The 56,443-nt window shown below is 72.2% G+C and carries 49 protein-coding genes and 1 pseudogene (1 of these 50 cut by a window edge); 23 read left to right on the plus strand and 27 right to left on the minus strand.

Going from position 1 to position 56,443, the window contains the following annotated elements:
* Nucleotides 1-85 precede the first annotated feature (85 nt).
* From ACFU5F_RS27335 to ACFU5F_RS27350, 4 genes are all read right to left on the minus strand, one after another.
* Entirely contained in the window at nt 86-2,302 is a 2,217-nt protein-coding gene (locus tag ACFU5F_RS27335) for an MMPL family transporter (protein ID WP_383892458.1), read from the minus strand.
* Between the two features lie 195 nt (nt 2,303-2,497).
* A complete protein-coding gene (locus tag ACFU5F_RS27340) occupies nt 2,498-3,031 on the minus strand; it encodes a hypothetical protein (RefSeq protein ID WP_383892461.1) in 534 nt (177 codons plus the stop codon).
* Nucleotides 3,024-3,377 (minus strand): MazG-like family protein, encoded by a 354-nt coding sequence (locus ACFU5F_RS27345; protein ID WP_383892464.1) that lies wholly within the window; start codon nt 3,375-3,377, stop codon nt 3,024-3,026. The genes ACFU5F_RS27340 and ACFU5F_RS27345 overlap by 8 nt, the downstream gene beginning before the upstream one ends.
* A gap of 141 nt (nt 3,378-3,518) precedes the next feature.
* Nucleotides 3,519-4,064: a DoxX family membrane protein gene (locus ACFU5F_RS27350; protein WP_319365138.1), complete on the minus strand. Its 546-nt coding sequence runs from the start codon at nt 4,062-4,064 to the stop codon at nt 3,519-3,521.
* A gap of 222 nt (nt 4,065-4,286) precedes the next feature.
* On the opposite strand from ACFU5F_RS27350, the gene ACFU5F_RS27355 reads away from it, so the two are divergent.
* Together ACFU5F_RS27355 and ACFU5F_RS27360 are read left to right on the plus strand one after the other, a co-directional pair.
* The gene (locus ACFU5F_RS27355) at nt 4,287-4,613 is read left to right on the plus strand and encodes a nuclear transport factor 2 family protein (protein WP_275458966.1); all 327 of its coding nucleotides are present in this window, start codon (nt 4,287-4,289) and stop codon (nt 4,611-4,613) included.
* 60 nt (nt 4,614-4,673) lie between these two features.
* A complete protein-coding gene (locus ACFU5F_RS27360) occupies nt 4,674-5,756 on the plus strand; it encodes an aldo/keto reductase (protein WP_383892468.1) in 1,083 nt (360 codons plus the stop codon).
* Nucleotides 5,757-6,223: 467 nt separating this feature from the next.
* Here ACFU5F_RS27360 and ACFU5F_RS27365 read toward each other — a convergent pair whose 3' ends face one another.
* The gene (locus ACFU5F_RS27365; protein ID WP_383892472.1) at nt 6,224-7,084 is read right to left on the minus strand and encodes an SDR family oxidoreductase; all 861 of its coding nucleotides are present in this window, start codon (nt 7,082-7,084) and stop codon (nt 6,224-6,226) included.
* Nucleotides 7,085-7,242: 158 nt separating this feature from the next.
* On the opposite strand from ACFU5F_RS27365, the gene ACFU5F_RS27370 reads away from it, so the two are divergent.
* A complete protein-coding gene (locus ACFU5F_RS27370) occupies nt 7,243-8,904 on the plus strand; it encodes an alkaline phosphatase D family protein (protein ID WP_383892475.1) in 1,662 nt (553 codons plus the stop codon).
* 89 nt (nt 8,905-8,993) lie between these two features.
* Here the strand turns inward: ACFU5F_RS27370 and ACFU5F_RS27375 are convergent, their stop codons facing one another.
* The gene (locus tag ACFU5F_RS27375; protein ID WP_383892478.1) at nt 8,994-10,019 is read right to left on the minus strand and encodes a Gfo/Idh/MocA family protein; all 1,026 of its coding nucleotides are present in this window, start codon (nt 10,017-10,019) and stop codon (nt 8,994-8,996) included.
* Between the two features lie 100 nt (nt 10,020-10,119).
* Here ACFU5F_RS27375 and ACFU5F_RS27380 point away from each other — a divergent pair, with 100 nt between their 5' ends.
* The 4 genes from ACFU5F_RS27380 to ACFU5F_RS27395 all read left to right on the plus strand — a co-directional run bounded on the left by ACFU5F_RS27380 (nt 10,120) and on the right by ACFU5F_RS27395 (nt 14,325).
* Nucleotides 10,120-11,574, plus strand: coding sequence for a multidrug effflux MFS transporter (locus tag ACFU5F_RS27380; protein ID WP_383892481.1), 1,455 nt, complete (start codon nt 10,120-10,122; stop codon nt 11,572-11,574).
* On the plus strand, nt 11,526-12,704 hold the full coding sequence (locus ACFU5F_RS27385; RefSeq protein WP_383892484.1) for a serine hydrolase domain-containing protein: 1,179 nt from the start codon (nt 11,526-11,528) through the stop codon (nt 12,702-12,704). The genes ACFU5F_RS27380 and ACFU5F_RS27385 overlap by 49 nt, the downstream gene beginning before the upstream one ends.
* A 65-nt stretch (nt 12,705-12,769) precedes the next feature.
* Nucleotides 12,770-13,786: a small ribosomal subunit Rsm22 family protein gene (locus ACFU5F_RS27390; RefSeq protein ID WP_383892487.1), complete on the plus strand. Its 1,017-nt coding sequence runs from the start codon at nt 12,770-12,772 to the stop codon at nt 13,784-13,786.
* A 65-nt stretch (nt 13,787-13,851) separates the two neighbouring features.
* Nucleotides 13,852-14,325 carry a GNAT family N-acetyltransferase gene (locus ACFU5F_RS27395; RefSeq protein ID WP_383892490.1) on the plus strand — a complete coding sequence of 158 codons (474 nt, stop codon included), beginning with the start codon at nt 13,852-13,854 and terminating at the stop codon, nt 14,323-14,325.
* A 100-nt stretch (nt 14,326-14,425) separates the two neighbouring features.
* On the opposite strand, the gene ACFU5F_RS27400 is transcribed toward ACFU5F_RS27395, so the two are convergent.
* Nucleotides 14,426-14,605 carry a DUF6243 family protein gene (locus ACFU5F_RS27400; protein ID WP_383892493.1) on the minus strand — a complete coding sequence of 60 codons (180 nt, stop codon included), beginning with the start codon at nt 14,603-14,605 and terminating at the stop codon, nt 14,426-14,428.
* A gap of 95 nt (nt 14,606-14,700) precedes the next feature.
* On the opposite strand from ACFU5F_RS27400, the gene ACFU5F_RS27405 reads away from it, so the two are divergent.
* Together ACFU5F_RS27405 and ACFU5F_RS27410 are read left to right on the plus strand one after the other, a co-directional pair.
* Nucleotides 14,701-15,336, plus strand: coding sequence for a TetR/AcrR family transcriptional regulator (locus tag ACFU5F_RS27405; RefSeq protein WP_383892497.1), 636 nt, complete (start codon nt 14,701-14,703; stop codon nt 15,334-15,336).
* A gap of 270 nt (nt 15,337-15,606) precedes the next feature.
* The gene (locus tag ACFU5F_RS27410) at nt 15,607-16,359 is read left to right on the plus strand and encodes a bifunctional DNA primase/polymerase (RefSeq protein ID WP_383892500.1); all 753 of its coding nucleotides are present in this window, start codon (nt 15,607-15,609) and stop codon (nt 16,357-16,359) included.
* 60 nt (nt 16,360-16,419) lie between these two features.
* On the opposite strand, the gene ACFU5F_RS27415 is transcribed toward ACFU5F_RS27410, so the two are convergent.
* The 5 genes and pseudogenes from ACFU5F_RS27415 to ACFU5F_RS27435 form a co-directional block, all read right to left on the minus strand.
* Nucleotides 16,420-17,514: a hypothetical protein gene (locus ACFU5F_RS27415; RefSeq protein WP_383892503.1), complete on the minus strand. Its 1,095-nt coding sequence runs from the start codon at nt 17,512-17,514 to the stop codon at nt 16,420-16,422.
* Nucleotides 17,471-18,346: an iron uptake transporter permease EfeU gene (efeU, locus tag ACFU5F_RS27420; RefSeq protein WP_383892505.1), complete on the minus strand. Its 876-nt coding sequence runs from the start codon at nt 18,344-18,346 to the stop codon at nt 17,471-17,473. The genes ACFU5F_RS27415 and efeU overlap by 44 nt, the downstream gene beginning before the upstream one ends.
* A gap of 4 nt (nt 18,347-18,350) precedes the next feature.
* A complete protein-coding gene (gene efeB / locus ACFU5F_RS27425; protein ID WP_383892508.1) occupies nt 18,351-19,640 on the minus strand; it encodes an iron uptake transporter deferrochelatase/peroxidase subunit in 1,290 nt (429 codons plus the stop codon).
* Nucleotides 19,641-19,642: 2 nt separating this feature from the next.
* Entirely contained in the window at nt 19,643-20,794 is a 1,152-nt protein-coding gene (gene efeO, locus ACFU5F_RS27430; RefSeq protein WP_383892511.1) for an iron uptake system protein EfeO, read from the minus strand.
* Nucleotides 20,795-20,989: 195 nt separating this feature from the next.
* Nucleotides 20,990-21,526, minus strand: a pseudogene (locus ACFU5F_RS27435) (ATP-binding cassette domain-containing protein); the annotation flags it as partial.
* 159 nt (nt 21,527-21,685) lie between these two features.
* On the opposite strand from ACFU5F_RS27435, the gene ACFU5F_RS27440 reads away from it, so the two are divergent.
* Nucleotides 21,686-22,369 (plus strand): PhzF family phenazine biosynthesis protein, encoded by a 684-nt coding sequence (locus ACFU5F_RS27440; protein ID WP_383892514.1) that lies wholly within the window; start codon nt 21,686-21,688, stop codon nt 22,367-22,369.
* 42 nt (nt 22,370-22,411) lie between these two features.
* Here the strand turns inward: ACFU5F_RS27440 and ACFU5F_RS27445 are convergent, their stop codons facing one another.
* Both ACFU5F_RS27445 and map read right to left on the minus strand, forming a co-directional pair.
* Nucleotides 22,412-23,080, minus strand: a complete 669-nt coding sequence (locus tag ACFU5F_RS27445; protein ID WP_383892517.1) for a heme oxygenase (biliverdin-producing) — start codon at nt 23,078-23,080, stop codon at nt 22,412-22,414.
* Nucleotides 23,081-23,279: 199 nt separating this feature from the next.
* Nucleotides 23,280-24,137, minus strand: a complete 858-nt coding sequence (gene map / locus ACFU5F_RS27450; protein ID WP_383892520.1) for a type I methionyl aminopeptidase — start codon at nt 24,135-24,137, stop codon at nt 23,280-23,282.
* A 67-nt stretch (nt 24,138-24,204) separates the two neighbouring features.
* On the opposite strand from map, the gene ACFU5F_RS27455 reads away from it, so the two are divergent.
* The gene (locus ACFU5F_RS27455; RefSeq protein WP_383892523.1) at nt 24,205-24,435 is read left to right on the plus strand and encodes a hypothetical protein; all 231 of its coding nucleotides are present in this window, start codon (nt 24,205-24,207) and stop codon (nt 24,433-24,435) included.
* 126 nt (nt 24,436-24,561) lie between these two features.
* On the opposite strand, the gene ACFU5F_RS27460 is transcribed toward ACFU5F_RS27455, so the two are convergent.
* Entirely contained in the window at nt 24,562-25,839 is a 1,278-nt protein-coding gene (locus tag ACFU5F_RS27460) for an MFS transporter (protein ID WP_383892602.1), read from the minus strand.
* A gap of 215 nt (nt 25,840-26,054) precedes the next feature.
* Here ACFU5F_RS27460 and npdG point away from each other — a divergent pair, with 215 nt between their 5' ends.
* Together npdG and ACFU5F_RS27470 are read left to right on the plus strand one after the other, a co-directional pair.
* Complete coding sequence (gene npdG, locus ACFU5F_RS27465; protein WP_383892526.1) at nt 26,055-26,771, plus strand: NADPH-dependent F420 reductase; 717 nt, start codon at nt 26,055-26,057, stop codon at nt 26,769-26,771.
* Between the two features lie 83 nt (nt 26,772-26,854).
* A complete protein-coding gene (locus tag ACFU5F_RS27470; protein ID WP_383892529.1) occupies nt 26,855-27,067 on the plus strand; it encodes a hypothetical protein in 213 nt (70 codons plus the stop codon).
* Here ACFU5F_RS27470 and ACFU5F_RS27475 read toward each other — a convergent pair.
* Nucleotides 27,054-27,854 (minus strand): site-2 protease family protein, encoded by an 801-nt coding sequence (locus ACFU5F_RS27475; protein ID WP_383892532.1) that lies wholly within the window; start codon nt 27,852-27,854, stop codon nt 27,054-27,056. The two genes, ACFU5F_RS27470 and ACFU5F_RS27475, sit on opposite strands and share 14 nt — an antisense overlap.
* A 200-nt stretch (nt 27,855-28,054) precedes the next feature.
* Here ACFU5F_RS27475 and ACFU5F_RS27480 point away from each other — a divergent pair, with 200 nt between their 5' ends.
* Entirely contained in the window at nt 28,055-31,435 is a 3,381-nt protein-coding gene (locus tag ACFU5F_RS27480; protein ID WP_383892535.1) for a BTAD domain-containing putative transcriptional regulator, read from the plus strand.
* Between the two features lie 30 nt (nt 31,436-31,465).
* Here ACFU5F_RS27480 and ACFU5F_RS27485 read toward each other — a convergent pair whose 3' ends face one another.
* The 3 genes from ACFU5F_RS27485 to panB all read right to left on the minus strand — a co-directional run bounded on the left by ACFU5F_RS27485 (nt 31,466) and on the right by panB (nt 34,396).
* The gene (locus tag ACFU5F_RS27485; protein WP_383892538.1) at nt 31,466-32,296 is read right to left on the minus strand and encodes an ABC transporter permease; all 831 of its coding nucleotides are present in this window, start codon (nt 32,294-32,296) and stop codon (nt 31,466-31,468) included.
* On the minus strand, nt 32,293-33,315 hold the full coding sequence (locus ACFU5F_RS27490) for an ATP-binding cassette domain-containing protein (RefSeq protein ID WP_383892541.1): 1,023 nt from the start codon (nt 33,313-33,315) through the stop codon (nt 32,293-32,295). Before ACFU5F_RS27490 ends, ACFU5F_RS27485 begins: the two co-directional genes overlap by 4 nt.
* Nucleotides 33,316-33,529: 214 nt before the next feature.
* Complete coding sequence (gene panB / locus ACFU5F_RS27495; RefSeq protein WP_383892544.1) at nt 33,530-34,396, minus strand: 3-methyl-2-oxobutanoate hydroxymethyltransferase; 867 nt, start codon at nt 34,394-34,396, stop codon at nt 33,530-33,532.
* Nucleotides 34,397-34,586: 190 nt separating this feature from the next.
* Here panB and ACFU5F_RS27500 point away from each other — a divergent pair, with 190 nt between their 5' ends.
* The 5 genes from ACFU5F_RS27500 to ACFU5F_RS27520 all read left to right on the plus strand — a co-directional run bounded on the left by ACFU5F_RS27500 (nt 34,587) and on the right by ACFU5F_RS27520 (nt 40,194).
* Nucleotides 34,587-36,164 (plus strand): MFS transporter, encoded by a 1,578-nt coding sequence (locus tag ACFU5F_RS27500; protein ID WP_383892547.1) that lies wholly within the window; start codon nt 34,587-34,589, stop codon nt 36,162-36,164.
* Nucleotides 36,165-36,210: 46 nt separating this feature from the next.
* Nucleotides 36,211-36,846 carry a TetR/AcrR family transcriptional regulator gene (locus ACFU5F_RS27505; RefSeq protein WP_383892550.1) on the plus strand — a complete coding sequence of 212 codons (636 nt, stop codon included), beginning with the start codon at nt 36,211-36,213 and terminating at the stop codon, nt 36,844-36,846.
* A 183-nt stretch (nt 36,847-37,029) separates the two neighbouring features.
* Nucleotides 37,030-38,079: an endonuclease/exonuclease/phosphatase family protein gene (locus ACFU5F_RS27510; protein WP_383892553.1), complete on the plus strand. Its 1,050-nt coding sequence runs from the start codon at nt 37,030-37,032 to the stop codon at nt 38,077-38,079.
* A gap of 124 nt (nt 38,080-38,203) precedes the next feature.
* The gene (locus ACFU5F_RS27515) at nt 38,204-39,430 is read left to right on the plus strand and encodes an MFS transporter (RefSeq protein ID WP_383892555.1); all 1,227 of its coding nucleotides are present in this window, start codon (nt 38,204-38,206) and stop codon (nt 39,428-39,430) included.
* Between the two features lie 221 nt (nt 39,431-39,651).
* On the plus strand, nt 39,652-40,194 hold the full coding sequence (locus tag ACFU5F_RS27520) for a GNAT family N-acetyltransferase (protein ID WP_383892605.1): 543 nt from the start codon (nt 39,652-39,654) through the stop codon (nt 40,192-40,194).
* Nucleotides 40,195-40,211: 17 nt separating this feature from the next.
* Here ACFU5F_RS27520 and ACFU5F_RS27525 read toward each other — a convergent pair whose 3' ends face one another.
* The 4 genes from ACFU5F_RS27525 to ACFU5F_RS27540 form a co-directional block, all read right to left on the minus strand.
* Nucleotides 40,212-41,966 (minus strand): NAD+ synthase, encoded by a 1,755-nt coding sequence (locus ACFU5F_RS27525; protein WP_383892557.1) that lies wholly within the window; start codon nt 41,964-41,966, stop codon nt 40,212-40,214.
* Between the two features lie 104 nt (nt 41,967-42,070).
* Nucleotides 42,071-43,999, minus strand: a complete 1,929-nt coding sequence (locus tag ACFU5F_RS27530) for a protease pro-enzyme activation domain-containing protein (RefSeq protein WP_383892560.1) — start codon at nt 43,997-43,999, stop codon at nt 42,071-42,073.
* Nucleotides 44,000-44,227: 228 nt separating this feature from the next.
* The gene (locus tag ACFU5F_RS27535; RefSeq protein WP_383892563.1) at nt 44,228-44,848 is read right to left on the minus strand and encodes a DUF305 domain-containing protein; all 621 of its coding nucleotides are present in this window, start codon (nt 44,846-44,848) and stop codon (nt 44,228-44,230) included.
* A 28-nt stretch (nt 44,849-44,876) separates the two neighbouring features.
* On the minus strand, nt 44,877-45,536 hold the full coding sequence (locus ACFU5F_RS27540) for a DUF3105 domain-containing protein (RefSeq protein ID WP_383892566.1): 660 nt from the start codon (nt 45,534-45,536) through the stop codon (nt 44,877-44,879).
* Between the two features lie 391 nt (nt 45,537-45,927).
* Here ACFU5F_RS27540 and glnA point away from each other — a divergent pair, with 391 nt between their 5' ends.
* Nucleotides 45,928-47,289: a type I glutamate--ammonia ligase gene (glnA, locus tag ACFU5F_RS27545; protein ID WP_383892570.1), complete on the plus strand. Its 1,362-nt coding sequence runs from the start codon at nt 45,928-45,930 to the stop codon at nt 47,287-47,289.
* A 106-nt stretch (nt 47,290-47,395) separates the two neighbouring features.
* On the opposite strand, the gene ACFU5F_RS27550 is transcribed toward glnA, so the two are convergent.
* Complete coding sequence (locus tag ACFU5F_RS27550; protein ID WP_383892573.1) at nt 47,396-47,839, minus strand: VOC family protein; 444 nt, start codon at nt 47,837-47,839, stop codon at nt 47,396-47,398.
* A 315-nt stretch (nt 47,840-48,154) separates the two neighbouring features.
* Entirely contained in the window at nt 48,155-48,331 is a 177-nt protein-coding gene (locus ACFU5F_RS27555) for a hypothetical protein (protein WP_383892576.1), read from the minus strand.
* Between the two features lie 478 nt (nt 48,332-48,809).
* On the opposite strand from ACFU5F_RS27555, the gene ACFU5F_RS27560 reads away from it, so the two are divergent.
* Entirely contained in the window at nt 48,810-51,821 is a 3,012-nt protein-coding gene (locus tag ACFU5F_RS27560) for a bifunctional [glutamine synthetase] adenylyltransferase/[glutamine synthetase]-adenylyl-L-tyrosine phosphorylase (RefSeq protein WP_383892578.1), read from the plus strand.
* A 605-nt stretch (nt 51,822-52,426) separates the two neighbouring features.
* Nucleotides 52,427-52,780: a hypothetical protein gene (locus tag ACFU5F_RS27565; protein ID WP_383892581.1), complete on the plus strand. Its 354-nt coding sequence runs from the start codon at nt 52,427-52,429 to the stop codon at nt 52,778-52,780.
* Here ACFU5F_RS27565 and ACFU5F_RS27570 read toward each other — a convergent pair.
* On the minus strand, nt 52,770-53,633 hold the full coding sequence (locus ACFU5F_RS27570; protein WP_383892583.1) for a phosphatase PAP2 family protein: 864 nt from the start codon (nt 53,631-53,633) through the stop codon (nt 52,770-52,772). The two genes, ACFU5F_RS27565 and ACFU5F_RS27570, sit on opposite strands and share 11 nt — an antisense overlap.
* A gap of 132 nt (nt 53,634-53,765) precedes the next feature.
* Nucleotides 53,766-54,800, minus strand: a complete 1,035-nt coding sequence (locus ACFU5F_RS27575) for a LacI family DNA-binding transcriptional regulator (protein WP_383892586.1) — start codon at nt 54,798-54,800, stop codon at nt 53,766-53,768.
* Between the two features lie 488 nt (nt 54,801-55,288).
* Between ACFU5F_RS27575 and ACFU5F_RS27580 the strand changes: the two genes are divergently transcribed.
* On the plus strand, nt 55,289-56,443 hold the 5' portion of the coding sequence (locus ACFU5F_RS27580) for an extracellular solute-binding protein (protein WP_383892589.1). Its footprint extends 117 nt past the window's final position; only the first 1,155 of its 1,272 coding nucleotides appear in the window; the start codon lies at nt 55,289-55,291; the stop codon falls past the right edge of the window.

Below are 56,443 nucleotides of genomic sequence, written 5' to 3' on the forward strand. Positions count from 1 at the left end.
CTGCGTCTTTTTGTTTCACTTCACCGCCGGGGGCCTTCGCCCGGGGCGGCCCCCGGTGGGGGTGGGAGGGAAGGGAGCGGCCGGATCAGGTGCGGGTCGCTTCCAGCTCGGCCGTCTCGGCCGGGGCCGGGTCAGGAGTCGAGCCGGCGCCACGGGTCAGCGCCTCGCCCTCCACATCCACCCGGGGGAGCGCCCGGTCCAGCCACTTCGGCAGCCACCAGGCCCGGTCGCCGAGCAGGGTGAGCACGGCCGGCACGATCGCCATCCGGACGACGAACGCGTCGAACAGGACCGCCGAGGCCAGCCCGAACCCGATCATCTTGATCATGGAGTCGCTCTCACCGATGAACCCGGCGAACACCGCGATCATGATCAGGGCGGCGGCCACCACGACCCGGGCGCTGTGCCGGAAGCCGCTGGTGATCGCCTCGTCGGCCCGGTCGCCGTGGACGTACGCCTCCCGCATCCGTGAGACGAGGAACACCTCGTAGTCCATCGCCAGGCCGAACACGATGCCCACCAGGAAGATCGGCATCAGGCTCATGATCGGGCCGGTCTGGTCCACCCCCAGCAGGTCCGCGCCGTGACCCTGCTGGAAGACCAGCACGACCACGCCGAGCGAGGCGAGCACCGACAGCAGGAACCCGGCGGCGGCCTTGAGCGGGACGAGCAGGGAGCGGAAGACGACCATCAGCAGGATGACGGCCAGGCCCACCACGACCAGCAGATACGGGACCAGCGCGGACTGCACCTTGCCGGAGATGTCGATGTTCAGCGCGGTGGTGCCGGTGACCTCGAACGTCGCTCCCGTCCCGGACTCGATCCCGGGCCGCTCGTCGCGGATGACGTTCACCAGGTCCTTGGTCTTCTCGTCGGTCGGCGCGGTCGCCGGCACCGCCGAGAAGACGGCGGTGTCCCCGGCCTCGTTGAACTGCGGAGGGGAGACCGACACGATCCCCTCGGTCGCCCCGATCTCCTGCGCGACCGTCTCGGCGGCGCCCTTCGCGTCGTCGGCGCCCCTGGCGTCCACCACGATCGTCAGCGGCCCGTTGAAGCCGGGCCCGAAGCCCTCGGCGAGCGCGTCGTAGGCCCGCCGCTCGGTGGTGGAGGTCGCCTTGGCCTCGTCACCGGGCATGCCCAGCTGCAGATCGGTCATCGGGATCGCGAGGGCGCCGAGACCGACGACGCCGAGGAGCAGCACCGGCACCGGGCGGCGCAGCACGAACCGGGACCAGCGGGTGCCGCCGTTGTCCCCGGCCTCCTCCTCGATACGGCCGCTCCTGCGGGCCCCGCGCGAGAGCACGGCGTTCGGCCAGCAGCCGAGGACGGCCGGCACCAGGGTCAGCGCGATCAGTACGGCGACGACGACCGCGCCCGCGGCGGCCAGCCCCATCTTCGTCAGCATGGGAATGCCGACCACGGCCAGTCCGGCCAGCGCGATGACGACGGTGAGCCCGGCGAACACCACCGCCGAGCCGGCCGTACCGGTGGCCAGCGCGGTCGCTTCCTCGGGCGTACGGCCCCTGGCGCGCTCCTCGCGGTAGCGGGACACGACGAACAGGGCGTAGTCGATGCCGACCGCGAGGCCCAGCATCATCGCGAGGGTGCCGGTCGTGGTGGACAGCCCGAACGCCTCCGACAGGACCAGGATGGTGGCCATGCTGAGGCCGACGCCGACGAGCGCGGTCAGCAGCGGCAGCCCGGCGGCGGCCAGCGAGCCGAAGGTCACCAGCAGCACGACGGCGGCGAGGGCGACACCGATGATCTCGGCCGTCCCGCCCGGACCGCCCTGCTCGGCCACCGCGGTACCGCCCGCCTCGACGGTCAGCCCGGACTTCTGGGCCTCGTGGAGCGCGTCCTCCAGATGGGTCCGGCTCGCGTCACTGAGGTCGGCCGCCGTGGCCTTGTAGGTGACGGTCGCGTACGCCGTCGAGCCGTCCTGGCTGACCGCCCCCGCCCGGAACGGGTCGACGGCGCTCGCCACCTGCGAGCCGTCCGCCAGATCGGCCACGGTCTCCTCGACGGCCTTCTTGTTCTCGCGGGCGGTGACCTTCTCGCCGTTCGGGGCGACGAACACGACCCGGGCGGTGGCGCCGTCCGCCGTGACGCCCGGGAAGCGCTGCTCCAGCAGGTCGAACGCCTTCTGGGACTCGATGCCCGGCATGGAGAACTCCTCGTCGGAGGCTCCCGGGGCCTTGAGGGCGCCGACACCGACGGCACCCAGTACGGCCACCCACACGAGGATGACGTACCAGCGTTTGCGGAAGGCCAGCCGGCCCAGCCGATAGAGGAAGGTTGCCATGAGGCGCGGGTCTCCACGTCAGAGGTCTGGGAGGAAGAGGTCTCGGATACCCGCCCAGACTCCCGGCCGGAGCCCCCTCACGTCGTCGTGCGGCTGCCGACAATCCCCCGTACTCGGAACGCAGTACGGCACGGCCTCCGGGTCACCCCGGGGGATGACCGGGGCGAGCCGGAGGCCACGTGGCAAGGGAGGTCACTACATGGAGTGCAGGGTGTCGCGGGAGGCCTTGATGAAGGCCCTCAGTGCCTCCCAGAACGGCGCGTAGCAGCCGTCGAAGCGCGCCACGGCAGCGGTGTCGCCCTCGATCATGGCCTCGATCGCCTTGTGGAAGGGGCTCGTCGCCCGCCGGACGGTGTTGGCGAGTGCGGCGACGTCCTCGGGCCCCTCCAGCGAGACGACCCAGGTGAGGTTCCGCAGTGTGGCGTACTCGTCCCGCTGACGCTCCCGCAGCCGCCGTAGTTCCTCGATCCGCTCCGGCCCGAGCCCGTCCTCGGTGCCCCGGACCACGTCGGACACCTTCCAGTGCACGTCGTTCAGCCGCTGCGCCTGCTCCATGAACTCCGCGTACGCCGTCCGTCGCGCCGCCCGCAGCCGCTCCACGCGCTGCGCGTCCGCCGTGGTGTCCGCCTGGATCCGCGCCGCCCGCGCGGTCCCCCGGCTCGTCACCCAGCTCGCGAGGACGGCGGTGCCGGCGGTGAGCGCGGCGATCCAGAACGTGCCGTCACCCACGGCCGGGCCCCAGCGAACGTGCGGTGACCCCGGCCAGATGGGCGGTGAAGACCGCGCGGGCGTCCGGGGTGAGGGTGCGCAGGGCGACCAGGGCCGTGACGACGACGTCGCACAACTCCGAGCCGACGTCGTCCCAGGTGTGGGTGACGCCCTTGCGGGGGTTCTGGCCCGTCACGCCGATGACCGCCTGCGCGACCTCGCCGACCTCCTCCTGGAGCTTCAGCAGCCGCAGCAGCAGGCCCTCCCGGCCGCCGTGCGGCTGGTCCGCCTCCAGCCAGGCGTGCAGGAGGGAGACGGACTGCCAGAGATGGTCGTCGGGGGCGGCGGAGTGCCGCTGCTCGCTCATGGGCGCAGCCTGTCACGCGCCTGTGACAGCGAGGGCCGGTCCGGGAAAGTGACGGCTGTTCGGCGGGAGCCGAGGCTGTCGTCCGCCGGGCGAAGGGCAGTCACCGGGCTTCTCGGGATCCCCGGGCTCCGGAGCGAGGAGTCACTCCTCGAACAGCGCCTCCTGCTCGCCCTCCTTCTCCTTGCGCACCCGCTGGTTGCGCAGGCCCACGACCACCGCGGTGACCGCGGCCGTGCCGGCCAGCGCCACCGGGACCATCCAGCCCCGGTCGACGACATGGCGGAACGCGTGGTCGAGGGAGAGCCGGCCGGGGCCGGCGACCGCGAGGCCGGCGGCGGCCAGGCCCAGGGTCGCGGCGTACTCGTAGCCGCCCTCGGCGGCGAAGAACCCGTTGGGCGTGTGGATCGCGGTCGCGCCGCCCATCGCCCCCGCCGCGGCCGCACCGGCCGCGGGGGTCGCGAGGCCGAGCGCGAGCAGCGCCCCGCCGCCCGTCTCGGCCAGCCCGGCGGCGGTGGCGCTCGCCCGGCCGGGCGTGTACCCGACGGACTCCATGAAGGCGCCCGTCCCCTCGATCCCGTGCCCGCCGAACCAGCCGAACAGCTTCTGCGTGCCGTGCGCGGCGAGGACGCCGCCCGTGCCCAGCCGGAGCAGCAACAGCCCCAGATCACGTCGGTCGAACGAGGTCATGACCACTCCTGAACAGCAGAGGTACCGGCGGTATCCGGCGGAGAACCCGACCGTGCGCACGCGCGAACATCCCTCCGGTGCGCATGTGTGTACGTCCCCCGCGTATCCACCGTGGCACCGATGACACCTGCTCGGCCCGCCCGCGCGCCCGTTCGGGTGGCGCACGACCCGTCGCGCGCCTCCCGGTGGCGGGCCCCCGCCCGCGGTGTGAGGCTGGCCGCCATGACGATCGCACCCGCCAAACTCAGCGACCCGGCCGTCCGGGCCTTCGTCGCCGCGGTGAACGCCCACGACCAGAACGCCTTCTTCGCGCTCCTCACCGACGACGCGACCATGTCGGACGACGGCTCCGACCGGGACCTCACGGACTGGACCGACCGGGAGATCTTCTCCTCCCACGGCCACATGGAGGTCCAGCGTGAGTCCGCCGGCGGCCGCGCCCTGGTCGCCAACTACCGCAACGACACCTGGGGCGAGATGCGCACCGCATGGCGCTTCACGGTGTCGGAGGACGGCCGGATCAGCCGCTTCGAGACGGGTCAGGCGTAGCCCACCGCGAAAGCCGTGGCCGGGGGCTTGTGTTCGTGTGCGCTCCAACTCCTACCGTTCGTGGTCATGGAGACGAACACGCACACCGACCCGAACGCGCACACGGACCCGAACGCGGACACGGACCCGAACGCGTCCACGCGCACGGACCCGTACACCAGGTCCCTCGGCCGCAGCGGCATCCGGGTCAGCGCCCTCGGCTTCGGCTGCTGGGCGATCGGTGGCGAGTGGCAGGCCGCCGACGGACAGCCGCTCGGCTGGGGGAAGGTGGACGACGAGGAGTCCGTACGGGCGATCCACCGCGCCCTCGACCTCGGCGTCACCTTCTTCGACACGGCCGACGCGTACGGCACCGGGCACAGTGAGCGGGTCCTCGGCCGCGCCCTCGGCAGGCGCCGCGCGGACGTCGTCGTGGCCACCAAATGGGGCAACGTCTTCGACGCGGCCACCCGCACCCTCACCGGCCAGGACGACACCCCGGCCCACGCCCGTCGCGCCCTCACCGCCTCCCTGGACCGACTCGGCACCGACCACGTCGACCTGTACCAGTTGCACCTCTCCGACGCCGACCCCGAGCGCGCGGCCCTGCTCCGCGACGCCTGCGAGGAGTTCGTGCGCGAGGGGCTGATCCGGGCCTACGCGTGGAGCACCGACGACCCGGACCGCGCCGCCGTGTTCGCCGAAGGACAGCACTGCGCGGCCGTGCAGCACCGGCTGAACATCCTCCAGGACGCGCCCGCACTCCTCGCGCTGTGCGAGGAGTCCGACCTGGCGAGCATCAACCGAAGCCCCCTCGCCATGGGGCTCCTCACCGGCAAGCACATCCCGGGGCGCGCCCTGGAGGCCGGCGACATCCGCAGCACCCCGCCCGCGTGGCTGGAAGGCTTCACGGCCGGCGGAGGCGGCGACCCCGAGTGGCTCGGCCGGGTCGAGGCACTGCGCGAGATCCTCACCACCCAGGGCCGTACGCTCGCGCAGGGCGCCCTCGCCTGGATCTGGGCCCGCAGCCCGCGGACCGTGCCCATCCCCGGTTTCCGCTCGGTCGCCCAGGCGGAGGAGAACGCGGGCGCCCTCGCGAAGGGACCGCTCACCCCGGACCAGGTGGCCGAGATCGACCGGATCCTGGGGCGCCGAACGGCCTGATCCTGGGCCGTGAACGACCGGATCCCGGGGCGCCGAACGGCCTGATCCTGGGCCGTGAACGACCGGCTCCCGGGATGCTGATCGACCGGATCCTGGGTGGTGAAAGGCCCGGTGGGGCCCGCTGGACCCGCCGGGCATCAAGGGCTCGGGCGCGCTCCTGAGCCGCGGTCCGGTGGGCAGCCGTTCCGCGTTCCGGTGCTTACCTCGCGGTCCCACGCGAGGTCCGCCCCCTTCCGGAGCATGGAACGGCTGCCACCTCCCCCCTCGGGTTGGTCACGGAAGCCGCCGCCTCCAAGTGTGAAGCTTTCGTGGAGACAAGCCCTGAGCATATGCCCGCCACGTGCCCCAATGGGCCGGAGGAACAGCTTCCGTTTGTGTAAGTTGAGCCCTGGACGACACGCCGTCACGGCCTGGGGCCAGGGCTCCCACGGCCCTCGCGCCGGGGCCGGGGGCCTCCCGGCCGCGGCTCAGCCCCGTCCGACGTACGGCATCGTCGTCGCCATCACCGTCGCGAACTGCACATTCGCCTCCAGCGGCAGCTCCGCCATGTGCCGTACCGTCCGCGCCACATCGGTCACGTCCATCACCGGCTCGGGCAGGACTTGCCCGTTGGCCTGCAGCACACCGTTCGCCATGCGCTCGGTCATGTCCGTCGCCGCGTTGCCGATGTCGATCTGACCGACCGCGATGCCGTACGGACGCCCGTCCAGGGAGAGGGACTTGGTCAGGCCGGTCAGCGCGTGCTTGGTCGCGGTGTAGGCCACCGAGTGCGGGCGGGGCGTGTGCGCGGAGATGGAGCCGTTGTTGATGATCCGGCCGCCCTGCGGGTCCTGCTCCTTCATCTGCCGGTACGCCGCCTGCGCGCACAGGAACGCCCCGTTGAGGTTGGTGTCCACGACGTGCCGCCAGGCCGCGTAGTCCAGCTCCTCCACCGGCACCCCGCCCGGACCGAACGTGCCCGCGTTGTTGAACAGCAGGTCCAGCCGCCCGAACCGCTCCCGTACGGCGGTGAGGAGCGCGTCCACGTCGCCGGGCCGTGAGACGTCCGTACGCACGCACAGCGCCTCCGGGGCGCCGGTGCCCGGGCGCGCCGCGGTACCGGCACCGGCACCGGCACCGGCACCGGCATGGGCGTCGGCACCGGCTACCGCTACGGCTGCGGCACCGGCGTCGGTCTCGGCCTGGGCCGCGGTCTCGGCGAGCTTCTCCTCGCGGCGGCCCGCGAGCGCCACCGACCAGCCTGCGCGCAGCAATTCCACCGCCACGGCACGGCCGATGCCGGAGCCCGCACCCGTCACAATCGCGATCCTGCTCTCTTCAGCCTTCATGGGCTCGCAGCGTAGGGGAGGCCGACGGCCCGGCCGCGCAGGTGGGGCCCGGTATATGGAACTCATTCGTCCGCCATCTGGGTGTTGTGTACGTGCCACAAGATCGTCGAACCTGGCCACTCCACTATCGAGCACAACTACCTTCAGAAGAGGGCCAGATGCCACTCCCCACCCATGGGCCGAAGCCGTCCCGCTCGTCCCACGCGCCCGAACTGCGCGCCGTCGCCCGGCACTTCGACCGCCGGCGCTTCCTCACCGTCACGGGAGCCGCCGCCGCGCTCGCCTTCGCCACCAACCTTCCCGCGGCCGGCGCCGCGGCCGCCGCCACGCTGGACCCCGCGCAGATCACCGAGGACCCGTTCACGCTCGGCGTCGCCTCCGGCGACCCGCTGGCCGACTCCGTGCTCCTGTGGACACGGCTCGCCCCGGCCCCCTACCAGCCGGACGGCGGTCTGCCCGCCGAACGCGTCCGGGTCGCATGGGAACTGGCCCTCGACGACAGATTCCGACGCGTCGTCAGACGCGGCACCGCCACCGCCCACCCGGAGTTCCATCACACCGTCCACGTCGAGGTCGGCTTCCTCACCCCCGGCCGCGTCTACTACTACCGCTTCCGCACCGGCACCTGGATCAGCGAGACCGGCCGCACCCGCACCGCCCCCGGCCGCTTCCACCTGACCGGCTCCACCGCGCTCACCTTCGCGGCCGTCTCCTGCCAGCGCTACGACCAGGGCTACTACACCGCCTACCGGCACCTCGCCGACGAGGACATCGATGTCGTCTTCCACCTCGGCGACTACCTCTACGAGTACGCCGTGAACGCCGTCGGCGGCGCCCGCAACTACACCGACCGCGTCCTGCCCGACGTCTTCAACCACGAGACGGTCACCCTGGAGGACTACCGCCTGCGCTACGCCCTCCACAAGACCGACCCCGACCAGCGGGCCGCCCACGCCGCGCACCCCTTCGTCGTCACCTGGGACGACCACGAGACCGAGAACAACTACGCGGGCGACCACCCCGACGGCGGCGAGCCCTCCGAGGAGTTCCTGCTGCGCCGCGCCGCCGCCTACCGGGCGTACTGGGAGAACCAGCCCCTGCGCCGCCCCCAGCGCCCCGACGGCCCCGACATGAAGCTGTACCGCCGCTTCCGGTGGGGCCGGCTCGCCCAGTTCGACATACTCGACACCCGGCAGTACCGCTCCAACCAGGCTCAGGGCGACGGCTGGCAGATCCCCGGCCCGGAGTCCGCCGACCCGGCGCGCACGATGACGGGCGCCACCCAGGAGCGCTGGCTCCTGGACGGCTGGAACCGCTCCGACGCGGTCTGGAACGTCCTCCCGCAGCAGGTCACCTTCTCCCAGCGCCGCAACGCCGTCGGCGAGGTCTACAAGGTGTCGATGGACTCCTGGGACGGTTACCGCGCCTCCCGCGAACGCCTCCTGGCCGGCGCCGAGGCCGCCGGCATAGAGAACCTCATGGTCCTCACCGGAGACGTCCACGTCGGCTACGCCTTCGACATCAAGCGTGACTTCGACGACCGCGCATCCCGGACCGTCGGCACGGAACTCGTCGCCTCCTCCATCAGCAGCGGCGGCAACGGCTCCGACAAGCCCGCCAACTGGGACACCTACATGACCGCCAACCCCCACATGCGCTTCTACAACGGCCGCCGCGGCTACACCACCGTCACCCTCGACCGCCGGTCCGCCCGCGCCGACTTCAAGGCCGTGCCGTACGTGACGACGACAGGCGCGGGCATCTCGACGGTGGCCTCCTTCGCGGTGGAGGCGGGGGTGCCGGGGCTGCAGCCTGTGTAGGGGAGAGGGGACGGGCGGGGACGAGAGGGGGTGTGGGCGCGGGGCGGGCCGGAACGAACATTCGTTCCGCCCCCCGGCCCCCGCCGGTCCTACGCGAACGAACCTTCGTTCACCCGCTCCTCGCCGGGATACCGCACCCCCACCCGCTCCCGCAGCGCGTCCAGGGTGCGCATCACGGCGAGGGTGCCGTCCAGGGGCACGAGCGGCGACTCGGTCTCGCCGGCGCGCAGGGCCCGCATGACCTCGATGGCCTCATGGCGCAGGCTGTTGCGGGGGCCGTCCGCCGGATCGGCGGTGAACGTCTGCGCCTCGCGGCCGTCCCGGTGCAGGACGAACCGTTCCGGGAAGAAGAACCCGGACGGTATGTCGATGCGGCCCTCGGAACCGGTCACCGAGGCGGAGGTGCCCGTGCCGCCCACGATGGAGCAGTGCACCGAAGCGAGGGCGCCGCTCTCCCACGAGAGCAGTGCTCCGGTCTGGAGGTCGACGCCCTCGTCGGAGAGCACCGCTCTCGCCGTCACGTCCGAGGGCTCCCCGAGGAGCAGTTGCGCGAACGACACCGGATACACGCCGAGGTCGAGCAGCGCGCCCCCGCCCTGCGCAGGGTCCCGCAGCCGGTGCGAGGGCGGGAAGGGCCCCGCGAGCCCGAAGTCGGCCTGCACGGTGCGCACCTCACCGATCGCGCCGTCCCGCACGACCTCGACCAGCCGCCGGACCAGCGGATTGCAGTACATCCACATGGCCTCCATCAGGAACCGCCCGTGCTCCCGGGCCAGCGCGACCAGTTCCTCCGCCTCCCGCGCGTTCAGCGTGAACGCCTTCTCGCACAGGACGTTGCGCCCCGCCTCCAGACACATCCCGGCGGCGGCCCGGTGCGCCGCGTGCGGAGTGGCGACATAGACCACATCCACGTCCGCGTCCTCGGCGAGGGCGCGCCAGTCGCCGTAGGCCCTCGGTATCCCGAAGCGTTCCGCGAAGGTCTTCGCCGAGGCCTCGCTCCGTGAGGCCACCGCCACGACCTCGGCGTCCGGCAGGTCGACGAGGTCCGCCGTGAAGGCCGCGGCGATCCCCCCGGTCGCCAGGATCCCCCACCGCACACGTCCGTCGTTCGACATCGCCACCCCTGTCCTCGGCTCCGGGGGCGGGTTTGTGACCCCGCCCACGTCGTACGAGCTGAGAGCATAGGTGGCGGACCGAACGGAGAGGGAGGGGCACATGCCCGAGGGGCACATACCGGGCTCGGCGGCGGCCGAGCGGAGCACGACGGCGGGGGAGCACCCGCAGCCGGCCGCGGCGGCGGAACCCCGGCCGTCGACGGCGCACCCGCCGACACCGCAGCTGTCGAAGCCGCAACCGCCCCAGTCTCAGCCGAAGTCCCAGCCCCAGCCCCAGCCGTCGACCCCCGGCTCCGCGAAGGTGACCCCCGGCTCCGCGAAGGCGGCCACCGCCCTCCGTCGTACCGGCCTCCTCGTCACTCTCATCCTCGGCGGTCTCACCGCGACGCCGCCGCTCGCGATGGACATGTACCTCCCGGCCCTGCCGGAGGTCACCAACTCCCTCCACGCCCCCGCCACCACGGTCCAGCTCACCCTCACGGCCTGCCTCGCGGGCATGGCGCTCGGCCAGCTCCTGATCGGCCCGATGAGCGACCGCTTCGGCCGGCGCCGCCCGCTGCTCCTCGGCCTCGCCGTCTACATCGTCGCCACCGCGCTCTGCGCCCTCGCCCCCACCATCGAGACCCTCATCGCCCTCCGGCTGGTGCAGGGCCTCGCCGGTTCGGCCGGGATCGTGATCGCCCGGGCCGTGGTCCGGGACCTGTACGACGGCGACGCGATGGCCCGTTTCTTCTCGACCCTGATGCTGGTCTCCGGCGTCGCCCCGGTCGTCGCGCCGCTGATCGGCGGCCAGGTCCTGCGGGTCACGGACTGGCGGGGCGTCTTCGTCGTCCTCACGGTCATCGGCATCGCGCTCCTCGCGGTCGTCTGGACGAAGCTCCCCGAGACGCTCGCCCCCGCCGAACGCCACGGCGGCGGCATGGGCGAGACCCTGCACGCCATGCGCGGCCTGCTCGCCGATCGGGTCTTCATGGGCTACACGCTCGCCGGCGGCTTCGCCTTCGCCGCCCTCTTCGCGTACATCAGCGCCTCGCCGTTCGTGATCCAGGAGATCTACGGGGCCTCCCCGCAGACGTTCAGCCTGCTTTTCGGCGTCAACTCCGTCGGCCTCGTCGTCGTGGGCCAGATCAACGGCAAGATCCTGGTCGGCCGGGTCAGCCTGGACAAGGTGTTCGCGGTGGGCCTGAGCATCGTCGCCGTCTCCGCGACCGTGCTGCTGCTGATGTCCCTGGGCGTCTTCGGCGAGGTCGGCCTGGCCCCGGTCGCCGCGGCCCTCTTCGTGCTGATGTCGGCGATGGGCGTCACTCTCCCCAACACCCAGGCGCTCGCGCTGATGCGGGTACGGCACGCGGCCGGTTCGGCGTCGGCGCTGCTGGGTACCTCGTCCTTCCTGATCGGCGCGATAGCGTCGCCCCTGGTCGGCGTCGCGGGCGAGGACACCGCCGTGCCCATGGCCGTGGTCCAACTGGCCGCGGCACTGGTGGCCGCGACCTGCTTCGTGGCACTGTGCCGTCCTTGGAACGGACGTACGAAAGCGGAGGGAGCGGAGAGCTGAGCGCGCCGAGACTGCGCACGGACACCCCGGAACGGGCCGGACTGGACCCCGAGGAACTGCGCCGTCTCGTCCGGGACGTGCGCGCGCTGACGGAGGGGGAACGCCCCCTGGCCCCCGGTGCCGTCGTCCTCGCCGGACGCGGCCCCGTCGTCGCCGTCGAGGAGGCCGCGGGCTGGGCGGTCCGCTACGACTCCTACGACGAGGACGCCGACCGGGGACGGGAACTCCCGCCGGACTCCCGCGTCCCGGTGACCCCGCGCACCCCCTTCGACCTGGCCTCCCTCACCAAGCTGTTCACCGCCGTGGCGGCCGTCCAGCAGCTGGAGCGCGGCACCCTCGGCATCGACGCGAAGGTGGGGGCGTACCTCCCCGACTTCACGGGCGCCGCCGAACACGGCCTCACCGTCCGCCACCTCCTCACCCACACCTCCGGACTGCGTCCCGAACTCCCGCTGTACGACTGCCCGTCGGCGGCCGACCGGCTGACGATGCTCCGCGTGGAGGCCCCGACGGCGCCTCCCGGCACGGTCCACCTCTACTCCGACCTGAACCTCCTGCTGCTGCAGCACGTCCTGGAGCGGCTGACGGGCCGGACCCTGGACGCCCTGATCCGTGACGGCATCACGCATCCGCTGGGCATGGTGTCGACGGCCTTCGGCCCGTGCCCGGCCGCCGCGGCCACGGAGGACCAGCGCCGTCCGTGGGCGAAGGCGGACCGGGGCATGGTCCGCGGCCGGGTCCACGACGAGAACGCGTGGTCCCTCGGCGGTGTGGCCGGCCACGCGGGCCTCTTCTCGACCGCCCGGGACCTGGCCGTCTTCTGCCGCACCCTGCTCGCCGGCGGCTCCTACGGCCCCGCGCGCATCCTCGGACCCGACTTCGTCGAGCTGATGCTGGCTGCGCCGGGGCTGGGCTTCGCCCTCGACCAGCCCTGGTTCATGGGCGAGCTGGCGGGCCGGGGCGCGGCCGGCCACACCGGCTTCACGGGTACGTCCCTCGTGCTCGACCCGGCGACGGACACGTTCCTCGTCCTCCTCACCAACGCGGTCCATCCCCGTCGCCGCGGACCCGTCAACGCGGCGAGGGCGGCGGCGGGGACCCGGCTGGCGCGGGCGGTGCGGGGCAGGTGAGCCGCACGCACAGGGGTGAGCGGGCGCCGGGGAGGCGGACGATTTCGGCGCCCTAGAATCGCCACGTGAACGCCCCTGCCCCCGCCTCCGCCGCCGACGCCCTGCGTACCGCCCTCGCCGGCCTCCTCGACGGTCTCCCGCCCAGGTCGGCCACGCGGGCGGTGGAGCGGCTGATCGCGAACTACCGGGGGCGCACCCCGACCGACGCGCCGGTGCTCAGGGACCGGTCCGACGTGGTGGCGTACGCGGCGTACCGGATGCCGGCGACGTTCGAGGCGGTGTGCTCGGCGCTGGAGGAGTTCGCGGCGGCGGTGCCCGGGTGGGTGCCCGGCGGCCATGTCGACGTCGGCGGCGGCACGGGCGCGGCGACCTGGGCGGTGAACGCGACCTGGGCGGGCGGCCGTCCGGTGACCGTGCTCGACTGGGCGGAACCGGCGCTGGCGCTCGGGCGGGAGATCGCCGCGGCGAACCCGGAGCTGAAGGCCGCCGAGTGGCAGCGCTCTCGTATCGGAGCGGCGCTCACCATCGAGAGCACTGATCTCGTCACGGTCTCCTACGTCCTCGGCGAGCTGACCGCCGAGGACCGCACGGCCGTGGTGGAGGCCGCCGCGGCCGCCGCCCGGGCCGTCGTGATCATCGAACCCGGCACTCCCGAGGGGTACGCCCGCGTCATCGAGGCCCGGGCCCGCCTCGTCGCCGCCGGTTTCCACATCGCCGCGCCCTGCCCGCACAGCGCCGCCTGCCCCATCGTCCCCGGCGAGGACTGGTGCCACTTCGCGGCCCGGGTCAGCCGTTCCTCGCTGCACCGCCAGGTCAAGGGCGGCTCCCTGCCGTACGAGGACGAGAAGTTCAGCTACGTCGCCGCCACCCGCTTCCCCCCGGTCCCGGCCCCCGCCCGCGTCGTCCGCAAGCCGCAGATCCGCAAGGGTCAGGTCCTGCTGGACCTCTGCGAGACCGAGCCCGCCCTCACCCGGACCACCGTCACCAAGCGCCACGGCCCCCTCTACCGGGCGGCGCGTGACACGGAGTGGGGCGACGCCTGGCCGCCGCCCGCGGACGACGAACAGCCGAGCCGGGCCTGACCCGGGCGTGCCCGCCGCGTAATCCGGTTGCGGAGTCGGTGCGTCTTCCGGCTATCTCATGGATCATGTCCACCACCCCGCAGCTGGCCGAGATCACCCCCGCCAACCTCGAAGCGGCGCTCGCCGTACGCATCCGCCCCGACCAGGAACACCTGGTGGAGCCGGTCGCGCAGTCGCTCGCCGAGGCGTACGTCCACCCCGGCGTCGCCTGGCCCCGGCTCGTCCTGGACGGCGACCGGGCCGTCGGCTTCCTGATGGCCTTCCTGGACATCGACTGGAAGGGCGACGGCTCGGGCACCGACATCCGCTCCGGACTCTGGCGGCTCAACATCGCCGCGGACGCGCAGGGGAAGGGCTACGGCCGTTTCGCCGTCGAGGCGGTGGCCGCCGAGATCCGCCGCCGCGGCGGCGACCGCCTCTTCGTGACCTGGCACCCCGGCTCCGACGGCCCGGAAGCCTTCTACCTCGGCCTCGGCTTCCGCACGACGGGGGAGACCAGCGGCGGCCAGACGGTCGGAGTGCTGGAGCTGACCGACTGACCACCGACCGGTGAGGCGGTTGAGGCGGGTGAGGCGCGCGACCGGCGTGACCATGGCTCGGCGCGACGCGACCGGCGGGCTCGGCGCGCTCGCGCGGGCCTCACCTCTCCTGGCGCTGACGTTTCTCCTGGAGCCTGCGCAGCAGCTCCCGCTTCTGTTCCTGGGGGTCGTGGCCGCCGCCGACGCGGCCGTTCGCGGGGCCGCCGCGCAGGGCCTCGCGGCCCAGATTCCGGCGGGAACCGCCCACTCCCAGCATGTTGCCTGCTCCACCTCGGGTCATGACAGCCTCCTCGATATAGACGATACGGTCCGTCTCGCCTGTTCCACCACCATGAGGCGAGACGCACCGTCTTGTCAACCTGCTAGATTCGGAACATGGCCAACAAGACCGCCCCTGACTCCGCCCGGCGCAGCGAGAAGTCGCGCCGCGCCATCTACGACGCCGCCCTCGCCCTCGTCGGCGAGGTCGGCTACCAGAAGACGACCATCGAGGGCATCGCGGCCCGCGCGGGCGTCGGCAAGCAGACGATCTACCGGTGGTGGTCCTCCAAGGCGGAGGTGCTGCTGGAGGCGTTCATCGATCTGAGCGCCCAGGCGGCGGAGGCCGCCGCCCGGCCCGAGGTGATCGGAGAACGGGCCGAGTACGAGATCCCGGACACCGGTGACCTCGCGGCCGACCTCAAGGCGGTCCTGCGGGCCACCGTCGACGAACTCCTCGACCCCAGGTTCGAGGTCCCCTCCCGTGCCCTGGCCGCCGAGGGAGTGGTCAACCGGCAGCTCGGCACCGAGTTCGTGGCCAAGCTGCTCGAACCCCAGCTCCAGCTGTACGTGAAGCGCCTGCGCGCGGCCCAGGAACAGGGCGCCGTCCGCCCCGACATCGACCCGCGGATCGCCCTGGAACTCTTCGTCTCCCCGCTCGCCCAGCGCTGGCTGCAGTACACGGGACCCATCTCGTACGCGTACACGGACGCGCTCGTCGACTACGCCCTGTACGGCCTCGCGCCCCGCTGACCCGCCCCGCCTCGCTGACCCGCCGACCCCGGTCAACCGCCCGCCCCCGCGGACCGCTCCCGCGCGGGTGTGATCAATCCGACCGGACGGCGGCCGTCCGCGAGCGGGATCCGGGGAGTAAATCCCGCCAAAGCGCGTGATAGTCCACCATCCCTGTCCACGCTCCGGCATCGTCCCGCCCGCCCCGGCCGGGGGCTCCGGCCGTCCCCGGCGCAGGATGGTGGGACCATGGGGACATGCTGTCCGCACCACAGCGAGACGAGGCGATGGATGAGCGCGACGTTCGGCGGCCGGACCGGCCGACAGGGCAGGTTCTCCGAGTGGCTGCGCGCCCGTCGTACCGGCCGCCCGCTCGACGGGGCCGCCGACGAAGCCGGGCGTGAGGAACTGCTGCTCTCCGCCGCCGCCGCCGGACTCCCCCTCGCGCCCGCCGCGTATCCCTCCGGCTACCGGTGCTCCTGCGACCGCGTCGGCTGTCCCACCCCAGCCCGGCACCCGGTGTCCTTCGCCTGGCAGACACAGTCGACCACCGACCGCGGCCAGATCGAGCGCTGGGCCCGCCACCAGCCGCAGGCCAACTTCGTCACCGCGACCGGCATGGTCCACGACGTGCTGGACGTACCGTTCGCCGCCGGCACGGAGGCCCTGGAGCGGCTGCTCGCCGCCGGGATCGAGGTGGGACCCGTCGCCGAGTCCGAGTCCGAGTCGGGCGAGGGGCGGCTGCTGTTCTTCACCCACACCCGGGGCACGCCCGAGGACGAGGACGAGTGGTGGCCCTGCGAGCTGGACTGCCACCCGGAGACCATGGACGAGCACCCGGGGCTGCGCTGGCACTGCCGCGGCTCCTACGTCCTCGTACCGCCGGCCCGGCTCCCCGGCGACCTCGCCGTCCACTGGGTACGCGGCCCCGAGCACCCGCTGCCGGACCCGCTGACCCTGCTGGAGATCCTCACCGACGCCTGCTCCCGCCACGTGGACGAGCAGCCGGACGGCACGAACACGGCCTGGCCCTCCCGGGGCTGACCCGCCCGGTCCGGCGGCCCACCGCCCCGCGTCGGGCCCCGCGTCACCGGCGCCCCGCCGTCACTCGCCCTTGGCCCCCGTGAGCCCGCCCACCTGGCTCAGGAACGTCACCGGCTGGTCCGAGTTCGTCCTCGCCGGGTCGAGGACCGCCTGGTTGTTCACGAACTCCAGGGTCAGGGACTGCTTGGGCTCGCCCGTCATCAGCGCCTTGACGGCCGGGTCCCGGACGGGGATGCTCACGCCCTGCGCGGCGGTCTGCTTCTGGTAGTGCCGGGTGGTGAAGAAGACCAGTGCCCCGCCGTCCGTGGTGCGCAGGCCGACCGGCGCGTAGTCGCCGTTGGTGAGGGCCTCGTCGATGAACTGCCGTGCCAGGCCCGGCTTCGTCGCGTTCCGCCGGCGCTCGGAACGCTTCTCCGAGGTGTACGGGCCGTCCGCGAAGAGGGCGCTGTCCTCCCGCAGGTACGTGACGTACCGGTCGGGCAGCTCCGCCGGGGCGACGGAGAGTTCGGGGTCGTTGGGCGTGACCACCTGGGCGTAGCCGTTCTCGTCCTTCTTGAACTCGGGCAGGTCGGCGCGGGGCACGACGGTGAGGAAGGAGACCTCCCACAGGTCGGTCAGCCCGTCCCGGGTGAAGACGAACAGCCAACGGTCGGTCTTGTTGCCCTTGTTGGCGTCGGCGTCGGCCACGAACCAGCGCGGCCAGCCCGCCTTCTTCGGGATCGTGTACGTGACGTCGGTCAGCTTCAGCGCCACATGGTTCGGGTTGCCGCCCGGGTTGAGCTTGGCGCCCGAGCGGAGCTTGCCGCCGTCGATGTCGGCGAGCGCGCCGGTGACCCGGGAGGCGTCCCGGGACTGGTCGTACGCCTTGTCCGCCTTGTTGTACGCGGCGGTGAAGTCCTTCAGCGCCCGCGCGGCCTGAGCCGGAGTCGTCGTGGCGACGACCTCCAGGTCGCCGCGGACCACCACGCACCCGCTCGCCGTCAGCGCCAGCGCGGTCACCGCGGTGGTCAGCAGCGCAGTGCGGCCGTACGACGGAAACCCGCCGGCCCGGCGAAGTCCGTCGTACCGGCGGAGTCCGAGGAACCTCCCGCCTGTACGCACCGGACGAATCTCACGGAGCCTTCGTCGGCTCGGAACCCCGAGAACCCTGCTCATCAGGAATCTTCACCTTCCCCTTCCCGGAGGCGAACCCTACCGGGGCGAGGAACAGCGCGAGCGTCGGGACCAGATAGAGGAGCCAGACCGTGACTTGGAGGACCGTCGGGTCGGGCTGGAAGTTGAGGACGCCCTTCAGGAGGGTGCCGTACCAGCTGTCCGGCGGGATCGCCCCGGTGATGTCGAACGCCTTGTCCGTGAGGCCGGGCAGGAAGTCGGCCTCCTGGAGGTCGTGGAACCCGTACGCGAGGACTCCGGCCGCGACCACGACGAGCATGCCGCCGGTCCAGGTGAAGAACCGGGCGAGGTTGATGCGCAGCGCGCCCCGGTAGAACAGCCAGCCGAGCACCACCGCCGACGCCAGGCCCAGCAGGACGCCGACGAGCGGGCCCTCGGTGCCGTCGCCCGACGCCCGTACCGACGTCCACACGAACAGCGAGGTCTCCAGGCCCTCCCGGCCCACCGCGAGGAACGCGGTCGCCACCAGCGCGCCCGTGCCCATCCGCAGGGCCGCGTCCAACTTGCCGTGCAGGTCTGCCTTGAGATGGCGGGCGGTGCGCCGCATCCAGAAGACCATCCAGGTCACCAGGACCACCGCGAGGATCGACAGGGAGCCGCCGAGCGCCTCCTGCGCCTTGAACGTCAGCTCCTGGGAGCCGAATTCGAGGACGCAGCCGAAGGCCAGGGCGAGTGCGACGGCGACGCCGATGCCGGTCCAGATGGGCTCCAGGGCGTCCCGGCGGTCCGTCTTCACCAGATAGGCGATGAGGATGCAGACGACGAGACTGGCCTCCAGGCCCTCCCGCAGACCGATCAGATAGTTCGCGAACACGGTGTCAGCCCTTCGTGTCCGGTGAGGAGAACAGCGCCCGGCCCCACCAGTCGTCCGCGTCCCGGACGCCCGGCGGCACCGCGAAGATCGCCGAACCCACGTGCTGGATGTACTCGTTGAGCGCGTCCGTGGCCAGGTTGCGCTGGACCGGGATGAACCCCTCGCGCACGTCGCGCTGGTAGGCGAGGAAGAACAGGCCCGCGTCCAGGCGGCCGAGCCCGTCCGTGCCGTCGGTGAAGGAGTAGCCGCGCCGCAGCAGCGTGACCCCGTGGTTGGAGTCGGGGTGCGCGAGCCGTACGTGCGCGTCCGGCAGCATCGCCTTCAGGAACGGCTCGTCGCGTTCCTTCGCCTTGCCGACCGGGGCGCCCTCGCCCTTGTCGCGGCCGAAGATGTCCTCCTGCTCCTGCAGCGGGGTCCGGTCCCAGGTCTCGATGTGCATCCGGATGCGCCGGGCGACGAGATACGAACCGCCCTTCATCCAGGCCGAGTCCGCGTCGACGTCCTTCTCGCCCACCCACACGAACTTCTTCAGGCGGTCCGTCTCCGTGCCGGCGATGTTGCGGGTGCCGTCCTTGAACCCCATGAGGTTGCGGGGGGTCTGCGCCTCGGGGGTGGTCGAGGAGGTCTTGCCGAACCCGAGCTGGGACCAGCGCACGGAGACCTTGCCGAAGCCGATGCGGGCGAGGTTGCGGATGGCGTGCACCGCGACCTGGGGGTCGTCCGCGCAGGCCTGGACGCACAGGTCGCCGCCGCTGCGCGCCCGGTCGAGGTTGTCGCCGGCGAACTGCGGCAGGTCGACGAGGGCCTCGGGCCGCCGACCGGCCAGCCCGAACCGGTCGAACAGGGACGGTCCGAAGCCGACGGTCAGCGTCAGCCGGGACGGCCTGAGCCCCAGGGCCTCGCCGGTGTCGTCCGGCGGAGCCTCGGCCAGACCGCCGTACGCGCCGTCGCCGACCGCCTTCCCCGCGGTCATCCGGCGTGCGGCGGCCGTCCAGTCCTTCAGCATGGCCACGAACGCGTCGCGGGCGTCGGTCTCCACGTCGAACGCGGCGAAGTGCAGCCGGTCCTGCACGGGCGTGGCGATACCGGCCTGGTGGGCGCCGTGGAAGGCGACGGCCGCCCCGGCCGCGGGGGCCGCGCCGTCCTCGCCCGGGCGGGCCACGGCGACCGCGCCGCCGGCCGCGGCGGCACCGAGCGCGAGCCCGGCACCGCCCCAGCCGATCAGCGCACGCCGCGACGGGGCACCCGGGCTCTCGGACGCGGGACGGGGCTCGGAGGGCTCCTCGGTGGTCATCGTCACTTCACCACGGCTGCCGCGAGCTGCGAGAGGGGTTCGGCGAGCGCGTTCACCGCGTCCGACAGCTCCTTCTGCTCCGCCTTGCCGACCTTGTCGTAGGAGACGAAGTCGTAACCCGTCTTGTCCTTGCGGTACTTGTCGAGCAGCGTGTTCAGGGCCGCGAACTGCTGGTCGAGTTCCTTCGTCAGCTCCGGGTCGTTCTCGGCGGCGACGGACTTCAGCAGCTCGTAGGACTCCTCGGCGCCCTCGACGTTGGCCTTGAAGTCGACGAGGTCGGTGTGCGAGTAGCGCTCCTCCTCGCCGGTGACCTTGCCGGTGGCGACCTCGTCGAGGAGCTCCTTGGCGCCGTTGGCCATGGAGGTCGGGGTGATCTCGGCCGTGCCGACCCGCTTCTGCCAGTCCTCCAGGTCGGTCACCAGCCGGTCGGCCAGCTCGGAGTCACGGGCGGTGAGTTTGCCGTCCTTCCACAGCGAACGCTCCAGGCGGTGCCAGCCGGTCCAGTCCTTCTCCGGGTCCTGGCCCTCCTCCAGACCGTCCTCGCGGACATCGACCTTCGGGTCGATGTCGCCGAAGGACTCGGCGACCGGCTCGGTGCGCTCCCAGCCGATACGGGAGGGGGCGTACGCCTTCTTCGCGGCCTCCACGTCGCCGTCCTTGACGGCCTCGGCGAACACCTTCACCAGCGGGATCGTCTCGTCCGCCTGGGTCTGCGCGTACTTGCGGTAGGAGGCGACGGCCTCGTCCAGACGTGGATCGCGCGCGGCGACCTTGCCACCGCCGGTGGCCTTGACGTCCTGCCGGATGCCGTCGCCCTTCATGCCCGGCTTGCAGGCGATCCGGTAGTCACCGGCCTTCACCTCGGCGGTGACCTTCTGCTTGGTGCCGGGGCCGATGTTCTCGCGCTCGGTGACCACACGGTCGTCGGGGAAGAGGAGGTAGACCTCGGTGACCTTGGAGCCCTTGTTCTCGATGTCCAGCTCGACGTGACCGGCCGGGAACTCCTTCTTCGACACCTCGCAGGTGGTGTCGGTCGCGGTCACCGCGATGGCCCCGTCCGCCCCCGCGCTGCTCTTCTCGGTGCAGCCGGTGAGAGCAGTCAGGGCCGCCGCGGTCGTGGCGGCGGTGACGACGGACAGTCTGAGGGGGCGCATTCCGGCTCCAAGGCAGTACACGGGGGACACACAGAGAAGGTGAGGCGGCCCCGAGTTATCTGAGCCTTACCTCACCAATTGCTGCTCCTCCAGTGAAGCCCTCTCCCCGGGGCCGTACGAGCACGGACCGATCACGGTGGCTCAAAACAGCCTCCATAGTCCGGTCAAGAGCGGGTCAAGAGGCTCATTCCCCGGTCAAGAACGCGGTTTCACGTCCAAGCGCCGACGTCCGTCCCGTTTCGGCGTGATCAGGACATCACCGGTCCGTGGATGCGCGAACACCTCCACCGCCTGCCCGTACACCTCCGACAGCAACGCCTCCTCGAACACCTCGGCCGGCGGCCCCTCGGTCGCGATCCGCCCGTCCCGCAGCACGGCCACCCGGTCCGCGTACGCCGCCGCGAGCCCCAGATCGTGCAGGACGACGACCGCGTCCCCGGTCAGCGCCCGCGTCCGGCACACCCCGAGCATCAGCTCCTGGTGACGCAGGTCCAGCGCGGCCGTCGGCTCGTCCGGCATCACCAGCGGCGCCCGCTGGGCGAGCACCCGCGCCAGCGCCACCCGGGCGCGCTCACCGCCGCTCAGCGCGGAGAAGGGCCGGCCCGCGAACCCGGTGACCTCCGTCAGCGCCATCGCCTCCGCGACGGCGGCCTCGTCCTCGGCGTACGCGGCCTCCGGTCGCCGCGCCCAGGGTGCCCGCCCCATCCGCACGACCTCCTCCACCGTGAACGGACACCCGCCTCCGCCGCCCCGTCGGACCTCTCCGGCTCAACCGGCTTGTCCAGTAAGGTCACTTGGTTCTCTCCTCGGTGGGCCGGCCAGGCCCGGTCGCCGTCCGGCGGTGGGGTGACCTGGTACGACCCGGGGCCTGGTTGATGTTTCAATTCCGGGGTGACCGACTTCGATGTGCTGCGGGTGTTCTGCGGACCCCGCGGCGGATACGGCAACGAACTGGGCGTCGTCCGCGAGGGCTCCGTGATGCCCGACCGCGCCGAGCGCCAGGAGTTCGCCGCCAAACTCGGCTTCAGCGAGACCGTGTTCGTGGACGACCCCGAGCGCGGTGTGATCGACATCTACACCCCGTCGCTGCGCCTGCCCTTCGCCGGATATCCCTGCGTGGGCGCGGCCTGGCTGCTCGACGTGCCCGAGCTGGTCACCCCGGCCGGTGTCGTCGGTGCCCGGCTGGACGGTGAGTTCAGCTGGATCGAGGCGCTGCCGGAGTGGGCCCCGCCCCGCACCTTCCGCCAGTACGCCTCCGCCGCCGAGGTCGACGACCTGCGCGTCCCCCCGCCCGGCGAGCGAAGCGAGATGGGGGTGCCCCCGGACGAAGTCTGGGGGGGGATCTACGCCTGGGCCTGGGAGGACGAGGCGGCGGGACGCATCCGTGCCCGCGCGTTCCCCGGCCGCGACGACGGCATCGACGAGGACGAGGCCACCGGCGCGGCGGCCCTGCAGCTGACCGCTCAGCTGGGCCGGGCCCTGAACATCACCCAGGGCACCGGTTCCCAGCTCCTCACGGCCCCGCAGCCGCACGGGTGGGTGGAGGTCGGGGGCAGGGTGTTCCTGGAGCGGTAGGGCGCCTGTGGGGTCAGGGGGCGGCCCCCGACCCCGGGACGCTCACGCGCTCAACGGGAACTCGTCCCCCAGGGCGCGGAAGACCGCGGTGTTCAGCGCGAACGCCCGCTTGCACTCGCTCACGATCCGCTGCTTCTCCAGGTCGTCGGCCCGCAGCCGGTCCAGCAGCTCCCGGTAGCCCCGCTTGAACGCGGCCGGGTTGGTGATCTGCTCGAAGACGTAGAACCGGACGCCGTCGCCCTTCCTGGCGAAGCCCCAGGTCTTCTCGGCCCGGTCCCGGATGATCTGTCCGCCGGAGAGGTCGCCGAGGTACCGCGTGTAGTGGTGGGCCACATAGCCGCCGGCCCATGAGCGCCCGCACTCGGCGACCCGCGCGGCGTACTCCTCGGTGGCCGGCAGCGCCGTGAGCGTCGCACGCCAGCCGGGGCCGCGCAGATGCTCCAGGTCCCGCTCCAGCGCGGTCAGCCGCATCAGTTCGGGCTGGACGAACGGGCCGGCGACCGGGTCACCGGCCAGCCCCGGCGCCGCGCTCTCCAGCGCCTCGTACACGAACCACAGCTGCTCGGTGTACCGCGCGTACGCCTCGACGCCGAGTTTGCCGCCCAGCATGTCGCCCATGAACGTCGTGGACTCCGCCTCGGTGTGCTGCTCGTGCGACGCGGTGCGGATGAGCGTGGAGAACGCCGTGTCCGATGCGACCGACGCGTTCATGGAGGCCTCCGGTGCGGAAGTGAGGAAGACGAGAAGCTGACGCCAGTTTTTATGGTTAGGCTTACCTAAGTCAACAGGTTCCCGACTCCCTGTCGGTAAAACGGTACCCCGACTCCGGCCGGTGCATCCGCACAACGAGAAGCCCGCCGCTCGGCAGGAGCCGAGGGCGGGCTGTCCCGGGAAACGAATCGCGGCGCGACTACGGCAGCGTGAGGATCTCCGCGCCCGTCTCCGTCACCACCAGCGTGTGCTCGAACTGGGCGGTGCGCTTGAGATCCTTGGTGACGACCGTCCAGCCGTCGTCCCACATGTCGTAGTCGTAGGACCCGAGCGTGAGCATCGGCTCGATCGTGAACGTCATCCCGGTCTGCATCACCGTGGTCGCGTGCGGGGAGTCGTAGTGCGGGACGATCAGGCCGGAGTGGAACGACGAGTTGATCCCGTGCCCGGTGAAGTCGCGCACGACGCCGTACCCGAACCGCTTCGCGTACGACTCGATGACCCGCCCGATGATGTTGATCTGCCGGCCCGGCCTGACGGCCTTGATGGCACGGGCGAGGGACTCCTCGGTCCGCTCGACGAGCAGACGCGACTCGTCGTCCACCTCGCCCACCAGGTACGTGGCGTTGTTGTCGCCGTGCACGCCGCCGATGTACGCCGTCACGTCCAGGTTGACGATGTCGCCGTCGCGCAGCACGGTCGAGTCGGGGATGCCGTGGCAGATGACCTCGTTGACCGAGGTGCACAGCGACTTGGGGAAGCCCCGGTAGCCGAGCGTGGACGGGTAGGCCCCGTGGTCGCACATGTACTCGTGCGCGACCCGGTCCAGCTCGTCCGTGGTGACCCCGGGGGCGATGTGCTTGGCCGCCTCGGCCATCGCCCGCGCCGCGATCCGGCCGGCGACGCGCATCGCCTCGACGGTCTCGGGAGTCTGCACCTCCGGCCCGGTGTAGGGAGCCGGGGCGGGCTTGCCCACGTACTCGGGTCGGCGGATGTTTCCCGGGACGGTACGGGTGGGGGAGAGCTTCCCCGGTGCGAGCAGCGACTGGCCAGACATGCCAGCGAGTTTAACCAGCGGTGGTGGGGGACCATGTCGGAGACGACTGTGGAAGGGAACTCAGGTCATGCCTCTGTTCAAACGGCGTACGGCCGGCAAGCCCGGCGAGTGGTTCTACTGCCTGGAGCACAAGAAGGTCGAGGAGGGCCCCGACTGCCCCGGCAAGGACCGTATGGGCCCCTACGCCTCCCGGCAGGACGCGACCCGGGCCATGGAGACGGCCCAGGAGCGCAACGCGGAGTGGGAGAACGACCCCCGCTGGCACGACACCCCCACGACGGGCCCGAACGCGGACTGACCGGCCCGGCAGCTCGGGGCCGCGCTGCCGCCGCGACCGCCGCCCGGCAGGCGCGGCCCCCGTGGGACCACCGCACGGCGTTCACCAGCGCCGCGGGCCGGGCGGGAGCGGCCACAGGCGCAGCCGTCAGCCGGGAGTGGTGGACGGGCCGGCCGGTGAGGCCGCCCGCTGCTCCCGCAACCGCACCGCGTGCTCGTTCGTGCGCACGTCGTACGACATCAGCTTCGGAAGGCACAGCGCCAGCAGCCCCACCGCCCCCACGCACAGCAGTCCGCCGGCCCACACGGACGCCCGTACGGACGTCCACGCCGCCATGCTCCCGGCCCGTACCTGCCCCAGCTGAGGTCCGACCGAGTACGACAGCAGCTCGATCCCCGCCAGCCGCCCCCGCAGCTCGTCCGGAATGGTCTGGTTCCACATCGCGGCGCGGAAGATCCCGCTCACCATGTCGAAGGCGCCGCCCAGCACCAGGAACGCCAGCACCAGCCACACCTCCCGCACCAGCCCCGCCGCCGTCACCGACAGTCCCCACAGCACCGCCGCCAGCACCACCATCCGCCCGTGCCGGTGGACCCGGGACGCCCACCCGCTGGTCAGCGTCATCAGCAACGCTCCCGCGGGCAGCGCCGCGTACATCAGCCCCAGCGACCACGGGGCGTCCAACTCGTCCGCCAGGAACGGCAGCAGGGCCAGCGGCATCGCCAGGAACATCGCGGCGAGATCGACGGCGTAGGTACCGAGCAGTTCCTTGCGGCTCCACGCGTACCGCGCGCCCTCCGCGATCGACCGCAACGACGGCTTCGCGGCCTCGTGCGACGCGGGGGAGGGGGCGAGCCCCACGGCCAGGGCGACGGACGCCACGAACGTCGCGAGGTCGGCCGCGTACGCCCAGGCGAGCCCCGCGTAGGCCACGACGACACCCGCGAGGGCCGGGGCGGCGACCCCGCCCACCGTCCAGCGCAGCGAGTTCAACGAGGCGGCGGCCGGCAGGTGCTCGTGCGGGACGATACGGGGGACGATCGAGTCCAGGGCCGGGCGCTGGACCGCGACCAGCGCGGACGACAGGGCGGCCACCAGGTACAACGGCCACACCAGCGGCTCCGGCAGCAGCGCGTTGACCAGCAGTCCGGCGCACAGCAGTCCCAGCCCGACCTCGCTCCACAGAATCAGCGCCCGCTTGTCCAGGGCGTCGGCGAGGGCCCCGCCGTACAGCCCGAACACGATCAGCGGCACGAGTTCGACCGCCCCGATGGCCCCGACCGCGACGACCGACCCGGTCAGCTCCTTCATCTGCACGGGCAGGGCCACGAAGGTCAGGAAGCTCCCGAAGTTGGTGATCAGCCCCGCCACCCACAACCGCCGGAAGTCCACGGACACCCGCCAGGGCCCGAGATCGGGCAGCAGCGCGCCAAGGCGCGACCCGGACGGGGGAGGGGAGGAGGCGGGAGGAGAGGAGGCCGTGGCGCCCGGAGCGGCATCGTCGGAAGCAGTCACGACGGGCCATGCTGGGCGGCCTCCCCCGTCTGCGGCAACCGCTTTTCGGCGGCCCTCGACCGGGCACGCCGTGACCGTGCCCACCTGATCGTCGTCCCCGGCGGTCGCGCACGTAAAGTCGGCCCATGACCTCTACTGACAGTGCACAGCAGCCCCCCGCGAAGGCCCCGGCGAAGGACCCCTGGGACCTGCCGGACGTGTCGGGGCTCGTCGTCGGCGTGCTCGGCGGCACCGGGCCGCAGGGCAAGGGCCTCGCCTATCGGCTCGCCAAGGCCGGCCAGAAGGTGATCATCGGATCGCGGGCCGCCGACCGCGCCCGGGGCGTCGCCGAGGAACTCGGGTACGGCGTCGAGGGCGCCGACAACGCCGAGACCGCCCGCCGCAGCGACATCGTGATCGTCGCGGTTCCGTGGGACGGGCACGGCGCGACCCTCGCGTCGCTGCGCGAGGAGCTGACCGGCAAGCTGGTCGTCGACTGCGTCAACCCGCTCGGCTTCGACAAGAAGGGCGCCTACGCCCTGAAGCCGGAGGAGGGCAGCGCGGCCGAGCAGGCCGCCGCCCTGCTGCCGGACTCGCGCGTCACCGCCGCTTTCCACCACCTCTCCGCCGTCCTCCTCGAGGACCCGGAGATCGACGAGATCGACACCGACGTGATGGTGCTCGGCGAGGTACGGGCCGACGTCGAGATCGTGCAGGCGCTGGCCGGCCGCATCCCCGGCATGCGCGGCATCTTCGCCGGCCGCCTGCGCAACGCCCACCAGGTCGAGTCCCTGGTCGCCAACCTGATCTCGGTGAACCGCCGCTACAAGGCCCACGCGGGCATCCGCCTCACGGACGTGTGAGGCGACGTACGTACGCGTACGGGCATGGGGGACACTGGACGCCGTACCACCCCGTCCGACCGCACTCCCAGGAGCCGACCCCCATGCCCCCCTCGCTCCCGCCCGGCCCGGCCCGGCGATTCGCCGTCTACGCCCTCGTGGTCTGTCTCCTCGCGGTCACCGCGGCCGCGGTCTCCTTCAGCCGAGGCAACTGGCTGGGTGTGGTGTGGCTGCTGATGGCCGGCCTGTCGTCCAACATGACCTGGTACTACGTGCGCAAGGCCCGGCAGGAGCCCCGGGCGGTCACATCCCGGTGAGGCAGATGTCGCTGTCCTCGCGCCAGAAGCGGTAGAGCCAGTAGCCGCAGTCGGACAGCTGGTCCTCGATGCCCAGGCCGCGCATGAACGCGTCGATCACGTCCCAGAACACCCCGTTCACCGCCGGGATCCACAGCACCGCGAACACGAGCAGCAGCCCGAAGGGCGCCAGCGGCTCCACCTGGCGGCGGATCTTGTACGACAGCCAGGGCTCGATGACGCCGTAGCCGTCCAGCCCCGGCACCGGCAGGAAGTTCAGGATCGCCGCCGTGACCTGCAGCATCGCGAGGAACGCGAGGGCGAACAGGAACGCCGCCGGCACGCCGTCCGTCACGCCCAGCCAGAAGGGCGCGGTGCAGACGGCCGCGAACGCGACGTTCGTCAGCGGGCCCGCCGCCGAGATCAGACTGTGCTTCCAGCGGCCCTGGATACGGCCCCGCTCGATGAACACCGCGCCACCGGGCAGACCGATCCCACCCATGATCACGAAGACGACGGGCAGCACGATGCTGAGCAGGGCATGGGTGTACTTCAGAGGGTTCAGGGTGAGATAGCCCTTGGCGCCGATGGAGATGTCACCGCTGTGCAGGGCGGTACGGGCGTGCGCGTACTCGTGCAGACACAGCGAGACGACCCACGCCGAGGTCACGAACAGGAAGACGGCCAGACCGGGCTGCTCGGCGAATCCGGTCCAAGTGGCCCATCCGGTGACCGCCATGACGGCCACGATCCCCACGAAGACGGGGCTGATGCTCCGGTCGCTCCGGCGGGACGCGGCGGTGGTCATGGGGCTCCTAGGACGCTCGGCGGACGGTCGATCACTCGATCGGACGGCCCGACGGTACCGGGCACACGCCGAAAACGTCTCGCGATCCCCTCCTGGTTCCTAGGAAGGTGGGGGACGAACGGTCGACGGTCACGCGGGAGAGTCCGACTCGATGTACCGGACACGCGAACCGACTCCGACAGGGACAACCGACAGGGACAATGGACCCCGTGCGCTATCGCATCCTCGGCACCACCCAGGCACTGCAGCTCGACGGCACCCCGGTCCCCGTGGGGGGCGCCCGGCTGCGCGCCCTGCTGACCGTGCTCGCGCTGCGCCGGGGGCGTACGGTGCCCGCGGCCGCGCTCGTCGACGAGGTGTGGGCCGACGATCCGCCCGCCGACGCGCCGGCCGCGCTGCAGGCGCTGGTCGGCCGGCTGCGCAGGGCGCTGGGCCCGGACGCCATCGCCTCGCTCAACGGCGGCTACCGCCTGGCGGCGGCGCCGGACGACATCGACCTCCACCGCTTCGAACGACTCGCGGACGAGGGCGCCCACGCCCTCGCCGACGGCGATCCCGCCAAGGCCGCCGGCCTCCTCGACGACGCGCTCGCCCTCTGGCAGGGCCCGCCGCTGGCCGACCTCCCCGACCGCACCGCCGAGGCCGCCCGCTGGGAGGCCCGCCGCCTCGAGGCCCACCGGACCCGCCTCACCGCCGCCCTCGCCCTGGGCCGCGCCGACACCGCCCTCCCGGACCTCACCGCCCTGTGCGACACCCATCCCCTCGACGAACCCCTCCAGAGCCTGCGCCTGCGGGCCCTGCGCGACACCGGCCGCACGGCCGAGGCCCTGGCCGCGTACGAGGAGGTACGCCGCCTCCTGGCCGACCGCCTGGGCACGGGCCCGGGTCCGGCCCTGCGCGCCCTCCACGGGGAGTTGCTGAGATCGGACGGCCCCGAGCCCCGCAAGGGGCGCGGGGAACCGCGCGAGAGGCCCCACGAACCGGCACCCGGCACCCCGACTCCCCGCCCAGGGCCGCGGCCGCACCTGGAACCGCACCCCCGTCCCACCCGCCCCCCGGGCAACCTCCGCGCCCGCCTCACCTCGTTCGTCGGCCGGGACACCGACATCGACACCATCCGTCACGACCTCACCGGCACCCGTCTCGTCACCCTCCTCGGCCCCGGCGGAGCCGGCAAGACCCGTCTCTCCCAGGAGGTCGCCGAGACGGTCGCCGAAGCCATGCCGGACGGCGTCTGGCTCGCCGAACTCGCCCCCGTGGACGACCCCGCGAACGTTCCGGAGACCGTCCTCACCGCCCTGGGCGCCCGCGGGACCGTCCTGCGGGGCGCCGGCGCCGAGGAGATGCGCGTCGCGGCGGACCGCAAGGACGACCCGCTGGCCCGTCTCACCGAGCACTGCGCCGGACGCCGCATGCTGCTGATCCTCGACAACTGCGAACACGTCGTGGACGCCGCCGCCCACCTGGTGGACCAGCTCCTGCGGCGCTGCCCGGAGCTGACCGTCCTCGCCACCAGCCGCGAACCCCTCGGCGTACCGGGGGAGTTGCTGCGCCCGGTGGAACCGCTGACGCAGCCGCACGCGCTGCGCCTGCTCGCCGACCGGGGGGCGGCCGCCCGGCCCGGCTTCACCGTCGACGCCGACCCCGAGGCCGCCGCCGAGATCTGCCGCCGTCTCGACGGGCTGCCCCTCGCCATCGAGCTGGCGGCGGCCCGGCTACGCATGCTGACGCCCCGTCAGATCGCCGACCGCCTCGACGACCGCTTCCGGCTGCTCACCTCGGGCAGCCGTACGGTCCTGCCCCGGCAACAGACCCTGCGCGCGGTCGTCGACTGGTCCTGGGAGCTGCTCGACGAGGACGAACGGTACGTCCTGCGGCGGCTGTCGGTGTTCGCCGGCGGCTGCGACCTGGCCGCCGCCGAGGCCGTCTGCGGCCCCGCCGCCCTGGACGCGCTCGGCTCGCTCGTCGACAAGTCCCTGGTCGTGGCGTCCCCTTCGGCGGTTCCCGCGGCCGGCCCCGGCGGCGAGATGCGCTACCGCCTCCTGGAGACCGTCGTCGAGTACGCGGGCGAACGGCTCGACGAGACCGGCACCCGCCCGGCCGCCGCACGCGCCCACCTCACGTACTACCGCGAACTCGTGCGCGCCACCGACCCGTTGCTGCGCGGCGCGGGGCAGCGCGCCGCGATCGGGCTGCTGGAGCTGGAGTACGAGAACATCCGCACCGCCCTGAGGCACGCCGTCGCCGAGCGGGACGAGCAGGAGGCGCTCTGCCTGGCGCTGTCGCTGTGCTGGTACTGGCAGATGCGCGACCTGAAGACCGAGGCCCGGCACTGGTCCGCCCAGGTCAAGGAACTCGGCCCGAACCCCTTCACCGCGCCCGCGCGCCCCGTCCCGGATCTGCGCGGACGTCTCGTCGACCAGCCGCCCCCGATGGGCCCGGACGTCCTCGCCGAGGCCCGGCGCGGGGTGCACCTCGTCCATCTGGCCTGCATGGACATGGAGTTGCCCGCCTGGCAGACCTCCGAGGCACAGGAGAAGCTGCGGGTCATCAGCGAGACCTACCGGCCGGGCCAGCCGCAGACCTGCCGCTTCCCGGGCTTCATGTGGTTCTACGCCGTCCTGCTGACCGGCGACATGGACCGGCTGCGCGCCATCCTCGAGGCCAACATCGACACCTGCCGCTCACTCGGCTTCACCTGGGAGCTGGCGCAGACCCTGCAGCTGCGGGCCAACATCCTCGCCAACCGCTCCGACTGGGCGGGCGACGCGATCGCGGACTCCGACGACGCGCTGGAGATCTTCGACCGGCTCGGGGACGCCTGGGGTGCCGCCGAGGCCCTCTCGGCGCGCGGCGAGTCCCTGGAACGCCGGGGCGAGTTCGGGCTCGCCGCCGCGGACTACGAACGGGCCATCGAGTACGCCGAACGGCTCGGCGCCAACGCTCAGCTGGGTGTCCTCGGCGTCCGGCTGGGCGGTGCGTACATCGAGAGCGGCGACCCCGAGCGCGGCGAGAAGATGCTGTTCGACGTGCTGGAGTCGGGGCGGGGGCGCCGCACCGCCGCCCGGGAGGCGGTGCCCATCGCCCGTCTCTACCTCGCCGCCCGCCTCGGCCGCACCGGGCGCACCACCGAGGCCAGGGAGCAGCTCACCCTGCTGCGCCAGGACTTCCACGCCGCCGACTACGTGCTCTTCGCCGGGTACGTCATCGGCGTCGAGGGCTGGCTGGAGGCGGTGTCCGGACGCCACGAGGAGGCGCTCACGCTGATGCGCCGGGCGCTGGAGCGGAGCCTGGACCGGCTGTCCCTGACGGTCGCGCCCTACATGCCCGCCGTCCATCTCGTGACCGCCGCCATAGCCGTCGCGGGTGTCGACGGCGGCGGCCGAGCCCGTGAGGCGGCCCGGCTCCTCGGCGCGGCCGCCGCGCTGCTGCCGTCCGGCCACTTCTCCAGCCCGATGGAGGCCGAGGCCCGGGCCATGGCCGAGGCGCTGACCCGTGCCTCGCTGGACGACGCGGCCTACGACGCCGCGTACGCCGAGGGCGGCGCCCTCACCCTGGAGGAGGCCGTCGCCCTCGTATGACCCTCGGCCGTACCCGTACGGGCCCGGTGGTCAGCTCTTGGTCTTGAACTTGTGGATCGCGATCGGCGCCATCACCGCCGTCAGGCCCACCGACCAGCCGAGGGTGACCAGCAGGTCGTGCGCGATCGGGCCGCCGGTCATCAGGCCGCGCGCCGCGTCCGCCAGGGACGACAGCGGGTTGTAGTCGGTGAAGGTCTGCAGCCAGCCCGGCATCGACCGGGTCGGCGCGAAGATCGACGACCCGAACTGCAGCGGGAACAGCACCAGGAACCCCATGGCCTGCACCGACTGGGCGTTCTTCATCGTCACGCCCAGCACCAGGAAGATCCACATCAGGGACGACCCGAAGACGACGGCCAGGCCCACCGCGCCGAACAGTCCGGGCCAGCTGGTGATGTCGAAGCCGATGAGCACCCCGACCGTCAGCAGGATGGTCGTGGCCACCAGCATGCGCAGCAGCTCGACGGAGATCTTCGCCAGCAGGACCGAGGACCGTCCGATCGGCAGGGACCGGAAGCGGTCCATGACGCCCTTCTGGAAGTCCTCGTTGAAGCCCGTGCCCACGCCCATGGCGATGTTCATGCCCATCATCGCCATCAGTCCGGGCACCACGTACTGCACGTACTGCTCCTGGCCGCCGCCCAGCGCCTGCCCGATGGAGCCGCCGAAGACGTACACGAACAGCAGGGTGAACACGATCGGCATCAGGACCGCGTCGAACATCGATTCGGGGTCCTGCCGTATCCACAGCAGGTTCCGCCGGACGAGCGCGCCGGTGTGCCGGGCGTGCGCCCGCAGCCCGATCCGGCCGTCGGCCTCGACGGTGTCACGGGTCGTGGGGACGGTGGTGGCGGCACTCATACGGCGACCTCCTCGTAGGCGGGGGAGGCCGCGTCCTGTGCCGCACCGGTCCTGTGCCCGGTGAGGGACAGGAACACCTCGTCCAGGCTGGGCAGTTCGGTACCGATCGAGGCGATGGTCACCCCGCGCGCGGTGATCGCGCCGACGACGGCGGTCAACTGTTCGTCGCTGAGGATCGGCACGAGGAGGGTGCCGGCCTCGGTGTCCACGGTGGTCGTGGCGAGCCCGGTGATGCCGAGGCCGTCCAGCTCCGCGGCCAGGGACCGCAGGTGCACCGGGTCGGCCGGCCGGACCCGCAGTGTGCGACCGCCGACCTGCGCCTTCAGCTCCTCGATACGGCCGCCCGCGATCACCGTGCCCTTGTCGATCACGGTCAGCTCGGAGGCCAGCTGCTCGGCCTCCTCCATGTACTGCGTGGTCAGCAGCACGGTCACCCCGTCGCCGACCATGCGCTTCACCTCGGTCCACACCTCGTTGCGCGTGCGCGGGTCGAGGCCGGTCGTCGGCTCGTCCAGATAGAGCACGGCCGGACTTCCGATCATGGACGCGGCCAGGTCGAGCCGCCGCCGCATACCGCCGGAGTACGTCGCCGCCGGGCGTCCGGCGGCGTCGGTCAGCGAGAACCGCTCCAGCAGGCCGGTGGCCCGGCTCCTGGCCTCCTTGCGGGGCAGGTCGAGCAGCCGGCCGATCATGTACAGGTTCTCGAAGCCGGAGAGCTTCTCGTCGACGGAGGCGTACTGGCCCGTCAGCCCGATCACGCGGCGCAGCTGCCTCGGCTGCCGCAGGACGTCGTAGCCGGCCACCGTCGCACGGCCCGCGTCGGGGGTGATCAGGGTGGACAGGCACCGCACGAGCGTCGTCTTGCCCGCGCCGTTCGGGCCGAGGACCCCCATCACCGTGCCCTCGCGCACGTCCAGGTCGACACCGTCCAGCGCCCTGGTCTCGCCGTAGTGCTTGACCAGCCCCCGCACGGTCACAGCGCCCTTCGCGCCGCCGGAGTTCTTGTCGATTCGTGTCATGGGGACGACACTCCCAGCCCCCACCGACAAACCACCGACAGCCCGCCGACAGCGCCGACGCCCCACCGACACGCCCGACGGCTCGGGTCTCGGCGGGTGCGGGTGCGGGTGCGGGTGGGGGTGCGGGTTCGGTGGGGCTGGTCGCGCAGTTCCCCGCGCCCCTGAAAAGCACGGGCCGCGCCCCGTGCTTTTCAGGCCCCGCGGTCGACCGGACCTAGTGGACCGAGTGCTCCTCCTGCGGGAACGTCCCGCCCACGACGTCCTCCGCGAACGCCTTCGCCGCGTCGCCCATGACCGTCCGCAGGTCGGCGTACTGCTTCACGAACTTCGGCATCCGCCCGCCGGTCAGCCCGAGCATGTCGGTCCACACGAGGACCTGCGCGTCGGTCTCGGCGCCGGCCCCGATCCCGACGGTCGGGATGTGGAGCACCCGGGTGACCTCCGCCGCCAGCTCCGCCGGAACCAGCTCCAGGACGACCGCGAACGCGCCCGCGTCCTGGACGGCCTTGGCGTCGCGCAGCAGCTGCTGCGCGGCCTCCTCGCCCCGGCCCTGCACGCGGTAGCCCATCGCGTTGACGGACTGCGGGGTGAGGCCGATGTGGGCCATGACGGGGATGCCGGACTCGACCAGCAGCTCGATCTGGCGGTGCGACCGCTCGCCGCCCTCCAGCTTGACCGCGCCGACCCCGGCCTCCTTCACCAGGCGGGTCGCCGAGCGCAGCGCCTGCACCGGGCCCTCCTGGTAGGAGCCGAAGGGCAGGTCACCGACGATGAGCGCGCGGCTGGTACCCCGGACGACGGCCGCGGAGAGCATGGTCATCTCGTCGAGGGTGACGGGCACGGTCGACTCGTATCCGAGGTGACAGTTGCCCGCGGAGTCACCGACGAGCATGACCGGGATGCCGGCCTCGTCGAAGACGGAGGCGGTCATCGCGTCGTAGGCGGTGAGCATGGGCCACTTCTCACCGCGTTCCTTGGCGAGGGCGATGTCCCGGACGGTGATGCGGCGTGTGCCCTTGCCCCCGTACAGCGCCTTGCTGCCGTCGGAGGGCTTCGTCTGGGCAGCCGAAAGCTGCGTCATGGCTCCAGCTCCTTCATGTCATCTCGAGGCACCCTGACGGTGTCCCCGGACCGCTTCCATGGTGGCACTTCGGGAGGGGGACGGCTAGGGCGGGCGCATGTGACCGTTCCGGCATGCGGCATGTAAGAACAGGGTAAAAGATTAACGATACGAGACGGTCCCGTATCGAAATAGGTCTAGGCTCGACGACATGACTACCGCAGTCCCTGACTCCCGCATACCGGCGGCGGTGCACAGGCGCCGCTGGGTGATCCTCGGTGTGCTGATGCTGAGCCTGCTGATCGTGGTGCTCGACAACTCGATCCTCAACGTCGCCATCAAGACGATCTCCACCCCCGAGCCCACCGGTCTGGGCGCCACCCAGAGCGAGCTGGAGTGGGCGATCAACGCCTACACGCTCGTCTTCGCGGGCCTGCTGTTCTCGGCGGGACTGCTCGGTGACCGGCTCGGCCGCAAGAAGGTGCTGCTCGGCGGACTGGTGGTCTTCGGCCTCGGCTCGGCGCTCGCCGCCATGTCGGGCTCCCCGGCCGAGCTGATCGTCTTCCGTGCCGTGATGGGCCTCGGCGCCGCCTTCGTGATGCCGGCCACCCTCGCCGTCCTGATGAACGTCTTCGAGCGCGACGAGCAGCCCAAGGCCATCGGCATCTGGGCGGGCGGCGTCGGCCTCGCCATCGCCATCGGCCCGATCACCGGCGGCCTCCTGCTCGACCACTTCTGGTGGGGCTCCGTCTTCCTGATCAACGTGCCGATCGTCGTCCTCGCGCTCGGCCTGATGATCTGGCTGGTGCCCGACTCGCGTGACCCCGACCCCGGCCGCATCGACCCCGTCGGCGTGGTGCTCTCCGTCGTCGGCCTCGTCCTCCTCGTCTACGGCATCATCCGCGGCGGCCAGCTCGCCGACTTCGCCGATGTCACGGTCCTCGCCACCATCGCGGCCGGACTCGCGGTCCTCGCCGCCTTCGTGGTGTTCGAGAAGCGCAGCGACCACCCGTCCATCGACATGACGTTCTTCAGGAACAAGGTCTTCTCGGCGTCCATCGGCGTCATCGGCCTGGTCTTCTTCGCCCTGATGGGCGTGACCTTCTTCTCCGTCTTCTACACCCAGACCGTGCGCGGCTACTCCCCGCTCCAGACCGGCCTGCTGATGCTGCCGCTCGCCGTCGCGCAGTTCGTCTTCGCGCCGCGCGCCCGCCTCGTCGTGGACCGCTTCGGCAACAGCGCGGTGTGCACGGCCGGCATGACGCTGATCGCCGGGATGCTGGCCGCGTTCGCCGTGCTGGACGCGGACACGCCGATCTGGGTCCTCGAAGTCATCTTCTTCCTCATGGGCGTGGGCATGGCCCATGTGATGACCCCGCTCAGCGTCGTCATCATGCAGGCGCTGCCCCGCGAGAAGGCCGGCTCCGCCTCCGCGCTCAGCAACACCTTCCGTCAGGTCGGCGGCGCACTCGGTATCGCCGTCCTCGGCTCGGTGCTGTCCACCGCCTACCGCGGCGGCATCGAGGACCGGTTGCCCCCGGGCGCCCCGCACGCCGCCGCCGAGTCCATCGAGGCCACCCTCGGCCTCGCCGCCCGTCTCGGCGAGCGGGGCGAGGCCCTGGTCGGCCCGGCCCACGACGCCTTCCTGCACGCCATGCACGTGACCGCGCTGTGCGGGGCCGGTGTCGCCCTGATCGGCGCCGTGGCCATGGCGGTGTTCCTGCCGGGGAGGGCCGAGGGCGGTCAGGAGGGCAAGCAGGAGCCCGAGTTGGCGGCCGTCGACCACTGACCCGACAATCGGTCCGGTCCCACGACACACAGAGACGGAGTCGACCTTGAGCCTCGCCGAGAGCCACGCCGCAGGCGGACGCGTCCGGGACGCGGGGCCCGTCCGCGGGCGTCCCCGCAGCGAGGCCGTGGAGCGGGCCATCGTCGAAGGCGTGATGAAACTCCTCGAAGAGGGCGTGCCGCTCGCGGAGTTGTCGATCGAACGGGTCGCCCGCACCGCCCGTGTCGGCAAGGCGACCATCTACCGCCGCTGGAGCGGCAAGGAGGCGCTGTTCGTCGACGTACTGCGTGCCGCGGAACCCCCGGACCCGGTGCTGCCCGGTACCTCGATGCGCGACGACCTGGTCGTCTTCCTGGAGGCGGCCCGCAGGCGCGGCCTGCTCAACCGGCCGTCGGCGATCCTGCACAACGTCATCGCCCAGATGAAGAGCAGCCCCAAGATCTGGGACGCCTACCACGCGGAGGTCGTCGCCCCCCGCCGCCGGGCCCTCGCCGAAGTCCTGCGCCGGGGACGGGACAACGGCGAACTCCGCGCCGACGTGGACCTCGACCTCGTCGGCGACCTGGTCTTCGGCCCCATGCTCGTGCGCACCGTCATGCGCCCGGAGGCCCCGCTGCCCGAGGATCTCGCGGAGAACATCGTCGACACCGTGCTCGAAGGGCTACGTCCTGCTGCGAAGTGAGTCACAGCGATGTGCGCGTTTCGTTACAGACGTCGGGACCTGACCGCCGGTTCGGAACTCCGAACAGCGAGTTGTTCGTCCTCGTGCTCGCAAGGCCGCGATGCGGCGTCGGGATCGGCGGCGATCATCCCCTAGGGTCTTGAGGCGCGGGGAAGAGTGCACGGCAGGCAGTGAGGCGACGGTATGGCGCAGGCGTACATGACGGAGACGGGCGGCGGCGACACGGGCCAGGGCCGCGAACGAAACCGGCTCCGGCGCCTGCTGGGCCGCCTCTTCGGCGGCTGGAGAGGGGACCGGCGGATCTGGCGGCGTGGCATCGTCCTCGCCGTCCTCGCGGTCCTCGTGGCTCTGGTCATGGTCCTGCACGCCCAGGTCCCCAACGCGGTGGGAAACCTCGGCAGTCTGACGGAGACGTTCCTGCCCTGGCTGGGCGTCGCGATCCCGCTGCTGCTGATCCTCGCGCTGGTCCGCAGGTCGGCGACCGCGCTCGTCGCGCTCCTGGTGCCCACGGTCGTCTGGCTGAACACCTTCGGCGGGCTCGTCACCAGCAAGACCGGCAGCGGCGGTGACTTCACCGTCGTGACCCACAACGTCAACGCGGACAACGCCGATCCGTCCGGCACGGCCCGCGAGGTCGCCTCCTCCGGCGCGGACGTGGTGGCCCTGGAGGAACTGACCGAGAACGCGGTGCCGGTGTACGAGAAGGCGCTGGCGGCGACGTATCCGTACCACGAGGTGGTCGGCACCGTCGGCCTGTGGAGCAAGTACCGGATGAGCGGCACCAAGCCGGTCGACATCAAGCTCGGCTGGGAGCGCGCGATGCGGTCGACGGTGGCGACACCGGACGGACGGGTCGCCGTGTACGTCGCCCACCTGCCCTCGGTGCGGGTCAAGCTGGAGGCCGGGTTCACCGCCCGCCAGCGCGACAAGAGCGCCGACGCCCTCGGCGAGGCCATCGCCGACGAGCCGATCCCGCACGTCGCCCTCCTCGGCGACCTCAACGGCACCATGAACGACCGGGCCCTGAACGCCGTCACCGCCCAGATGCGCTCCACCCAGGGCGCGGCGGGCGACGGCTTCGGCTTCAGCTGGCCCGCCTCGTTCCCGATGGCCCGCATCGACCAGATCATGGTCCGGGGCATGGAGCCCACGGCGTCCTGGACCCTCCCGGAGACCGGCAGCGACCATCTGCCCGTGGCGGCCCGGGTGACGATCGACACGTCCGGGAGCTGACGCCCCTGGTGAGGCGGCTACGGGCGGTGGGGGAACAGAACCCCGGTTCGAGTTTGTTCCGCAAAGGAACATACGATGAAACGGAACCCCGGCATCCCCCCCGCTCTCCCTGAAAGGTCCCGCCATGCCCTTGGCCCTGCTCGCTCTCGCCGTAGGCGCCTTCGGAATCGGCACGACCGAGTTCGTCATCATGGGCCTCCTCCCGGAGGTCGCGGCCGACCTCGGCATCTCGATCCCCGCCGCCGGCCACCTCGTCTCCGCCTACGCGCTGGGTGTCGTCATCGGCGCCCCGCTGCTCGCCGCGGTCACGGCCCGGCTGCCCCGCCGCAAGGTCCTGATCGGGCTGATGGTCCTCTTCGTCGTCGGCAACGCGCTGTCCGCGCTCGCCCCCGACGAGCACTGGCTGCTCGCCGCCCGCTTCCTCAGCGGTCTGCCGCACGGCGCCTTCTTCGGCGTGGGCGCGGTCGTCGCGACCGGCCTCGTCGCCCCGGAGCGCAGGGCCCGCTCGGTCTCGCTGATGTTCCTGGGCCTGACGATCGCCAACGTCGCCGGCGTACCCGCCGCGACCCTCGTGGGCCAGCACTTCGGCTGGCGGATCACCTTCCTCGGCGTCGGCGCGATCGGTCTGGCGGCCATCGCCTCCCTGGCGTTCCTGCTCCCGCGCGACCACGCGGCCGCCCCGACGGCCGGCCTGCGCGGCGAACTGGGCGCCCTGCGCTCCCTGCCCGTCTGGCTCGCCCTCGGCACGACCGTCGCGGGCTTCGGCGCCCTCTTCTCCGCCTACAGCTACATCACGCCGATGCTCACGGAGTCCGCCGGATACGCTGCCGGCAGCGTGACCCTGCTGCTCGCGCTGTTCGGCGTGGGGGCGACCATCGGAAACCTGGCCGGCGGCCGTCTCGCCGACCACTCCCTGCGGGGCACCCTCTTCGGCGGCCTGGCCTCGCTGGTCCTGATCCTCGCGCTGTTCCCGGTCCTGATGTCCGCGCAGTGGAGCGCCGCCCTGGCCGTGCTGCTCCTCGGTGTCGCGGCCTTCGCCACCGGCTCGCCCCTGCAGCTGATGGTCATGGAGAAGGCCGCCGCGGCCCCCTCCCTCGCCTCCTCCGCCAACCAGGCCGCCTTCAACCTCGCCAACGCCGGCGGCGCCTGGACCGGCGGGCTGGCCCTCTCCGCCGGCCTCGGCGCGACCGCCCCGGCGACCGTGGGCGCGGGCCTCGCGGTGGTCGGCCTGGCGGTCGCGGCCGTCGCCCGCACCGTGGACACCCGCCGCGCACCCGCGCACGCCGCCCGGAGCCATGCCCGCGTGGTGGCCTCGCACGTACCGGGCGAGCGGGAGACGGCACGCGTCTGAGCCGGGCGGCGGCACACGCCCGCTGCGGAGCGCGGGCACCCGCCGGTCGGCGGGCCCCCGGCCCCGGGCCTTTCCGGGCCGGGGGCCCGGACGCGTCCACGAGCCGGACGGCCCCTGCGTAATCCCCTCGCGCACGGGCCGGCCCCGGACCTACTCTCGCCGCCATGACGGCACACGGCACCCCCGCAGAGACACGGACCGCTCTCCCCGTGACGGGCGCGGTGATCCGGCGGGAGACCGACGACGACCACCGAGCGGTGCGCGAGGTGCACACCCGTGCGTTCGGGGACGGCGAGCGGATTCCCGGGCTCGTGGAGGCGCTGCGCACCGCGCAGGCCGCGACCGCGCCGATGTCCTTCGTCGCCACCGTCGACGACCGGGTCGTCGGGCACGTCCTGCTGAGCGCGGCGCGCCTGGACGCTCCGCGCCGGATCGTGGACGTGCTGACCCTGTCGCCGCTGGGCGTGGTCCCGGACCTCCAGGGGCAGGGCATCGGCACACGGCTCGTCGCGCACGCCCTCGCGGCGGCCGACGGCCAGGGGGTGCCGCTGGTCTTCCTGGAGGGTTCACCGCGCTACTACGGCACGCGCGGCTTCGAGAGCGCCGTCGCGGCGGGCTTTTGCCCGCCGTCGCTGCGCATCCCCGAAGCCGCGTTCCAGGTCGCCCGCCTCTCCACGTACGAGCCGTGGATGACGGGCACCTTCGTCTACGCGGAGCCGTTCTGGGCCCTCGACTGCGTCGGGCTGCGCGACCCCGCGGCCTGAGAGACCCCGTGACCCGCCTACGCCTGCTCGCGCCACCGGTTGGTGATCGGCAGCCGGCGGTCCTTGCCGAACCCCTTCGGGGAGATCTTCGTGCCCGGCGGGTACTGGCGCCGCTTGTACTCGGCGGTGTCGACCATACGGAGCGTCTTGACCACCAGCTCCCGGTCGAACCCGGCGGCCACGATCGCGTCGGCGCCCTGGTCGCGGTCGACGTAGAGCTCCAGGATCGCGTCCAGGACCGGATAGTCCGGCAGGGAGTCCGTGTCGACCTGCCCGGGACGCAGTTCGGCGCTCGGCGGCTTGGAGATGGAGTTCTCCGGGATCGGCGGGGTCTGCCCCCGCTCCGCCGCCGCCCGGTTGCGCCACTCGGCGAGCCGGAAGACCGACGTCTTGTACACGTCCTTGATGGGGCCGTACGCGCCCACCGAGTCGCCGTACAGCGTCGAATACCCCACCGCCAGCTCCGACTTGTTGCCGGGCGCCAGCACGATGTGGCCCTCCTGGTTGGAGATCGCCATCAACAGCGTTCCCCGGAGCCGCGACTGGAGGTTCTCCTCCGCCAGGCCCGTCAGTTCGGTCGACGACATATACGCGTCGAACATCGGAGCGATCGAGATCGTGCGGAAGTTGAGCCCCGTGCGGCGCGCCAGCTCCGCCGCGTCACCCTTGGAGTGGTCCGACGAGTACTTCGACGGCATGGACACGCCGTACACGTTCTGCGCCCCCAGCGCGTCGCACGCGAGCGCCGCGACGAGCGCCGAGTCGATGCCGCCGGAGAGACCGATGAGGACGGACCGGAAACCGTTCTTCGCCGCGTACGCCCGCAGACCGACGACCAGCGCCGAGTACACCTCCTCGTCGTCGTCGAGGCGCTCCGCGTACCCGCCGGTCAGCTCCGGCTCGTACGCGGGCAGCGGCTCCTCGGAGATGACGAGGCGGTCCACGCGCAGCCCGTCGTCGACGATCCCGGTGACCGGTTCGGCGGCGCCCGCCGGCAGGTCCAGGTCGAGGACGACGCACCCCTCGGAGAACTGCGGCGCCCGCGCGACCACTTCGCCGTGCCGGTCCACCACGATGGAGTCGCCGTCGAACACCAGCTCGTCCTGGCCGCCGATCATCGCCAGATAGGCGGTGGTGCAGCCGGCCTCCTGCGCGCGCTTGCGCACCAGTTCGAGGCGGGTGTCGTCCTTGTCGCGCTCGTACGGCGAGGCGTTGATGGAGAGCAGCAGCCCGGCCCCGGCGGACCGGGCGGCCGGCACGCGGCCCCCGTCCTGCCAGAGGTCCTCGCAGATGGCGAGGGCGATGTCGACGCCGTGCAGGCGCACGACGGGCATGGTGTCGCCGGGCACGAAGTAGCGGAACTCGTCGAACACGCCGTAGTTCGGGAGGTGGTGCTTGGCGTAGGTGAGCGCCACCTCGCCCCGGTACAGCACCGCGCCCGCGTTGCGCGGGGCCCCCGCGGGCTGGCCGTACTTCGGGGCGGCGGACTCGGAACGGTCGAGGTAGCCGAGGACCACCGGCAGCTCCCCGAAGCCCTCGTCGGCGAGCCGCGCGGCGAGCGCCCCCAGCGCGGAGCGGGACGCCTCCACGAAGGACTGGCGCAGTGCCAGGTCCTCGACGGGATACCCGGTCAGCACCATCTCGGGGAACGCGACCAGATGCGCTCCCTGCTCGGCGGAGTGCCGGGTCCAGCGGACCACCGCCTCGGCGTTCCCGGCGATGTCGCCGACCGTCGAGTCGATCTGATTCAAAGCGAGACGAAGTTGAGGCACGGGACCCAGTGTAATCGTCAGAGCGACACTATGGGGTGTGGGGCGCCCCACGTTCGGCGCGCCCCACGGATCCTCCCGCGACTCCTGTCGGCTCGCATCGGCTCCTATCGGCGGTACGACTCCACATAGCCCGGGGCGGGCGACCCCACCCCGGTCACGTCGTCGTACCCGCGCACGGCGTGCAGCGAGCTGTCGGCGCCCAGGGTGCGTACGGAGGTGGCCGGCCCGTCGGTCGTGTCGTAGCCGTTGACGAAGTCGACGCGGGCCACCGCGAGCCCCCGGCCGCCCGTCGGGTGGTCGGTGACGTCGTGGAACACCGTGGCGCCGTACGACGACGAGGCGTACCGGGCGTAGATCGCCGGGTTGGCGAAGCCCAGCGGACGGCCGCCGTGCGCCTCCTGGGCCAGCGCCTGGACGCCCGCGACGACCGGTGCGGCGAGCGAGGTGCCGCCGATCCGGTACTCGCCGTACCCCTGCCCGCCCTCGGGCAGGGTCTGCGTCTGCCCGACCAGGAACCCGGTGTTCGGGTCGGCGATCGCCGCGATGTCCGGCACCGTACGCATCGGCGCGCCCCCGCCGGCCGTCGCGAGCGCCTTCGGGACGAGACCCCGCTGGTAGAAGGGCTGCCGCACGGTCCGGCTGGTGCCGCCGCCCGCGCCGGACGTGAAGGCGCCGGGGAAGCCGGTCCAGCTCTTGCCGTCGTCGGACAGCGTGGCCTTCAGGGTGCCCCAGCCGGTCTCCCACAGGTACGCGTCGCGCTTGCCGACCGCCAGCGACGTACCGCCGACCGCCGTCACCCATGCCGAGTTCGCCGGTGTGTCCACCTGCTTGGTGCCCGTGTTCGCGACCTCGTCGCCGTCGTCCCCGGAGGAGAAGCAGAAGCCGATGCCCTCGACCGCGCCGAGCTGGAACACCTGGTCGTAGGCAGCGGCGAGGCCGGGGGTCTGGTTGGCCTCGATGTCGCCCCAGGAGTTGGAGACGACGTCGGCCAGACGCCCGTCGACGATCTTCCCGAGCGCGTCGATCAGATCGTCGTCGTGGCAGGACGCGGACCCGACGTACACGATGTCGGAGGCGGGCGCGACCGCGTGCACGGCCTCCACGTCGAGGGTCTCCTCGCCGTACCAGCCGGACGCCGAGCACTCCTCGGTCGCCGTGTACTCCTTCGGCAGCACCTGTCGCAACTGCCCGCCCCGGTAGGCCGGATCACCGTGCTTCCCCGCGTACGTGGCCGCGTCCGACGCGATCGTCGGTGAGGCGTACGCGTCCGTGATCGCGACCCGCACCCCCTTGCCCGTACGCCTTCCGGCCCCGTACGCGGCCCGCAGCTGCCGGCCCGTGTACCCCTGGACCGCGTACGGGATCTTCGTGCCGTACGCGTCGGGCAGGGTGCTCGCGGTCTTCGAGCCGTGGTACGACGAGAAGGGCCCCGCGTTGCGGAACACCGTGTCCGGCGGGGGGAGCTGGTCGTCGTGGGTCGCCCGGTGCGGGGCGGTGTCCAGGCCCGTGACGGTCAGCACCGCCCCGTTCAGCCGCGCGGGCGCGGAGGCCGTCCCCGCGGGGGCCCGGTAGGTGTGGCCGTCCTTGTGGTAGTTGTGCAGCTGCGTGCCGAACGCCCGCTCGGCGTCGGCGACTTCACCGGTCACCGAGAGGTAGTGCCGGTTCGTGCCGGTGACGGTGAGCCCGGCGTCCTGGAGCCAGGTCCTCACCGCCGCGACCTGCGCCGCGGTCGCCCCGAAGCGCGCCCGCGTCCGCGCGGCGCTCAGGAACTTCCCGTAGGACGCCGACGAGGGATCGGACACGGCCCTGGCGTACGTCGCCAGTCCGGCCGCGTCCCGGCCGGCCAGATAGACACGGGCGGACACCCGGGAGCCGTCGGCGGCGGCTCCCGCGTCCGCCTGGGCCGTGGCCCACGCCGGCCTCGTCCCCTGCAGTGTGTCCCGGCCTGGGTCGGCCGAGGCGTGGGCCACAGGCGTGCCCAGTGCCAGCGCGCCGGCGAGCAGTACGGCCCCTGCGGACCTCTTGGATCTCATGGAGCGAAAACCCCCTGGAAGCGGTTCGTCGCGAGTGGATCACCCAACGGTGGTCACTCTCGCGATGAACCGTTCATGCCAGGGAATGGCGGCGGGCAGGGCTGGGCCAAGAACGCCCCAAGCGAACGTATGGAAGCGTACGGAAGCCCCAAGGAACCGTGTGCGCAAGTGATTTGCGGCATACGTCCCTGGGGCTCCGGGGGCGGGCCGGTCACCCGGCCCGGAGGGCTACCGCGGCGCGGCCCCGCGCTCCTTGAGCATCCCCGTCATCAGCGAGATCTCGGACTCCTGGGCGTTGACCATGCCCTGCGCGAGCTTCTTCTCCACGCCGACCGTGCACTTCGAGACGCAGCCCTCTGCCATGTGGACGCCGCCCTTGTGGTGGTCGATCATCAGCTGGAGGTAGAAGATCTCGGCCTGCTTGCCGTTGAGCTCGCCGAGCTTCTTCATCTCGGTGTCGGTGGCCATCCCCGGCATCAGCGCGCCGTCCTCGCCGGAGGCCATGCCGCCCATGCCCATCCAGGCCATCGGCTCGTCCGACGACACCTTCGGCAGGCCCCACAGATCGAGCCAGCCGATCATCATGCCGCGCTGGTTGGCCTGGGTCTGCGCGATGTCGTACGCGAGCCGCCGGACCTCCTCGTCGTCCGTCCCGTCGCGCACGGTGTACGACATCTCGACGGCCTGCTGGTGATGGACGGCCATGTCCCGGGCGAACCCCGCGTCCGCGGAGTCGGCGGCGGGGGCCTTCAGCCCGGACTCGTCGCCGTCGGCGACCGCGTAGGTGATCGCTCCCGCCGCGACGAGCACCGCCGCGGCCCCGGAGGCGATCCAACCGATGTGCTTCATGCTTCCCACTGTCCCAGGCCCGCTGCCGCTAGGAGACGCCGTTGGTGCAGGCGGCACCCGGCTCGGGCGTCTGCTCGCCCTGGACGTACGTCTCGAAGAACTTGTCCACGTTCGGGTCCTTCGCGCCGGTCACCGTGCGCTGGTGGCCCCACGCGCTGAGCATGATCGGGTCCTTCTGGTCCTCGACCGGGCTCATCAGGGTGTACGGGGTCTTCTTGACCTTCTCCGCGAGCGCCTTCACATCGGCCTCGGAGGCCTTGCTGTTGTAGGAGACCCAGACGGCGCCGTGCTCCAGGGAGTGCACGGCGTTCTCGTTCTTGATCGCCTTGTCGTAGACGTCGCCGTTGCAGTTCTGCCAGACCGGGTTGTGGTCGCCGCCCACCGGGGGCTCCATCGGGTACTTCACGCTCTTGGTGACGTGGTTCTGGGTGAGCTTGGTGCTCCAGGTCCTGACACCGTCGGACCCGGTCTTCCACTTGCCCGTCGACTTGGAGTCGCTCGCCACGCTGCCGCTGTCGTCGGACTGGGAGCGGATCAGGACCGTCCCGCCCACCACGAGGCCGGCGACTATCAGCACGCTGGCGCCGATCGTGAGGATCCGGGTCCGGCGCTCACGGGAGCGCTCGGCACGGCGCATCGCCTCGATGCGTGCCTTGCGGTCCCCGCTGCTGTTGGTCTTGGCGGCCATGGGGTGTGTCCTTAGTGGGGGATGGGTCGGATGGGACGGTCGGATCAGCTGATCGTAAGTTGATCCGCTCCCTCGCGTAAACGAGGGATCCCGCCTCCCATGCTGCCTCGCCTGTGCGGTGGTCCGCCCACGGAACGACACGGGCGTTACGGATGTCGGCCCGAGCAGGCAAGATGGGCGGCAGAGCGGTTGAGCGGCACCGAGAGCGGTACACCCGCACAGCGGGAGGTACACCTGCCGTGTGCCGGGCGTTCGGCTGGAGGTCGGTTTGCCGATCAAGGTGCGCAACGCGCACGAAATGGTGTTGTGGTGGGATGCTCAGGTGCCCGACCGCCTCCCGTCGCTCGGGAGCAAGGCGGCCTGACCAGCAAGGAATGGGTGGAAGCGGAAGATGGACAAGCAGCAGGAGTTCGTGCTCCGTACGTTGGAGGAGCGCGACATCCGTTTCGTACGCCTGTGGTTCACGGACGTGCTGGGCTTCCTGAAGTCCGTCGCCGTGGCCCCCGCCGAGCTGGAACAGGCGTTTGACGAGGGCATCGGCTTCGACGGCTCGGCCATCGAGGGCTTCGCCCGGGTGTACGAGTCCGACATGATCGCCAAGCCGGACCCGTCGACCTTCCAGGTCCTGCCGTGGCGCGCGGAGGCCCCCGGCACCGCCCGGATGTTCTGCGACATCCTCATGCCCGACGGCTCCCCGTCCTTCGCCGACCCGCGCTACGTCCTCAAGCGCGCCCTGGCGAAGACCTCCGACCTGGGCTTCACCTTCTACACCCACCCCGAGATCGAGTTCTTCCTCCTGAAGGACAAGCCGGTCGACGGCTCCCGCCCGACCCCGGCCGACAACTCGGGCTACTTCGACCACACCCCGCAGAACGTCGGCATGGACTTCCGCCGCCAGGCGATCACCATGCTGGAGTCCATGGGCATCTCGGTCGAGTTCTCCCACCACGAGGGCGCCCCCGGCCAGCAGGAGATCGACCTCCGCTACGCCGACGCGCTCTCCACGGCCGACAACATCATGACGTTCCGCCTGGTCATGAAGCAGGTCGCGCTGGAGCAGGGCGTCCAGGCGACCTTCATGCCGAAGCCGTTCTCCGAACACCCGGGCTCCGGCATGCACACGCACCTGTCCCTCTTCGAGGGCGACCGGAACGCGTTCTACGAGTCGGGCGCGGAGTACCAGCTGTCCAAGGTCGGCCGCTCCTTCATCGCGGGCCTGCTCAAGCACGCGGCCGAGATCGCCGCCGTGACCAACCAGTGGGTCAACTCCTACAAGCGCATCTGGGGCGGCTCCGAGCGCACCGCCGGCGCCGGCGGCGAGGCCCCCTCGTACATCTGCTGGGGCCACAACAACCGCTCCGCCCTGGTCCGCGTCCCCATGTACAAGCCCGGCAAGACGGGCTCGGCACGGGTCGAGGTCCGCTCCCTGGACTCCGGCGCGAACCCCTACCTGGCGTACGCGATGCTCCTGGCCGCCGGCCTCAAGGGCATCGAGGAGGGCTACGAACTGCCGCCGGGCGCCGAGGACGACGTCTGGGCCCTCTCGGACGGGGAGCGCCGCGCGATGGGCATCGAGCCGCTCCCGCAGAACCTGGGCGAGGCCCTGTCCCTCATGGAGCGCAGCGACCTGGTGGCCGAGACCCTGGGCGAACACGTCTTCGATTTCTTCCTGCGCAACAAGCGCCAGGAGTGGGAGGAGTACCGCAGCGAGGTCACGGCCTTCGAGCTGCGGAAGAACCTGCCGGTGCTGTAGGCGCAGGTCAGGGCGGGTTTCCCGTCGTGACGACCCGTGGGGCCGACGGTCGTGGACCGTCGGCCCCACGGCATGTCGCCCGCCGGACCGCGGGCGCGCGCTGCCGCTAGCGCTGCTCCGCCAGGTCCGCCAGCACCTGGTGCAGGGGCTCCGTGGACCGGCGGCGGTACTCCTGGACCGCCCACCCGTTGCCGTCCGGGTCCGTGAAGTACATGAAGGTGGCGCCGTCGTCGGGGGTGTACTGGACGGGTTCCGACACCTCCAGGCCCCGCTCGCGCAGTTCGGCGTGGGCGGCCTTGATGTCGGCGACACAGAGCTGGAGGCCCTGGTACGAGCCGGGGGCCGGTTTGACGCCCTGGGCCATGTCCCAGATGGCGTCGCCGAGGGCGATGGAACAGCCGGAGCCCGGGGGAGTCAGCTGGACGATCCGCATGCCCGGCATGACCTCCTGGTCGATGTCGACGTGGAAGCCGACCTTGTCCCGGTAGAAGTCCCGGGCCCGGTCGATGTCGCTGACGGGCAGCGGAATCACTTCGAGCGTGTACTGCATCCCTGGTCCTCCAAGTCGCCGTCGACGGGAGCCTCCCTGCACCACGCGTGTGCCGGTCCCCCGCGTACCTCGCGTTCCTTGCGTGTCTCGCGCCACGTGTTCCCTGCGTTCCTCGCGCGAGAGCCTTCGGGTCCGCCGCCCCGCCATCTCGTCCGGCTGAACGGCTCCCCCTACCGAAGCCGAAAACCGTGCCGGGCGCCACCTCGAACGCACAGCTGCTCGGGCCCGTCGTCGGCCGCGGCCGGACAGCGCGGCGGTGCCTCGGACTCCGGCCGGGCCGGGACGGCCGTGGTGACCGCGCCGCACGGACCGGTGTCACCCCGCCTCCGGGGTGCCGAGGAACCGGACCGGCACGGTCGCGGCGACGGGGATCGCGAGCGCGTAGCCGACGAGGAGACCGATGCCCGGGTCGGCCGTGGCGGGCAGGACCCCGTTCAAGGCCGCGGCCGGCAGGAAGGACACCGTCGCCAGCGTCAGGAGGGCGGCGAGCACGGCGCGCCCGCGCGGCGGTCGCGTCCCGGTACAGCTCCGCCGAGGGCTGCCACGCGGGAATGCTCAGCGTGAGCGCGAGGAGACCGGGTCCGGGCAGCCACCCGAACGGCCACCCCGCCAGGGCGACGAGCCCGGCGACGCCCCCGACCAGCTCCAGCAGCACGGTGGTCGGCACCGTCTCCGACGACACCGCCGCCCGCCACGACCGGGGCCGTGCCGAGCCCTCGCCGCCCTCAGCGTCCCCTTCGTCCCCCACGTCGGCAGGTCAGCGGCGCATGCGGCCCCCGGGACGGCGGAGCCGGCACGGACACCGGCAGCGCTCCGCGAAGTCCCTGGTCGCCGACGAGCGGGCACCGAACCCGGCCGACCGCCGACCGGCGCTTCCGCCCGCCACTGCGGTTAGGCTCGTGCCCGTACGACCTTGATCGATGAAGTCGGGTGATCGGGTGAGCGGGCTTGATCCGACGGGAGGCCGGGGATGACGGCGCCGGGGCGCAGGAGCAGTACGTTCACGCGACTGCTGCGGCACGGGTTCACCGATCCGAGCGCCGCCGAGCGGCTGCTGGAGAGCGAGGAGCTGTCCGCCGTACGCAACGACCCGGTGCTGCTGGACGCGCTGGGGGCGACCGCCGACCCGAACCTCGCGCTGCTGGGCCTCGTCCGGCTGCTGGAGGCCCAGCCGGACCGTACGGCGCGGCGGGCGGTGCTGGACACGCTGATAGCGGCCAAGCCGCTGCGGGACCGGCTGCTGGGGGTGCTCGGCGCGTCCGCCGCGCTCGGCGACCATCTGGCCCGGCACGCGCAGGACTGGCAGGCGCTCGTGACGTACGAGTCGCAGGATCTGCATCCGGGCGTCGAGGAGTTCGAGCAGGGGCTCGTCGAGGCGACCGACCCGGTCTCGCTGCGGGTGGCCTACCGCCGCTGTCTGCTCTCCATCGCCGCCCGTGACGTCTGCGGGACGACGGACCTCGCCCAGACCGCCGCCGAACTCGCCGACCTCGCCACCGCCACCCTGCGCGCGGCCCTCGCGATCGCCCGCGCCGCCGCGCCGGAGGACGCGGCGCTGTGCCGGCTCGCGGTGATCGCGATGGGCAAGTGCGGCGGCCACGAACTGAACTACGTCTCCGACGTCGACGTCATCTTCGTGGGCGAGACCGCGGACGGTGCCGACGAGCAGAAGGCGGTCCGTGCCGCCACCCGCCTCGCCTCGCACATGATGCGGATCTGCTCGGAGACGACCGTCGAGGGCAGCATCTGGCCCGTCGACGCCAATCTCCGGCCGGAGGGGCGCAACGGGCCGCTCGTGCGCACGCTGAGCAGCCATCTCGCGTACTACCAACGGTGGGCGAAGACCTGGGAGTTCCAGGCGCTGCTCAAGGCCCGTCCGGTCGCGGGAGACCTCGCACTGGGCGAGGAGTACGTCAGCGCGCTCCAGCCCCTCGTCTGGCAGGCCGCCGAGCGGGACAACTTCGTCGCCGACGTGCAGCGCATGCGCCGCCGGGTCATCGAGAACATCCCGGCCGCCGAGGTCGACCGCCAGCTCAAGCTCGGGCCGGGGGGCCTGCGGGACGTCGAGTTCGCCGTACAGCTGCTCCAGCTCGTGCACGGGCGGGGCGACACCTCGCTGCGCAGCGGGACCACGCTCGACGCGCTGGGCGCGCTGGCCGCCGGCGGATACGTGGGACGGGCCGACGCGGCCCAGCTCGACGACGCCTACCGGTTCCTGCGGTCCATGGAACACCGCATCCAGCTCTACCGGCTGCGCCGCACCCATCTCGTCCCCGAGGACGACGACGACCTGCGGCGCATCGGCCGCTCCCTCGGCCTGCGCACCGATCCCGTCGTGGAGCTGAACCGGGAGTGGCGGCGCCACGCGGCCGTCGTCCGCCGGCTGCACGAGAAGCTGTTCTACCGGCCGCTCCTCGACGCCGTCGCCCAACTCGCGCCCGGCGAGATCCGGTTGAGCGCCGACGCGGCCCGCGAACGCCTCGTCGCCCTCGGGTACGCGGACCCGGCGGCCGCCCTGCGCCATCTGGAGGCGCTGGCCTCCGGCGTCTCCCGCAAGGCGGCCATCCAGCGCACGCTGCTGCCGGTCCTGCTGGGCTGGTTCGCCGACTCCGCCGACCCGGACGCCGGGCTCCTCAACTTCCGCAAGGTCTCGGACGCCCTCGGCCGGACCCCCTGGTATCTGCGACTGCTGCGCGACGAGGGGGCGGCCGCCGAGAACCTGGCCCGGGTGCTCTCCGCCGGCCGCCTCGCCCCCGACCTCCTCATGCGCGCCCCTGAGGCGGTCTCCCTGCTCGGCGACGGGGACGGGGCCGCCGGTGGCGCCGGCGGGCTCGAACCCCGTACGCGCGCCCACCTGGAGCAGGAGATCCTCGCCGCCGTGAACCGCGCCGACGGCGCCCAGCAGGCGGTCACCGCCGCGCGCGGCGTCCGCCGCCGCGAACTCTTCCGTACGGCCGCCCGGGACATCGTCGGCTCCTACGGCACCGAGCAGACCCCGGCCACCGCCGACCAGGGCGCCCTCGTCGACCTCGTCGGCGGCGCGGTCTCCGACCTCAACGCCGCGACCCTGGCGGGCACGCTCCGGGCCGTGGTCCGCGACCGCTGGGGCGACACCCTCCCCACCCGCTTCGCCGTCATCGGCATGGGCCGCTTCGGCGGCCACGAACTGGGCTACGGCTCCGACGCCGACGTCCTGTTCGTCCACGAGCCGCGCGAGGGCGTCGACGAGCAGGAGGCGGCCCTTGCCGCGAACGCGGTCGTCGCCGAGATGCGGCGCCTGCTCCAGATCCCGAGCGCCGACCCGCCCCTCCTCATCGACGCGGACCTCCGCCCCGAGGGCAAGTCCGGCCCCGTCGTGCGGACGTTGAAGTCGTACGAGGCCTACTACCGCCGCTGGTCGCTGGGTTGGGAGTCGCAGGCGCTGCTGCGCGCCGAACCCGTGGCCGGTGACGAGGAGTTGGGCCGCCGTTTCGTCGACCTCGTCGATCCGCTGCGCTACCCGGCGGACGGGCTCGGCGACGACGCGGTCCGCGAGATCCGGCGCCTGAAGGCCCGGATGGAGTCGGAGCGGCTGCCGCGCGGCGCCGACTCGACCCTGCACACCAAGCTCGGCCGCGGCGGTCTGTCCGACGTGGAGTGGACCGTCCAGCTCATCCAGCTCCGGCACGCCCGCAGCGAGCCGGGCCTGCGCACGACCCGCACCCGCGAGGCCCTGGCCGCCGCGCTCGCGGCCGGCCTGGTGAGCGCCGAGGACGCGGCGACCCTGGACGAGGCATGGGTACTGGCCACCCGCGTCCGCAACGCCGTCATGCTCGTCCGGGGCCGGGCAGGCGACACGTTCCCCTCCGACGGCCGCGAACTCGGCGCCGTGGGCCGCTACCTGGGATACGGCCCCGGACACGTGGGCGACATGCTCGACGACTACCGCCGGATCACCCGAAGGGCCCGGGGCGTGGTGGAGGAGCTGTTCTACGGGGGGTGAGGCGCGCGGTCGCGACCGCGCGCCCCTGCCGGGGGCAGGGCAGCGGCCCGGCCGCCCCGGCCGTGAACGGTGGCAGGAGCGAGGTCTCGGCCTGCGGCCGGGCGGGGGGTCGCAGCCTGAGCGGGTGCCCGTACCGTGCCCGGAGCGAGGGCGGCGGCTCGACCGGAATCGGTAGTCGAAGCCCCGGCCCGCAGCGGGAGCGCCGGCTCTTTTCCGCAGCCGTGGCTCGGCTCCTCCCCACCGGAGCGGGTTCCGGGGCCGGCGTCGCAGCCCCGGCGGAGGCCTCGGCCATGCCCGCAGTCGCAACCGCAGGGGAAGCCTTGGCACGGTCGGGAGCCGCAGCCGAAGCCCCGGCCCGCCTCCCCGGCTCAGCCCGCAGCCGCAGCCGAAGCCCCGGCCCGGCTCCCCGGCTCAGCCCGCAGCCGCAGCCGCAGCCGCAGCCGAAGCCCCGGCCCCGCTCCCCGGCTCAGCCCGCGGCCGCAGCGGAAGCCCCCGCCCCGCTCCTCACCGGCTCAGCCGCGGCCGAGCCCCCGGCCCGGCCCGCAGCGGAAGCCCCGGACCAGCTCGCAGCCGTGGTCGCGCTCCCTGCCGGAGTCTGCTGGGCGGTGGCAACCGGAGCCGTGGCCGAGGCGGGTTCCGGGCCCGCAGCCACGGGCCGTGCCTTCGCCCCCGCCGCCGTCCCCCCGCCCCGCCGCGTCAGCGTCACCCGCGTCAGGACCACCGCCATCCCCGCGATCACCCGTGGGCCCCACCCGCTCGTCCAGGAACAGGGCGCCCGGCGCGACCGACACCACCGGCAGCGGACGGCCGACCGTCGCCGCGCTCGTCTCCCCGGCGCCGCACGCGAGAGCGCACCGCCGCAGCCGGCAGCCCTGACCACGTTCGTGCGGGCGCTGGGGGAGGCCGCCGACGCCTCGGGCCCGCGGGGAACGGCACCCGGCACCGGCGCTACGCCTTGACCGGGGCCGGTTCCCTCTCCCCGGCCCCCACCGCGACCTGGCGCGGCAGCGCGTACGGCAGCGACCCGTACCAGAGGCGGGCCACCGTGTAGCCGAAGGCGAGGCAGAGCATGCCGCCGACCGCGTCCAGCCAGAAGTGGTTGGCGGTGGCGACGATCACGACGAGCGTCAGCGTGGGGTAGAAGAGGCCCAGCACCCGCACCCACGGCACCGACGCCAGCGCGAAGATCGTCAGCCCGCACCACAGCGACCAGCCGATGTGCATCGACGGCATCGCCGCGTACTGGTTCGACATGTTCTTCAGGTCGCCGGAGGCCATCGAGCCCCAGGTCTGGTGGACGAGGACCGTGTCGATGAAGTGCTCGCCGGTCATCAATCGGGGCGGGGCCAGCGGGTAGAAGTAGTAGCCGACCAGGGCGACGGCGGTCGTGGCGAAGAGGACCAGCCGCGTCGCCGCGTACCGGCCCGGATGACTACGGTAGATCCACGTGAGGACACCGAGCGTGACGACGAAGTGCAGGGTCGCGTAGTAGTAGTTCATGCCGACGATCAGCCATGTGACCGAGTTCACGGAGTGGTTGATCGTCTCCTCGACCGCGATCCCGAGGTGGTGCTCCACCCTCCAGATCCAGTCGGCGTTGGCGAGGGCCTGCGTCTTCTGCTCGGGGACCGCGTTGCGGATCAGCGAGTACGTCCAGTAACTCACCGCGATCAGCAGGATCTCGAACCACAGACGCGGGCGGCGCGGAGCCCTCAGCCGGTGCAGGAACCCCCGCTCCGGCGCGTCCGTGACGGACCGCGGAGCGACCTGCTCCCGGCCTTCCTCCAGTGTCGTCACGGTCGCCTCACCCATGGGCACAGAGTCTGCCAGATAAGCGGTACCCCACCGATCATCCTCTGGTCTGGTTCATCACGCACGTTCGTCGGGGTACTGCGGAGGTACCTCTCCTCCGTACGTATCGCACCCACCCCCGTCTTCTCCGTCCTAGGGACGACTCCGGTCCCCAGGGGCCGAAGCCGTCGATCCCCGCACCACCAGTTCCGGCATGAACACGAACTCACTGTGCGGCGCCGGCGTCCCGCCGATCTCCTCCAGCAACGTGCGCACCGCCGCCTGCCCCATCGCCGGGACCGGCTTGCGGACGGTCGTCAGCGGGGGATCGGTGAAGGCGATCAGGGGGGAGTCGTCGAAGCCGACGACCGAGACGTCCTGCGGCACCTGAAGGCCACGTTGCCGGGCCGCCCGGATCGCGCCGAGCGCCATCATGTCGCTCGCGCACACCACCGCCGTGCAGTCCCGGTCGATGAGCGCGAGGGCCGCCGCCTGGCCGCCCTCCAGCGTGTACAGGGAGTGCTGGACCAGCTCCGCCTCGACCGTCGGGGCCGCCAGGCCCAGCAGGTCCTGCATCGTGCGGACGAAGCCCTCGATCTTGCGCTGGACCGGCACGAAACGCTTGGGGCCGAGAGCCAGCCCTATCCGGGTGTGTCCCAGTGACACCAGATGCGTCACCGCGAGGGACATCGCCGCCCGGTCGTCCGGCGAGATGAAGGGGGCCTGCACCTTCGGCGAGAAACCGTCCACGAGGACGAACGGCACGCCCTGGGCGCGCAGCTGCTCGTAGCGCTGCATGTCGGCCGAGGTGTCCGCGTGCAGACCGGAGACGAAGATGATGCCGGCGACCCCGCGGTCGACGAGCATCTCGGTCAGCTCGTCCTCGGTCGAGCCGCCGGGGGTCTGGGTGGCGAGGACCGGGGTGTAGCCCTGCCGGGTCAGCGCCTGGCCGATGACCTGGGCCAGGGCCGGGAATATGGGGTTCTCCAGCTCCGGGGTTATGAGGCCCACCAGGCCCGCGCTGCGCTGCCGCAGCCGTACGGGCCTCTCGTAGCCGAGCACGTCGAGGGCGGCCAGAACGGACTGGCGAGTGGTCGCGGCGACGCCCGGCTTCCCGTTCAGGACGCGGCTGACAGTCGCCTCACTGACCCCCGCCTGGGCTGCGATGTCGGCAAGCCGTGTGGTCACAGCACTGGACTGTACCGGCCGGGTCTGCGCTTGCCCACCGGCCCTGCGTCGGGTGCGGGCGGGGGTGCGGCCCGCTGCGGGCTGCTGCGTCATCGCGGTCCCTCGTGATTCTGGTCGGTGTCCGTGGGGGCGCCCTCGCGCGGAACGGGGGTGGCTGCCGCGACCCACGGCCCGCGCTCCGCAAGGCGCTGACGGAGTGATGATTGCCGTACGCGCGCGTCGTGGCAAGAGCTTGCAGAGTCTTTCACAGCCGCCCCAAGGCTCGCTGATCGGCCCGGATACCGGGTTTCGTGCGGGTCAGGAGCAGGTCACGGCGGGGTAACCGTCACCGGTTCTTGCATTTTTTTGCAGCAAGGTCTTTCGTCCGGCTTACATCGCTGTTACGTTCGGCCACGCCCGGCGGCGGCAACGGCGCGCCGGCACTCGGCGGGGACGGCAGACGGGGCCCTCCCTCCCGGCACACGGGCTTTCACCCTCAAGGAGATCTCATGCGGCGTGGCATAGCGGCCACCGCGCTGGCGGCGTCGATCGCCCTCACGGCGACGGCCTGCGGCGGAAGCGACAGCGGCGACTCGGCCGACGGTCCGGTCACCATCACCTGGTGGGACACATCCAACGCCACCAATGAGGCACCGACGTACAAGGCCTTGGTCAAGGAGTTCGAGGCCGCCCACAAGGACATCAAGGTCAAGTACGTCAACGTGCCGTTCGACCAGGCGCAGAACAAGTTCGACACCGCCGCCGGTGCCACGGGCGCCCCGGACATCCTGCGCTCCGAGGTCGGCTGGACCCCCGCCTTCGCCAAGAAGGGCTTCTTCCTGCCGCTGGACGGCACCGAGGCCCTCAAGGACCAGGACAAGTTCCAGCCCAGCCTGATCAAGCAGGCCCAGTACGACGGCAAGACCTACGGCGTCCCGTTCGTCACCGACACCCTCGCGCTGGTCTACAACAAGCAGCTGTTCGAGAAGGCCGGCCTCACCGAGGCCCCCAAGACCTGGGACGACCTGAAGAAGGCCGCCGCCACCGTCAAGAGCAAGACCGGCGTCGACGGCTACTGGGGCTCCACCCAGGCCTACTACGCCCAGTCCTTCCTCTACGGCGACGGCACCGACACCGTCGACGTCCCCGCCAAGAAGATCACCGTCAACTCCCCCGAGGCGAAGCAGGCCTACGGCACCTGGCTCGGCCTCTTCGACGGCAAGGGCCTGCACAAGGCGGACACCACCGCCGACGCCTACGCCCACATCCAGGACGCCTTCGTCAACGGCAAGGTCGCCTCGATCATCCAGGGCCCGTGGGAGATCACCAACTTCTACAAGGGCTCGGCGTTCAAGGACAAGGCCAACCTCGGCATCGCCACCGTCCCGGCCGGCACCAGCGGCAAGGCGGGCGCCCCCACCGGCGGCCACAACCTCTCCGTGTACGCCGGCTCGGACAAGGCGCACCAGGAGGCGTCGCTGAAGTTCGTCAACTTCATGACCTCGGCGAAGTCCCAGGAGACCATCGCCCTGAAGAACTCCACGCTGCCCACGCGCGACGACGCCTACACCGCCGAGGTCAAGGCCGACCCGGGCATCGCCGGCTACCAGACGGTGCTCGCCGCCGCCCGGCCGCGCCCCGAGCTGCCCGAGTACAGCTCCCTG

This window comes from Streptomyces sp. NPDC057438 (assembly GCF_042802995.1).
Lineage (GTDB): Bacteria > Actinomycetota > Actinomycetes > Streptomycetales > Streptomycetaceae > Streptomyces.

What these genes read in the sequence shown, in the direction of transcription:
- ACFU5F_RS27375 (WP_383892478.1), bottom strand. Translation starts at nt 10,019, where the DNA reads ATGTCGAACGACGGACGTGTGCGGTGGGGGATCCTGGCGACCGGGGGG.
- ACFU5F_RS27530 (WP_383892560.1), bottom strand. Translation starts at nt 43,999, where the DNA reads ATGAGATCCAAGAGGTCCGCAGGGGCCGTACTGCTCGCCGGCGCGCTG.
- ACFU5F_RS27540 (WP_383892566.1), bottom strand. Translation starts at nt 45,536, where the DNA reads ATGGCCGCCAAGACCAACAGCAGCGGGGACCGCAAGGCACGCATCGAG.
- ACFU5F_RS27445 (WP_383892517.1), bottom strand. Translation starts at nt 23,080, where the DNA reads ATGAACGCGTCGGTCGCATCGGACACGGCGTTCTCCACGCTCATCCGC.
- ACFU5F_RS27335 (WP_383892458.1), bottom strand. Translation starts at nt 2,302, where the DNA reads ATGGCAACCTTCCTCTATCGGCTGGGCCGGCTGGCCTTCCGCAAACGC.
- ACFU5F_RS27405 (WP_383892497.1), top strand. Translation starts at nt 14,701, where the DNA reads ATGGCCAACAAGACCGCCCCTGACTCCGCCCGGCGCAGCGAGAAGTCG.
- ACFU5F_RS27500 (WP_383892547.1), top strand. Translation starts at nt 34,587, where the DNA reads ATGACTACCGCAGTCCCTGACTCCCGCATACCGGCGGCGGTGCACAGG.
- ACFU5F_RS27570 (WP_383892583.1), bottom strand. Translation starts at nt 53,633, where the DNA reads ATGGGTGAGGCGACCGTGACGACACTGGAGGAAGGCCGGGAGCAGGTC.
- efeB (WP_383892508.1), bottom strand. Translation starts at nt 19,640, where the DNA reads ATGACCACCGAGGAGCCCTCCGAGCCCCGTCCCGCGTCCGAGAGCCCG.
- ACFU5F_RS27470 (WP_383892529.1), top strand. Translation starts at nt 26,855, where the DNA reads ATGCCCCCCTCGCTCCCGCCCGGCCCGGCCCGGCGATTCGCCGTCTAC.
- ACFU5F_RS27370 (WP_383892475.1), top strand. Translation starts at nt 7,243, where the DNA reads ATGCCACTCCCCACCCATGGGCCGAAGCCGTCCCGCTCGTCCCACGCG.
- ACFU5F_RS27535 (WP_383892563.1), bottom strand. Translation starts at nt 44,848, where the DNA reads ATGAAGCACATCGGTTGGATCGCCTCCGGGGCCGCGGCGGTGCTCGTC.
- ACFU5F_RS27455 (WP_383892523.1), top strand. Translation starts at nt 24,205, where the DNA reads ATGCCTCTGTTCAAACGGCGTACGGCCGGCAAGCCCGGCGAGTGGTTC.
- ACFU5F_RS27560 (WP_383892578.1), top strand. Translation starts at nt 48,810, where the DNA reads ATGACGGCGCCGGGGCGCAGGAGCAGTACGTTCACGCGACTGCTGCGG.
- ACFU5F_RS27355 (WP_275458966.1), top strand. Translation starts at nt 4,287, where the DNA reads ATGACGATCGCACCCGCCAAACTCAGCGACCCGGCCGTCCGGGCCTTC.
- efeO (WP_383892511.1), bottom strand. Translation starts at nt 20,794, where the DNA reads ATGCGCCCCCTCAGACTGTCCGTCGTCACCGCCGCCACGACCGCGGCG.
- npdG (WP_383892526.1), top strand. Translation starts at nt 26,055, where the DNA reads ATGACCTCTACTGACAGTGCACAGCAGCCCCCCGCGAAGGCCCCGGCG.
- ACFU5F_RS27395 (WP_383892490.1), top strand. Translation starts at nt 13,852, where the DNA reads ATGTCCACCACCCCGCAGCTGGCCGAGATCACCCCCGCCAACCTCGAA.
- ACFU5F_RS27550 (WP_383892573.1), bottom strand. Translation starts at nt 47,839, where the DNA reads ATGCAGTACACGCTCGAAGTGATTCCGCTGCCCGTCAGCGACATCGAC.
- glnA (WP_383892570.1), top strand. Translation starts at nt 45,928, where the DNA reads ATGGACAAGCAGCAGGAGTTCGTGCTCCGTACGTTGGAGGAGCGCGAC.
- ACFU5F_RS27415 (WP_383892503.1), bottom strand. Translation starts at nt 17,514, where the DNA reads ATGAGCAGGGTTCTCGGGGTTCCGAGCCGACGAAGGCTCCGTGAGATT.
- ACFU5F_RS27490 (WP_383892541.1), bottom strand. Translation starts at nt 33,315, where the DNA reads ATGACACGAATCGACAAGAACTCCGGCGGCGCGAAGGGCGCTGTGACC.
- ACFU5F_RS27350 (WP_319365138.1), bottom strand. Translation starts at nt 4,064, where the DNA reads ATGACCTCGTTCGACCGACGTGATCTGGGGCTGTTGCTGCTCCGGCTG.
- panB (WP_383892544.1), bottom strand. Translation starts at nt 34,396, where the DNA reads ATGACGCAGCTTTCGGCTGCCCAGACGAAGCCCTCCGACGGCAGCAAG.
- ACFU5F_RS27515 (WP_383892555.1), top strand. Translation starts at nt 38,204, where the DNA reads ATGCCCTTGGCCCTGCTCGCTCTCGCCGTAGGCGCCTTCGGAATCGGC.
- ACFU5F_RS27345 (WP_383892464.1), bottom strand. Translation starts at nt 3,377, where the DNA reads ATGAGCGAGCAGCGGCACTCCGCCGCCCCCGACGACCATCTCTGGCAG.
- ACFU5F_RS27380 (WP_383892481.1), top strand. Translation starts at nt 10,120, where the DNA reads ATGCCCGAGGGGCACATACCGGGCTCGGCGGCGGCCGAGCGGAGCACG.
- ACFU5F_RS27365 (WP_383892472.1), bottom strand. Translation starts at nt 7,084, where the DNA reads ATGAAGGCTGAAGAGAGCAGGATCGCGATTGTGACGGGTGCGGGCTCC.
- ACFU5F_RS27485 (WP_383892538.1), bottom strand. Translation starts at nt 32,296, where the DNA reads ATGAGTGCCGCCACCACCGTCCCCACGACCCGTGACACCGTCGAGGCC.
- map (WP_383892520.1), bottom strand. Translation starts at nt 24,137, where the DNA reads ATGTCTGGCCAGTCGCTGCTCGCACCGGGGAAGCTCTCCCCCACCCGT.
- ACFU5F_RS27475 (WP_383892532.1), bottom strand. Translation starts at nt 27,854, where the DNA reads ATGACCACCGCCGCGTCCCGCCGGAGCGACCGGAGCATCAGCCCCGTC.
- ACFU5F_RS27510 (WP_383892553.1), top strand. Translation starts at nt 37,030, where the DNA reads ATGGCGCAGGCGTACATGACGGAGACGGGCGGCGGCGACACGGGCCAG.
- ACFU5F_RS27410 (WP_383892500.1), top strand. Translation starts at nt 15,607, where the DNA reads ATGAGCGCGACGTTCGGCGGCCGGACCGGCCGACAGGGCAGGTTCTCC.
- ACFU5F_RS27480 (WP_383892535.1), top strand. Translation starts at nt 28,055, where the DNA reads ATGGACCCCGTGCGCTATCGCATCCTCGGCACCACCCAGGCACTGCAG.
- ACFU5F_RS27400 (WP_383892493.1), bottom strand. Translation starts at nt 14,605, where the DNA reads ATGACCCGAGGTGGAGCAGGCAACATGCTGGGAGTGGGCGGTTCCCGC.